Raw genomic sequence first — 55,096 nt, 5'->3', positions numbered from 1 at the left:
CGCACATCGCTGTGCGATTTATTTAAAACTTTGAATTAACAGGTACGTTTTGTCTTGTTTAGTTTTCAAAGATCATTTTGTCTTTCGTTCAAGCGACTTTATTATTATATCTTATCAATCTCTTGAAGTCAACAACTTTTTGAATTTCTTTTTTTCGTCAGCGCCTTGTTTAGCGGCAACGAATAATAATATACCACCTCACAAATAATAGTGCAATAGTTTTTTAAAAGAAAATCAAAAAAGTTTTACGAGCGGCTTGTTTCTAAAAAAGCGCCGTACTGCGATAAGCAGAAACGGCGCCTGCCCTTTTATTAACGTTGTCTCATTTGAGGGAATAATAAAACGTCTCTGATAGACGGAGCATTTGTTAACAGCATGACAAGGCGGTCGATACCGATACCCAATCCCCCGGTCGGCGGCATGCCGTATTCAAGAGCTTCAACGAAGTCTTCATCCATCATATGCGCTTCATCGTTTCCTTCTTCTCTTTCTTTTAATTGCGCTTCAAAGCGTTCCCTCTGGTCAATAGGGTCATTCAGCTCCGTAAACGCATTAGCATGCTCACGGCCGACGATAAACAGCTCAAAACGGTCTGTAAAGCGAGGGTCCTCCGGATTTTTCTTAGCAAGAGGAGAAATCTCTACAGGGTGGCCGTAAATAAATGTAGGCTGAATGAGTGTTTCTTCAATTTTTTGTTCGAAGAATTCATTGATGATATGACCCACCGTCATTGAGTTTGTGATCTCGATACCATGCTCTTTTGCATGACCGCGCGCTTCTTCAACAGTCATCTCATTCCAGAAATCTACGCCTGTCGCTTCTTTGACCGCATCTACCATGTGGAGTCGTTTCCATTCAGGTTTCAGATCAATCTGCTCTTCTCCGTACTGGATTGTGGTGCTTCCAAGCACTTCCTGCGCAATATGTGCTACGAGGTTTTCCGTAAGACTCATAATATCTTTATAATCGGCGTACGCTTCATACAGCTCGATCATCGTGAATTCAGGGTTATGGCGTGTAGAAACACCTTCATTACGGAACACACGGCCGATTTCGTAGACTTTTTCCAATCCGCCGACAATCAGGCGTTTCAGGTGCAGTTCAATCGCAATACGCATATAAAGAGGCATATCGAGCGCGTTATGGTGCGTGATGAACGGGCGTGCAGACGCTCCTCCCGGTATGCTGTGCATCGTAGGTGTTTCAACTTCTAAGTATCCATGGTCATCTAAGTATCTTCTCATCGCTTGGATGATTTTGCTGCGTGTGATAAACGTTTGTTTGCTGTCAGGGTTTACGATGAGATCGAGATAGCGCTGGCGGTAACGCTGTTCAACATCTTTTAACCCATGATATTTATCAGGAAGAGGACGCAGTGCTTTTGTCAGCAGTTCAAAAGATGTCGCTTTGACAGAAAGCTCGCCTACGTTTGTTTTGAAAACTTTCCCCGTGATGCCGATAACGTCTCCGAGGTCTGAAGATTTAAAGATTTCATATTGTTCTTCGCCGACACTGTCTTTTCTTACGTAAATTTGAATTTGACCTTCTAAGTCCTGCAGATGCGCAAAGCCGGCTTTCCCTTTTCCGCGCTTTGTCATCATACGGCCTGCAATGGTCACTTCGATCGCTTTTTCTTCCAGTTCTTCTTTAGAAAGCTCCTGGTAGGCGTCAATGATCTGTTGAGATTGATGCGTTCTCTCGAAACGTTCGCCGAAAGGGTCAATGCCGTTTTCTCTCAGCTGGTTCATTTTATCTCGTCTGACTTGCAGCTGGTCGTTCAATTCCTCATGATTTTGCTCTTCTTGACTCATTGGTATCACTCCGTTACATTTTGATTTCACGAAAAAGCAGAAAAACTGCCAGCGGTAAGCTGGCAGTGAGCAGCAATAGAGGGTGTATATTAACCTACTTTTGCATCTTGAAGCTCTTTTGCCTCTGCTTCGGCGGTAAATGCATCTAAAAGCTGCACAACTTCTTCACGCGTCTCACATTGGTTGATTTCGTTGCGTACATTCGCATTGCCTCTGACACCTTTCAGGTACCAGGCAGCGTGTTTTCTCATTTCTCTGACTGCCACATTTTCGCCTTTTAACTTAATCAGGCGGTCTAAGTGCAGTTTGCATACCGACATTTTTTCACGGACTTTCGGTTCGTCTTTTAACTCACCGGTTTCAAGGTAGTGCACCGTACGGTAAATCATCCACGGGTTGCCGAGTGCGGCCCGGCCGATCATGACGCCGTCAACTCCTGTTTCCTCAAGCATACGTTTCGCGTCCTGAGGCGTTTTGACATCACCGTTTCCGATGACGGGAATGGAGACGGATTGCTTCACTTCTTTAATGATATCCCAGTTCGCAGTGCCTTCATACATTTGCACTCTTGTGCGGCCGTGCAGGGCAACGGCTTTTCCGCCGGCACGTTCAACGGCTTGGGCATTTTTCACCGCATAGATGTGCTCTTCATCCCAACCCATTCTCATCTTCACTGTAACCGGCTTATCAACAGCATCTACTACTGCGGATACCATTTCATAAATCTTATCAGGATCGAGAAGCCATTTGGCGCCCGCATCACATTTTGTAATCTTGGGTACAGGACATCCCATGTTAATATCAATAATATCAGCAGTCGTGTTTTGATCTACAAACTTCGCCGCTTCCACAAGGGTTTCCTTTTTCCCTCCAAAAATCTGAAGGCTGAGCGGTTTTTCACGTTCATCAATGTAAAGCATCCCCATTGTTCTTGCGTTGTTGTAAAGAATCGCTTTGTCACTGACCATTTCAGCGCATACCAATCCGGCTCCGAATTCCTTTACAGTCAATCTGAACGCTGAGTTGCAGACACCGGCCATAGGGGCAAGCACAACCCGGTTTTTCAATTGAATATCACCGATTTTAAACATTTTTCCCCTCCTTTCATTTGTCTATTTTTCAGGCGGGGCCAATTCGTCCGCACTTATATTTAAAACATCTGCCGCATCTTGAATGATGGCATCTGACGGCAATCGGTTTCCGCGTTCAATTTCACCGACAATAGAAACTGATATACCTAATGCTTTTGCAAATCCTTCTTGAGTATAACCTTTCAGCTTTCTGAATGCACGAATTCGCCTACCCCAGATTTCTGCTTCCATACTCTTACACCTTCTTGGTTTGTTTCAGCGCTTATCGTGATATGATCCGCCTGCGGACATATTTCTTTTAACGGCGCAAGGACAAATAAGCGCTCATACATTCTCGGATGCGGAACAATCAGCCGCTCTGTTTCAATATTTTCACGATTATACAGCAAAATGTCAAGGTCTGCCGTCCGCGGTCCCCAGCGAATCTCTCTCGTTCTGCCTAATTCAGCTTCAATGCTCTGCGTTACATCAAGAAGTTCAAAAGGAGATAACGACGTTTTCACTTCAACCGCCATATTGAGAAACTGATCTTGATCCTCATAGCCGACGGGATCTGTTTCATATATGGAGGACACCTTTGACACCGTCACGCCATGATGCCGGCTGAGCATGGCCACTGCCTGACGCAAATAATGTTCACGGTCGCCCATATTGGAACCGAGGCCGATATATGCCGTATTGTTCATGATTTCTTTCTCGTCATTTCTATAGCTACTGATTTATAATGGCCGGGAATCGGCGGGTCAGGCTTAACAACCTTTACCGTACATTGCTGCACCGGCTCAAATTTCTTAAGGACGGTGTCTGCGATCCGTTCCGCAAGGGTCTCGACCAAATTAACGGGCTCGCCCTCAACGATGCCGCGGCAGACACTGTACAATTCCGCATAGTTAATGGTATAAGAAAGGTCATCCGTTTTTCCCGCTTTGCTCAAATCCAGTTCGGCAGTCAGGTCTACTTTGAAGCGCTGGCCGAGTTTGTTTTCTTCTTCGAACACGCCGTGATATCCGTAAAACTCCATACCTTCCACATATACTTTATCCATAATGTGCGCCTCCTTTGTTCAACATAGCATCCATCATCTTAGTCATTCTTGCGATCTCTTTGACATCGTGCACCCTCACAATGTCGCAGCCTTTCTGGACGCCAAGGCATACTGTCGCTCCCGTTCCCTCAGCACGTTCTTCAGGGGGAAGGTCAAGTACACGGCCGATGAACCTTTTTCTCGATGTCGCCAGGAGCAGCGGATAACCTAACCCGCTGAACACCTCCAGCTTGTTCATGACAGCCAGATTGTCCTCATAGTTTTTCGCAAAGCCGATCCCCGGATCCAGAATCATGTTTTCATCTGTGACGCCGGCTTCTGCGGCAATTTTTACGCTTTCCATCAGGTCTGCAAGCATATCAGGAATAAGATCGTTGTAGTTTCTTTCCGTGCGATTATGCATTAAGATAATCGGAACCCCGTGTGCGGCGGCTACTGACGCCATGTCAGGGTCACCTTTCGCCCCCCAGATGTCATTAAGGATAGAGGCTCCCGCTTTGACCGCTTCGTCTGCCACGGACGCTTTGTACGTATCGATTGAAAGCGGAATGTCCAGCTCGCTTGTAATCCGTTCTATGACGGGGATGACTCGTGACATTTCCTCATCAGCCGACACGAGTGATGCGCCGGGCCTTGTCGATTCGCCGCCGATATCTATAATATGCGCCCCTTCTTCAGCCATCTTCACCGCACGCAGAAGCGCCCTTTCCGTACTGTCGTATTTACCGCCGTCAGAGAAGGAGTCTGGCGTTACATTTAATATCCCCATAACGAGCGTCTTCTCTTTATAGGACAGAGCGCCTTTTTTTGTATGAATCAGTTTAGGCTGTTCAATTGTTTGCTGCGCCATTTTGTTCCTCCTCCTGTACATTCATTTTGTTTATTTCCTGCTGATACTGCTTACGGAGCAATTGCACCGTTTTTCCGCTCATTCCGGGCAGCGGCACTTCCTCTATTTTAGAAAACGGGATGATTTCAAGCACGGAGTTTGTCATCCATGCTTCATCCGCTTCAAGCATTGATTGAAAACGGAATCGGCCTTCGGTGACTTCTGTCCCCTGCCGTTTCAATTCATCAATGACAAACTGTCTCGTTACGCCGTCGAGAATTCCCGTATCCAAAGATGGCGTAAAGACCTTGTCTCCTTTTCGCCAAAACACGTTGGAGACAATGCCTTCCGCGACATCTCCTTCACCGGTCAGGAAAATGCCTTCAAGATTGGGGTCATTCCCGATCTCCCGTTTAGCATACATGTTGTTTAAATAGTGATGGGATTTTAACCGAAAAGATCCTTCAGGCGTGTTTCTCCGGACAGAGAGAAGCCTGCCTTCTTTTTGAACAGGCAGAGTTTCCGGATTGAGCCGGTTGACGAAACAAAGGACGGTCGGCTTTTCATAAGTCTGCGCGGCAAATCCCTTATCGCTGACGCCTGCCGAGATGTTAAGCCGGACACGCGCGCTGCCGTCCTTGATGTCATTGAGGAGCAACAGTCTCAGAAGCATATCAAGCAGCTCCTGTTTGTTCACCTCATATGCAATCTGCAGATCCCGAAGCGCCCTGTTGAGCCTGGCGACATGCGCATCCGGCAGAAACGGCCGGCCGCTGTAAAGCCTGAACGTCTCGAACGCGCCGATCCCGTACAGATAACCATGGTCAAAAGGAGAAAGCGCCGCTTCTTTCTCCTCTATATATTGACCATTCAAATATATAATCACACCGTTACTTCCTTTTTGCGGTGTGTCTCTATAAAGTTTCTGAGCATCTCTTTGCCGAAGGAGGTCATGATGGATTCCGGATGGAACTGAACACCTTCAACAGGCAGCTCATTATGGCGGATTGCCATAATTTCTCCTTCTTTGGTTTGAGCGGATACCGTAAAACAATCCGGCAGCGTGTCCGCTTTGACAATAAGTGAATGGTACCGGGTGGCGACCAGCGGATTTTGCAGGCCTTTAAAAATCGTCTGTCCGTCATGCATAACTTCTGACGTTTTGCCGTGCATGAGCCGCTCTGCTCTGACGACATCGCCGCCGAATACTTGCGCAATCGACTGATGCCCGAGACATACGCCGAAAATAGGAATACTGCCGGCAAAATGTTTGATGGCTTCGAGGCTGATCCCCGCTTCATCAGGACTGCACGGCCCGGGTGAAATCATTAAGAAGTCCGGACCCAGCTCTTCTATCTGCTCAATCGTAATCTCGTCATTCCGTCTGACGATCAGTTCCTCCCCGAGCTCACCCAAATATTGAACCAAGTTGTACGTAAATGAATCATAATTGTCAATCATTAAAATCATCTCTGCTCACCTCGTCTGATTTTTTGTCTCTTCTTCGCTCAGCTCTAACGCCTTTTTCATCGCAAAAGCTTTTTTGAACGATTCCTTGTATTCATGCTTCGGAACCGAATCAATGACCACTCCTGCTCCGGACTGCATAAAAGCATGTCCGCCGGCTGCATAGATCGTCCGGATCACAATGTTAAACTGCAAATCTCCGTTGAATCCGAACCAGCCTATAGATCCAGTATAAAGCCCCCGTCTTGTCGGCTCAAGCTCTTCTATAATTTCCATCGTTCTCACTTTGGGCGCTCCCGTGATGGTGCCCCCCGGGAACACCGCATGAATAATGTCTGTCGCGTCATATCCGTCCTGCAACTCTCCCTGTACGTTTGACACGATATGCATGACGTGGGAATACTTTTCGATCGCCATAAATTCGTTAACGCGCACGGAGCCGTAGCGCGATACGCGCCCGAGGTCATTGCGCTCAAGATCAACAAGCATGACGTGTTCCGCACGTTCTTTTTCATTGTGAATTAATTCGTCAGCCAAAGCCTTGTCTTCAGCATCGTCTTTTCCTCTTGAACGCGTACCCGCGATCGGTCTCGTTTCAAGCTTCTTCCCCTTCTTTGTCACCAATAGCTCCGGCGACCCGCATATCACTTGAAACCCCGGTGTCTCGAGATAGGCCATGTAAGGAGACGGATTGACGTTTCTCAAGTGTTTATACACCTCATACGGATGAACGGATAAAGACTGAGACTGCCTGATGGATAAATTAACCTGGAACACATCGCCGCTCGCGATATATTGTTTAATTTGTTCTACAGCCTGCGAAAATCCTTCTTCAGTGAACGGAGCGGCGTACGATCCGTCCCCATTCCGATCCAGCGGTGAAAAAGGCTCGTCCGCCGTTTGGAGGGAACACCACATGTCCTCTAAGCCGGACAGCTTTTCTTCCGCAAGATCCGCTTCTTCCGCTTCAGTATGGGTAATGAGCCATAACGCCTCTTCCTCATGGTCATAAACGGCCACATCATCAAAAACAAGAAAGTAAATATCAGGTGTTTCCAGATCATCTAACGACAGCATCTTAAAATTCTCAATATATCGGGCGTAGTCGTAACTGATAAAACCAATCGCACCGCCCTGAAAGTCCGGAAACTCAACGTTTGTTTCCGTTCCGAGCGTTCCAAACCATTCATGAAAGGCCCGCAGCGGGTCACCTTCTTTAAACAGTGTTTCCCCCTCATGCTTGATCGTTGTAATTCCGTCTTTCCCTCTGACGGACGCAATCGGATCTAGACCGGCTATACTGAATCTTCCCCCTCTCGCGCTTTCGAGCAGAACATGCCGTTTTCTCGATTTCGAAAGGTTTTCATATCGCTGTAAAAATGCTTGTTTCGTAAAAGGTATTTTTCTTCCTGCCGGTCTGCGTTGTGCCATCATATCAATCCTCTGCTTCGTTTTACTGTAGTTTTATTTTAAAGCAATCACACTGGTGAAAAAAGTGAATTTCGCTTCCAACCATAAAATTCGAAACGTTTTTTGGATTTTCGATGCTTCAGCACAAAAAAACTCCCGGATACAGCCGGGAGCCGTGTATATGTCTCTATTCAAACTGATAAAGCGGTGTGCTTAAGTAACGTTCTCCGTTACTAGGGATGATCGCAAGCACTTTCTTGCCTTTCCCCAGTTTTTTCGCGATTTCCAGTGCCGCGTAAATGGCCGCTCCGGAAGAAATGCCACCGAGAATCCCTTCTTCTTTTGCCGTTTTACGGGCATATTCAAATGCATCCTCGTTTTTGACGGGAATGATCTGATCATAGATGTCCGTATTCAATGTTTCAGGGACAAATCCCGCTCCGATACCCTGAATTTTATGCGGGCCCGGTTTTCCGCCGGAAAGAACTGGAGAATCCGCCGGCTCTACCGCATAGATTTTGATGGATGGATATGCTTCTTTCAGCACTTCGCCCGCTCCCGTGATGGTTCCGCCGGTACCGATTCCGGCCACGAACGCATCAAGCTGGTCGTCACCAAACTGTTCTACGATTTCTTTCCCCGTCGTTTGGCGGTGAATTTCCGGGTTTGCCGCATTGTTGAATTGCTGAGGCACAAAGTATCCGTGTTCCTCGGCAAGTTCTTCCGCCTTTTTAATGGCGCCCTTCATTCCTTCTGCGCCGGGAGTCAGCACAAGCTCCGCTCCGTATGCGCGCAGCAGATTGCGTCGTTCCATACTCATTGTATCAGGCATAACGAGAATGGCTCTGAGACCTTTAGCCGCTGCCACCATCGCAAGACCGATCCCTGTATTTCCGCTTGTCGGTTCAATGATTGTGTCGCCGGCTTTTAATTTTCCTTCTTTTTCAGCCGCTTCAATCATCGCCACTCCGATCCGGTCTTTTACGCTGCTGCCCGGATTCATGTATTCAAGCTTCAGATATACATCTGCACTGTTTTCATCCGTCAGGCGATTCAATTTCACAATAGGAGTATTTCCGATTAGTTCAGTAATAGAATTTGCAATACGCACCATGTTGGACACCTCAATTTCCGACTAAATTTATTGGTATTATAAATATAAGTTATCAATTTCAAAATTTTTTGTCAATCATTTAGTTCTTTTTTCCCCGTAGAACCAAGAGACCCCCGCCTCTTTCCACAGCGTTTTGACTGTCGCCTTGTCACCTAATTGATCCATCGCGATCTGGCGTCTGATTTGGCTCTTCACTTCATTGTATGAGAAAGTTCTCGCTTTAAGCTTTTCTTTCAGCTGAATGACGGCGTATCCTGAGGAAACTTTAATCGGTTCAGCGGACCATTCATCTTCTTTAAGATATTTAGCTTCTGTGATATATGCCTGCGGGATATTTTCCTGGTTTTCTGTCACAAAGCCGAGGTCTCCGCCATACTGAGACGTGTATCTGTCCGTGGAACGCTCAGCGGCGACTGCTTCAAAGCTGGAACCGCCTTTCAAATCAGCAAGCACCCTGTCCGCCTCTTCTTTGTTTTTGACGACGATGTGCCGGATTCTGTAGGAATCATCGAAATGGTACAATTCTTTATTTTTATTATAAAATGATTGCATTTCCTTATCCGATATATCGATGTCCTTCGTCAACAGTTCTTCAAGAAGAATGTTGTAGCGGATCTGGTCTCTCCATTCTTTTTCGGTAATATGGCTGTCTTCATAAAATGAATTATTCACCGCTTTGATTAAAAGAAACTCCCGCTCCAATTCGCTGTTTGAAACTGTGAGTTTATTCTTTTTCGCAAGCTCTTTCACTACTTGTGCATTAATCATGTCTTCCAGAGTTGATTTTCCGTACTGGTCTTCCATCTTTTTCATCCAGTCTTGCCGTGTGATATGTTTATCACCGATTGTCGCGATGGATTCTTCAGATGACCCCGCGGCTTGGGATTTTGTTAACTTATACGCCACTGTCACACTGCATACTAACAGCGCCGCTACAATAATCGTCAAAAGTGTTCTCGATTTCAAAATCTACCCCATCCCTTTTATAAAATAGAACAACCCGCTAAAGAGCTAGCGGGTTGTTTCGTCACGAAGCTCTTCCAGTTCTTCTTTTGTAAATAAATATTTCTCATTACAAAAATGGCAAACCGCTTCGGCTTTTCCGTCTTCTTCTATCATATCTTGTATTTCTTTTTTGCCTAGTCCTAAAATGGCCGTTTCGAATCGATCTTTTGAACAAGAACAGTGAAATTTGACCGGCATTGTTTCGAGAACGTCCGGTTTTTGACCCAGAACTTCTTCTAAGATTTCTTCCGGTGTCAGGCCTTTTTGAATCAATTTTGAAATCGGTTCGATTTGAGATAATTGCTTCTCAATTGTTGAAATGGTTTCTTCATCAGTCCCCGGAAGAAGCTGAATGATGAACCCGCCCGCAGCGAGAATCGTGTTATCAGGATTTACTAGAACACCTACGCCGACAGATGAAGGGACTTGTTCAGAAGAAACAAGGTAATACGTGAAGTCGTCACCGAGTTCACCCGAGACAATCTCTACTTGTCCCGTAAAATAATCACGCAAGCCCAAATCTTTTACGACACTGAGTGTTCCGTCAGTTCCGACCGCCCGTCTGACATCCAGTTTCCCTTGTTCATTGAGGTCAAAATGAACGTGCGGGTTTGATACGTATGCTCTTACCTCACCCTTTGCGTTCGCATCTGCGACAATGGCTCCGATCGGGCCGCCGCCTTCTATTTTGACTGTCAGCTTATCTTCACCCTTAAGCATCGCTCCGAGCATCAGAGAAGCTGTCATCGTCCGGCCGATTGCGGCTGATGCCGTCGGCCACGTGTCATGCCTTCTTTGCGCTTCATTAACCATATCTGTCGTTCTGGCTGCATAAGCCCGCACTTTACCGTCATATGCAATTGCTTTAATTAAATAATCCATCGTTTACCTCCTATACGTGACCCACACGATTTCGCTCATAAATGATTTCCAGCCCTTTCAGAGTGAGAAACGGGTCAACAATATCAATACAGTCTGATTCGTTTGCGATTAATGACGCAAGCCCGCCTGTCGCAATGACTTTCGGTTCCTGTGTTGCCTGCCATTTCATCCGCTTCACTATACCTTCAACTTGTCCGACATAGCCGAAAAGGATGCCGGACTGCATGGCGCTTACCGTGTTTTTGCCGATGATATTGTCCGGACGGGCAATTTCAATTCTCGGAAGCTTCGCCGCACGTGAGTACAGCGCTTCCGTCGAAATCGTAATGCCGGGAGCAATCGCGCCGCCCATGTATTGTTTGTTTTCATCAATGTAGCAATACGTCGTCGCCGTTCCGAAATCAACAACAATTAAGGGGCCGCCATACTGCTGGATCGCCGCAACGGCATTGACGATCCTGTCAGCTCCCACTTCTTTCGGATTGTCATACTTTATATTTAAACCTGTTTTCATTCCCGGGCCGACAACTTGCGGCTCGATGTGAAAGTATTTTGTGCACATTCTTTCTAAAGAGAACATAATCGGCGGCACCACGGATGAGATGATAATCCCTTCAATCTGTTCAAACATGAGTCCGGAATGTTCAAATAAGGAGCGGAGCAGCATGCCGAATTCGTCTTCTGTTTTGTGCCTGCTCGTTTCTATGCGCCAATGATATTCTAATTCCCCATCATGATATACACCAATCACGGTGTTGGTGTTCCCCACATCTATAACCAGTAACAACCTCTATCACCACTTTTGAATAGTTTCTAATCATAACATTTTCAACATTCTACAATACCATACACGATCTGCGGCTCTTTTGTAAACAAAACGGAACCAGTAAAAAAACCGCCGGTATACGCCGGCGGTTTTCATATCAGAAAGCGAACTATTCTTTCGGCTCGTCTTTCTTTTCGTCTTCTGTTTTAGACAGGATGTTTACTTTCACATCGTCTTTTTGAAGATGGTCATCTGAGAAATTGCGCTCAGGGAGTTTTCCGTGATCCACGAGATGCTTGATTTGTTCCGCATCTAATGTTTCCACATCAAGCAATGTCTGAGCAATCAATTCAAGCTTATCGCGATTTTCAGTCAGGATGGTTTTCGCACGCTCATAACATTCTTTAATGATGCGCTGAATTTCCTGATCGATTTCGTAAGCGATCTGATCACTGTAGTTTTGCTCGTTGTTGAAATCCCGGCCCAGGAATACTTGACCGCCTTGAGATTGACCGAACTGAAGCGGTCCGAGTTTTTCTGACATACCGAACTCTGTCACCATTCTTCTGGCAATGTTCGTTGCCCGCTGGAAGTCATTGTGAGCGCCCGTGCTGACTTCGCCGAAGATAATTTCCTCGGCAACGCGTCCGCCCAGAAGACCGACAATTTTATCGAGAAGTTCAGGTTTTGTCTGGAAGTAACGGTCTTCTCTCGGAAGCATGACCGCGTATCCGCCCGCCTGCCCCCTCGGAACGATCGTTACTTTATGAACCATATCGGCTTCATCCAGCACAAGTCCGATAACGGTGTGACCGCCCTCGTGGTACGCCACGATATTGCGTTCTTTTTTCGATATGACGCGGCTCTTCTTCGCAGGGCCCGCAATGACACGGTCCGTCGCTTCATCAATGTCGCGCATATCAATTTTCTTCTTGTTTTGACGGGCAGCAACAAGTGCCGCTTCGTTAAGAAGGTTTTCTAAATCGGCGCCTGAGAAACCGGGTGTTCTTGAAGCGATCGCTTTTAAGTTCACCGTTTCATCAAGCGGTTTGTTTCTCGCATGGACCTGTAATACGGCTTCACGGCCGATGACATCCGGACGGTCTACCGTAATCTGACGGTCAAAACGTCCCGGACGAAGCAATGCAGGGTCGAGAATGTCCGCACGGTTTGTCGCAGCGATAATAATGATTCCTTCATTCGCACTGAAACCGTCCATCTCTACAAGCAGCTGGTTCAGCGTCTGTTCGCGTTCATCATGCCCGCCGCCAAGACCTGCGCCGCGCTGACGTCCCACCGCGTCGATCTCATCAATGAAGATCAGACAAGGCGCATTCTTTTTCGCATTTTCGAATAAATCACGCACACGGGAAGCACCGACACCGACAAACATTTCAACGAAGTCAGATCCGCTGATGCTGAAGAAAGGAACGCCCGCTTCACCGGCTGAGGCTCTCGCAAGCAGCGTCTTACCGGTTCCCGGAGGTCCGACCAACAGCACGCCTTTAGGGATTCTGGCGCCAAGCTCGGCGAATTTGCGAGGATCTTTCAGAAACTCAACAACCTCAACGAGCTCCTGCTTCTCCTCATCCGCGCCGGCTACATCTTTAAACTTCACGCGTTTCTTTTCTTCCGTATACAGCTTCGCTTTGCTCTTTCCGAAGTTCATGACACGGCTGCCGCCGCCCTGAGCCTGATTGAGCAGGAAGAAAAACAGAATAAAGATGATGACAAACGGAATGATCGTCGTTAAGAACGTCACCCACCCGCTTGTTTCCTGTGCGGGATCAACTTTTACGTCCGTCTTTTTAATTGCATCAAATATCTGGTCTGCTCCTTTTCCTTCAGGAACATGTGTTAAAAAGTACTGGTCTTTGTCGTATTTTTTCAGCTGTCCTTTTACCTCATAAACACCTCTGACAGGCTGAACCGATACGCTATCAACTTTCCCCTCATCGAGGTTCTTGATAAACGTACTGTACGACATATTTTCTGTTTTCGGGTTTGAAGTCTGGAAGTAACTCACAACCCCGATTACTACTAATAAAATAAGTAAATAAAAAATGGTATTACGGAAGACCCGATTCATTCCTTACCTCCTCCCACAGTAAGCACAACTATGTTCAATAGTACCATAGAAAATCATTCCAATACAACCGATAACCATCTCGGAAGCAGGCAGCCGATCAGCTTTCATAAATCGCCGGTTTTAATACTCCGATGTAAGGCAGATTGCGATAGCGTTCGGCATAATCAAGTCCGTAACCCACAACAAACGCGTCAGGAACTTCAAAGCCTACGAAGTCTGCTTTAATGTCCGCTTTTCTTCCGCTTGGTTTATCCAACAGGGTAACAATCTTAATTGATTTCGCTTTACGATATCGGAAGAGTTCTACGAGATAGCTCAAGGTTAACCCACTGTCGATAATATCTTCAATGATTAAGATGTCCCGGCCTTCTACAGATGTATCCAAATCTTTGATGATTTTGACTTCTCCGGAAGAAACCGTGGAATTTCCGTAGCTTGATACATCCATGAAGTCCATTTCCAAATATGTATCAATATGCTTTATAAGATCAGCCATAAAAGGAAGCGCTCCCTTTAACACACCGATTGCCAACGGAAACGTGTCGCTGTACTCGCTTGTTAATTGTTCTCCAAGCTGTTTTACTTTCTGCTGGATCTCATCTTCTGAGATCAGCACTTTTTCGATATCCTGTTTCATGTTAATGCTTGCCCCCTACACTTTTCATGCTGTCTATATTGTAATACAATGCGGTCACTGTTTGAAATCACAAGATCGTCAAAGATGGATTTTTTCAAGCCAGGCAGCCAGATAATTTCACCGCTCGCATCCGTTACAATCGGCCATTCGTCCCGATCCCGCAGAGGCAGTTTATGATCAATAAATATATCTTTCACCTTTTTCGAGCCATTCATCCCTTTAAGTTTGATCCGATCGCCGATTTTTCTCGTCCGGATTGTTAAAGGAAATTGCACCTTATTTCTGCTTGTCATAAAAACAGCATTCCCATTTTTGATATGAGGGTCAGCCTGATCGGCCACCTCTATCATAAAGCCGTTGGGGAGAACAGCAGTCTCGCCTTCCGCTCCTTGCAGCTGCAGCTCAAAGGGAACCTTTTCACATTGCCATTGTTCAAATGTAAACAAACATGTCTGATATGATTTGACCACCTTCAGCCCTTTCGGAAAATCAAGCACTCCCGAGGCGCTTCCATTTTCCGCCCATTCGAGAAACTGCTGTATGTGGCGGGCGGAAAACGACGATGGAACGTTTTCATAAAGATAGTTTAATATTAGTTGAACTCCTCTTCTTTGTAAAGGTATCGGAAGGGCAAGCAATTGAGAGGAATTGACTTCAACCGATGTGTCAGACTTGCTTGTAATAACCTTATTCATTCGTTCTTTCGTTAATGACTGCAGGTATTGTTCGTCTTCTGTCAGTGCTTCACTCACCTTTTGAAACATTTTATGAACGTCAGGTGATTCTTGTTTTAAAAAAGGAAGCACGGTCTTTCTGAATCTGTTTCTTGTATAATCGTCTTTTGCATTGCTCTCATCCGTTCTGTAGCTGAGCCCTTCTTGACGGCAGTATTCAAGGATTTCATCCTTTGCCGTATAGAGGAAAGGCCTGATCAGCCAGCCGGATGCAAATTCGCGGACGGGCTGCATTCCCGCAAGCCCTGCCCCGAGCGTACCTTTCGCAAGCCTCATGAGCATTGTCTCAACCTGGTCATCGCCGTGATGAGCCAGCGCCAAAAACTTCGCTTGGTGTTTTGTCATCAGATCTTCGAAAAACTGATATCTGCAATCACGCGCGGCAGCCTGCTTGTTCAGCTTATTCTTCTTTGCGTATGCAGAAACATCAATCTGTACCGTTTCACAGAGGATGTGTTCAGCCTCGCAATATGACTGCACAAACTTCATATCTTCTTCAGATTCAGGACCCCTGAACTGATGGTCGACATGCGCCGCTATGATAACGGAGGAATGCCCGAAGTGCTTATTCAGCATACTGAGAAGCGCCATTGAATCAGGGCCTCCGGAGACCCCGGCAATAATCGTTTCTCCCTCCGCCTGAAGATGATATGTTTTGAAAAAATCTTCCACGCTTTTCACAATGTCCCCCTCACAATGAGCAGGTTTTTTAAAGATATACATATCCTATCACTTTCATTCCCTCCAAGCAAAGAAGAAGCATGAGCGCAGGCGTCCGGCCGGCACTAGATGAGAAAAAAGACGATGTAAGCGAAATAAAGGGCGAGAACGCTGATTAAAATAAGTGTTGTTTCAAACAAACCATTGTGCTTTGCGGGTTTTTGTTTAGGTTTATACCGCGTCTGAGATACAGTGCCCTGCCGCGGTTTTGAATGCGGCGGCTTAGGCTTGGCGGCGGCTTTCCTTTTGCTCCCGGCGCTCTGGCCCGCTGTCAGGATGTCATGCTTCATGGCTTCCGCAGACGGATATTGACCGTATAAAGCAGAAAACAGAACCTTCTTATACTTATTCAGAAACGGGTGGCCTTCAATGATAGAACGAAGCTGTTCTTTCGGCTGTCCTGACTTTTTGCACTCTTTCTTCTGGACACAGTGGATCATGATCATTGCGACAGCAAACAGGTCATAGGATGGTTCTGCTTTTCTTGTTCCATACCCCCAATAGCCCCTGTCGTAAAACTCCGTATACTCTTTAATCGCGCGGCCCTGTTTTGTCGTTCCCCCTACATCAATGCAGCGAATGGCAGCCGGTGGTCCGGTTACAATGAGATTGTCCGGTTTGAGGTCGCCAAAAACCCATCCTTGCTGATGAAGGACTGACAGGCTGGAAAGAAGCTGAACCATCAGCACCGGAATCCACTCCGCTCCCTTACTGCTGATATATTGCGGAAGAAGCGGCCCTTCTATGTACTCCATCACGTAAAAAGAGACATTTTTATTCAGCTGCGGTATAAACGCATCGTCCGCATCAAAAAAAGAAGGCCCCATCGTTTGCGACCGGGCCTTTGAAAAGGATTTTAAGACATTCACTTCAGAGGTAACAGACATGCTGTCGCTGCTTATTTTCAAAGCGACCTGTCCGCCTGATGCTTCTGCCAGATATACAATACCGTTAGCCCCTTTTCCAAGCTGTTTGAGCAATCTGTAGGATTTGCCGTTCCATTTGCCCTGAATTGCCGTCCCCGGTGCCAGACTACATGCCAAACTCGTTAAAGCGTCGTTCATCATCTGCCAACATGCTCCTTCTTGAGCGGATTCTCTCAAACTGCTGCGTCGCTTCCCGGATAGCGGGGCCCGTAGGGGTGATACCGCCGGTCGACAGCTTCGCAAAGAGTGCAGAAAGGGATTCAAGCTTCGGCGTCCAATTCAGTACAAGCTCAACTTCCTGGCTTTTCCCGGGAAATATACACATTGCAAATTCATTTTGTCCGGCCCGGGAATTTAAACTGATGGAAAGATCGATCAGCGCTTCTTTCACCGTCGGCAGTTTCGGCGCCATACTCGCACTCGTATCAACCAGCACAAGCACTTGCAGATGAACCGTTTCGCCGAGTTCATCAACAACTTCCATCACTTCGCCGCGTTTTTCAGGAGAAAGCTCTTCCATTTCAACGTTTTTTCCTAAAATTTGTTTAAGCTCTTGATTGACGACGCCTTGCAGCGTCTGGGTCATTGCTTTTTTCGTCACCATTTGAACCGTCTGAGACAATTGTGACGCATACACAACTTGATGGACGCCGCCTCCGGCCATGGCGATGCCTTCAACTTCCTTCATTGCCTCTTGGTCAATCGCATTTTCTTCCATAATTCCTATAACATTCACCGTAATCCCCTGCTCCTTGGCGAAAGCCGCCATTGCGATCGGGTCTTCACCATGATTGGAGCAGCCATCTGTAATCAGCAGAACTTGATTTAAATGTCCCTTATTCACATACATTCCTCCCGGTGATACGATTAGTCCCATCTTCGCCAGAAGGAAAGTGATTTATACGAAAGGATTAAGAAATCTCCTTTTTATTTTGGAAAACCGCCGGCACCGGGATGGAAGCCCATTTCGGCGTGTTGTGATCAATCCGGACAACAACCACCGTCATATCGTCTTCGATTTGGCCGGAACGCGTTCTGATGACCTCTTCCATTAATATATCAGCGATTTCCTGCGGATCTTCGGTTTTCAGCCCTTTCATTTTCCGTTTCATCCACAGGTCGTGGTTTTCAACGTGCTTCGGCCCTTCAAAAATACCGTCACTCATCATGACGAGCAGATCTCCCGCTTTTAACTGTTCACTTACAACCTCTACATCAAATTCATTGATGATGCCGATCGGCAGATTGCTGGCCTGCACTTTCATGACTTGATCTCCCCGCTTGATAAAACTCGGCGTTGAACCGACCTTCAAGAATTTGCAGCTTGCATCCTGAAGATCAATGATAGAAAGATCGAGAGTTGAGTAGATTTCGTCTGTCGTCCGTAAAGACAGAATACTGTTGATCGTTTTGATCGCTATTTTTTCATCAATACCTGATTCGAGAATTTTTTCGAGCAGCTTAATCGTTTCATTGCTCTCATAATGGGCCCTCGCCCCATTGCCCATGCCGTCACTGATCGCGGCCGCATACTTTCTCGCCCCCAGTTCCATCATGCTGTAGCTGTCGCCGGAGACAAGGCCGCCGCCTTTTGCCGCATGAGCCGCGCCTGTCGATACCCGGTACGACTTGGTCGAACCGAACGCGACATGGCTGTAGCCATTCGGATGAGTCGAGTGCTGTTCGCTTTTGACAAGTATCTGCTCCTCAAGAATGTCAGACAGCATCGGGGCGATAATTTTCTCACTCTCGCCGTGTCCTCCGCTGAACGGGATTGTCATTTCGATATCAATATTGCCCTGCTCCAAGCTGTATATCTCGACATGCTGAATCTCGATTCCGAAATGCTGAAGCGCCTCTATCATTTGTTCTTCTTGAATAAAATGCTGCTCCCTCTCCCGTTTTATTTCCCGAGAAAAGTCCGCCATGACCACAGAAACCCCCAACAGCTGCTCGGCAACAAGCCTTCTGCTGTCCTGAACTTTTCTCTTCAGTGTCAGATGGGCGTGATGGTGGGCAAGTTCGTCCTCAATCAGCTCTTCCACCTGTCTGGATTTGGAGCAGTGTTGTTGAAACTCCTTTTTTAATCTGCGGTTTGAGGCATACTGTTTTTCTTCTGTTTCATGCATAACCTGTTTCATTAAGTCATATGTTTTATCAAAGTTTTGAACCCAGCATTTGCTTTTCTTATAGCAGGATTGGCAGGAATGCTCGGTGATTTTGCTTAAAAAGAGATCCACTTCCCCTTCTTCCGCCTGCTCATCAGAAGACGTCTGATGAAAGGTGGCGAAGCTCTCCGACAAGGCATGAAACACATTGGAGAACTGGTCTACTTTCTGGGCGGTGACATCTCTGATTTTCCTTGCGTACTGCTGCTGTTCCTGACTGTGCTCAGCAGTGCCCGGTATGTATCGCGCCACCTTTTTCGTAATCGATTGGGGCGTAATCAAAAACAAAACAACGGCAATCAAAGATTCATAAAGAGTGGTCATTAATCCGGCAGATCCTTCTCCATATAATGAAATCAGCAGTGAGCCGATCACTAATCCGACTGCGGCGCCGGCTTTCTTTCCTTCTTTCAGCAGCCCGCCAAGAAGCCCGGAAAACGCAAGCAGACTCATTTGATAGAGATTCCCGATATTCGCAAGCCCGAGGATCAGTCCGGTCACAACACCAACCGTACAGCCGATGCTTGCCCCGCCGACAAAGGAAAAACTCAGCACGACATAGCGGGCCAGGATATGTTCAGCCTGCATTCCCTGAAATGAAACACCGGCAAGCCCGGTTAAAACGGATGCGATCAAGATCATAAAACAGATGATTTCTTCTATTTTTAACGATTGCTTCACTTTTTTGATCGTGAAGATCGGCAGGCTTTGTAAAAAGATCAGCGTCAAAATAAAGGCCAGGCCCGCCTCGACAACAGCCATCACATAATCATAGGTGGTAAAAGCGCCGCTTTCAACATAAACAAATCCGATTCTCGCGGCAGCCATAGAGAAAAACACCACGATCGGCAGCATCTTCACCCGGTCCTGCACGATATATGTACCGATTTTTGAAAATAGAGTGAAGACGGCCAAAGCTGTGAGAATCAATAAAGAGTGTTTCGGCGAAATGGTTAAAGCGCCCGCAAGTAAAGACAGACAAGCATAGAAGGCTTTATCTCTTCTGATCAACAGCATCGCTCCGAAAAACGGCAGCGCAAACGGAAGAACCTCAGATAATATGAAAGCCCGTCCAAGTAAAAAACCGATCACGACATAAATGAACCCCTTATAGAAAAAAAGTGAATGCGCTTGATGGACTGTAAGCTTTGCCGCCTTTTCAAAAAACGATTGCAGTTTTTCCAGAGCTTGTCCCGCCATCGGCCCGTTCACTCTTCTTTCCGCTTTTTCCATTGCTCTCATCCCCCACCTGTTTTATTCGTTGCTTGTCATTATAAATGAAAACACAGATAGGATTTTGTCAAAAGAAGGTAACAATTCCAAAGAACTCTTCGACGCTTTCTCCCTTGTTCCCCTTTCCTTTCGTATTTCCTCCGACATTTCTCAAAAAGTTGTCTAAATATGAAAAAATCGGCTTCTGCAACAGAAGCCGATTCGCTTGATGACCCGTACGGGATTCGAACCCGTGTTACCGCCGTGAAAGGGCGGTGTCTTAACCGCTTGACCAACGGGCCGGATATATATGGTAGCGGCGGAGGGGATCGAACCCCCGACCTCACGGGTATGAACCGTACGCTCTAGCCAGCTGAGCTACACCGCCATATAGGTGCTTATAAGCACAAGTTATATAATACAAAGGTTTCTTCATCTCGTCAACAGAAACTTTAAAGTTTTAATTTTCTGACTATACGGACGCATACAAAAAAAGCACCCGCTGGGATAGACGGATGCTCCATGTATTTATAGAAAGCAGCAAGTTATCCTCTTCTTGCTCCGCGCCCTCCACGTTTTGATTCCGTGTTTCGTTTTAAAGATGATAAGCGGTCTTCGCTATCTTTAAGAAACTTGTTCATTTTCTGTTCAAAAGATTCTTTCGGACGGAAATCATTTCTAGGTCTGGCTTGCGGACGGTCTTTAGCTTTTTTAATTGATAAACCAATTTTCCCGTCTTTTTCAACGTTGATGACTTTCACTTCAACTTGATCGCCGACTTTTAAATGCTCGTTAATGTCTTTTACATAATTATCGGCTACCTCACTGATATGAACGAGACCGGTTGAGCCTCCAGGCAATTCAACAAATGCTCCGAAATTTGTAATACCTGTTATTTTCCCTTGCAACTTGCTGCCAACTTCAATCGACATAAAAAAAGTGCTCCTCCTTAGGCTTATAAAAAGATCGTTTGTTTAATTATACCTAAATAAAAATTTAAGTGTCAACAAGGCTACTTGCTCTTCTTCTCTACATTAAAGAGAATCTCACCATTTCCTGACATAAACAAGTCTCTTCTGGCAAGCTCTGTGACGTAATCCTCATCCTTTAATTTGGAAATTTCATCTTTTAAATCAGCCTGTTTCGCGTTCAATTTTTTCACTTGTTTTTCCAGCTGAGCTTTCTTTTCTTCGTTTGCGCTAAGGGAAGAGGTCTGTGACCACAGAGAACCCGCTAAGACAATAGCCGTCAACAACACAAGGGCGCCGAATACGATCAACCGTCTGAAAAGCCCTTTCCGCCTTCTTTTCATAAGCTGGGATTGCCGTTCAACCTGCTCTTTATAGTCGTTTTGAATTTCAGTTATTGTACGTTCTCTAGATAGATTCAAACCAGACGGTCCTCCTTTCACCTTTTCAAAATACGTATCATGGTCGATCTGATTGTTATGATTAGTTTCTTGCTCTTTTGTGAAAATCCTGCACTTTTTTGAAAATATCGTTTGAAAGTAAGACGCCATTTTTCAGGAAGAAGTTTCAATAATTGTTTCAACAGGAAGAACAGCGGATACAGCAAAAACGCTACGATCTTAAAAAGACACTTCGCAAAAAAGGCACTCACCCGATAGGAGTATAAAGAAATAACCGTGATCAGCCCGATGAGCAGCTTAAAGAGCAGAAGCACCGGACGGAACAGCACGTGCTGAATGAGCTTTTTTGCGAATTGGTAAAGAGACACCGCAAGATGAATGGAAAATTTCAGTATTTTTATATACATTCGTTTAAACAGGCTTTGGTACGTCGCAATACCCAGTAAGACAGCCAAGAAAATGTATACCCTGAGTTCTCCTTCATTCACGTTGAGCAGCACATAGAAAAACATCAGACCTTGTACAATCCAAAAGAGAATGTCATGAATGAATAACAGCCATCTGGCCGTTTTGGCGCGGCTGACAAACAGCCTGTATGTATCAAGCGACGCTCCGAGCCAGGCGCCCATACCGGTCATTGCCAGCATCGTATAAAATTGGGTCGTCAGTGTCATTTAAACAACTTGCTAAAAAACCCTTTAGCTTTATCCCCTTGCTGCTCGTCTAAATATACAAGGTCAAACACCCTGCCTTTTATAGATACAATCCCTTTTTCCACATCAAGGTTTTTCATCTGCAGGTTCTCGCCTCTGACGGAAAGCATTCCCATAACTGTTTCCAGCAAAAACTCTTCGTTGTCAAAACTTTCCACGTGCTTGACGCCCGAAATGTCTAAATGCTTTCTCCCTTTCATCGTTACATCATGCTGTTCCGGAACAGAAGAAGAACCTTTTTGCTCATAATATGAATTCATCTATTCAGCCCCCATATCCTCGATACTTTTAGCATTATTACTGCATTGTATGAGGCGGGAGCCTTGTTTAGAACAAGCCTATTCGCCGAGTTTTTCTTCTTTGACGATTGTATACATGCCCGCGGCTTCTTCTTTTTTCGTTGTTTCTTTCAATTCGTTTACCTTCACGGTGACAAGCTTCTGGCCGAAGCGGACCGTCAGTTCATCACCGGCTTTTACGTCTGAGCTGGCTTTCGCCTGATTCCCGTTAACGGTGATTCTCCCTTGATCGGCGACCTCTTTCGCCAATGTGCGGCGTTTAATTAATCTGGATACTTTTAAAAACTTATCAAGTCTCATATCAGAATCTCCTCTCCATTTCTTTTGCTTCATCCCACAATTTGTCCATTTCTTCAAGTGACATTGCGGTCAATTCAAGTCCCTTTGCTGCCGCTTCTTTCTCAATATAAGCAAAGCGTCTGCGGAATTTGTCATTTGTCATGGCGAGCGCTTCCTCAGGCTCAATTTTATAGTATCGGCCGATATTGACCAATGCAAATAAAACATCGCCGAATTCAGCTTTTAAGCTGATTTCATCTGCTGATTCGGCGGAAGCCTCTGCAGAAAATTCCTTTAGCTCTTCATTTACTTTATCCCATATATCCTGAACGTCATCCCAGTCAAAGCCGGTTTTTGCGGCTTTTTTCTGAAGCTTGGCCGCTTTTGCAAGAGAAGGCAGTGTTTTCGGCACGGCATCCAGCAATGAAGAGGATGTTGTTTGCTTTTCCGTCTTTTTGATTTCTTCCCAGTTGGCGACGACATCATGTTCATCCTGAACCTTAACATCCTTAAACACGTGCGGGTGCCGTCTGACCATCTTCGCACTGATGTCTCTGATGACATCATCAATTGAGAAATACCCCTCGTCTTCTCCGATCTGGGCGTGCAGCATAACCTGAAGCATGACGTCCCCGAGTTCTTCTATCATGTGATCCGTGTCCTCTTCGTCAATGGCCTCAAGCAGTTCGTAGCATTCCTCAATCATATATTTCTTTAATGACTGGTGTGTCTGCTTTTGATCCCACGGACAGCCGTTCGGCCCGCGAAGCTCGCGAATAATACTTCGGAATGCAGAAAATTCCTGGTAAAGGAGTTCTTCTTTTTTAATCGGCGGAACATACACGCTTGTTAAGTTATTTATTTCTACATTGCGGTCAAGTTCAAACAAAGGCACCTTGGTCATCTTTTCTCCCTTGCTTCCGGCTGCCGTGACGATGACCACTTCATAATCGTCAGGCAATTTCTCCATAAGCGTCAGCTTTACCTCAGAGGCCGTCATCTGGTCATAAACCTGGCAAATGATCAGGTGATGGCGGAGTTCGAGCTCATCCGGCGTCATTGTTTGCGCATCCGTAAATTGAAACCCTTCAATCGGATCAATTCGCAATGCATTAAAAGTGGCATCCAGAAAGCTTTGCCCTCCGGCAGTATGAACAGCTATCTGTTGTTCTTCCCGGCGTTCAAATAACAGCTGAACGGTTTTCTCAGCGACAAACGGATGCCCGGGTACAGCGTAGACGATATCCTCTTGCTTCGCTTTTTCAAACAGAATGTCCGCGATCTCTTCATAGACCGCTTCAAACTGATCATGTTTTTCATAAATATCATCAAAATACCGGATGTCCGCTTCCGTCTCTTGCTCTAATTCCGGAATCAAAGGGTGGTCTTTCGTTCTTATATATAAATGCTTCGCCTGAGTCAGCAGCTTATGTACGCCCACTGTCAACTGATCCATGTCTCCGGCGCCGAGGCCGACGACCGTAATGTTACCTGCCATGTTTTTCTCTCCTCTTTTTCAATTTGCTTAAAGCACTGCCGAAAGGAAGGCCGCTCAGCTCTTCGTCCGTGAAAATCTTCATTCTTATCATACAATAAATAAACAATAGCCCTCCGATGACTGACGCAGACAGACTCTCACATACAGCTCCGGCCCTGCTGACAGGAACAAATAACTGCCAAAGCTTCATATATACGAGCAGAAAGAAGACCATCAGCAGGCTGCACCAGCATAGACGGGCAATCACGCCGCCGATATTCGTCAGCCAGCCCTTCGACCAAATTCTCCGGAGATTCAGGCACGCAACTGCGGCAAATGCCAAGACGGTCGCCAGTGCCGCTCCTGTAATACCCCAGCCGGGGACCAGCCAAACATTCAGCACCCATTTCAGCGCCCCTCCCGCCAAAACGGATACGGCGGGGAAAACGGTATGTCCCGCTCCTTGCAGAATCGCGGCTGCCGTAAGCGCAATCGAGGCAAAAAAGATAGATAAGCTGAATATTTGTAAGGTCTGCGTCCCCTCACTGTTTTGGAAAAGCATGATATTCACCGGCTCTAAAATGCAAAAAAGCCCGGCTGATGCACCGATCCCTACCGCAAGGCAGAGCTTGACGGCTGATGTCGCTTTCTCTTTTATGATAAACGGCTTATTCTCATGCACCGCTTTTGAAATTGAAGGAACCAATGACGCGGCGATACTGACGGCAAACACGGTTCCCAGCTGAAGGAGCGGCTGTCCGCGGTCATATATGCCTTTCAGCTGTTTCGCGGCATGGCTCTCCGTCCCGTCTGAAAGCAGTGAATATAAGTTTAAGGCGTCTACAAGCTGAAGCAAAAGCATAAGTACACTGCTGATACAGATGGTGACTGAATAAAGCAGCAGCTTTTTTATAATGACGGCCGTTTCGATATGTCCGCCGTCCTTCTTTGTTTCTTCCCGCTTATACCAGAAAACAGCCAATACACAAAGGGCTGCCAAGCTTCCGGCAATTGATCCCGAGGCCGCCCCCGCACCCGCCGCGTATAATGAACGGCCGTTTTTCAAAAGCCAGAAGGATAAACCGAGAAGCACCGCCACGCGAAGAAGCTGTTCCGTAATCTGGGATAAGGCTGACGGCATCATATCATGCACGCCTTGGAAATACCCCCTGAAAACCGCCGTAAACGGAAACAGTATGAAAGCGAACGCCGCGACCCTTATCAGCATCACAAGGCGGGCGTCACCCATAAAACCGGCCAACGGCGCCGCGCCGGCATACATGAGCGCAAACAGAACAAGTCCGGCCGCCGTGACATAAAGGGCGGAAATTTTCATTATTTTTTGTTTATGATCGCTATAATCGTTCATTAATTTAGAGATGATTACCGGAAAACCGGATGTTGACAGCATGACCGCGATCCCTAAAAACGGGTACACCTGCTGATAAATGTAAAATCCGACGTCACCGACAATATTCTGAAAAGGAACCCTGTACACGGCGCTTAATATCTTCGTCACGATGCCCGCAACGACGAGCACAAAAGCACCTTTCCATGCCGATTGCCGCTTGGCGCCAACTGAATCGTTCATCCAAAAGCTCCTTCCAGCCGCTAGAAAATTACGTCTATAAAACGAGCTTATTATATCACAATCCTAACGGCCGAACCGATAGAGAGCACATATGAATATGAAAAAGAACAGCACTTGTATAAGAGCTGCTCTTTCTCCGTTTTCTTATTTCAATAATGGTAATAAGACCTACTGCTCCATTTGTCTCGCCAAAAAACTGGCTGCCGTTTCTACCGCTTTATGTTCTACTTCTCCAAGCGCCTGTTCCTTGGAAAAGATGACCACGGCGCCGATAGGATCGCCATTTGCCACGATCGGGGCTATTGTATAGGAGCTCATATCTTCATCAATGTCATTAACAAGCTGCGCGGACTTCACGTCGTTTTCTACCACTGAGCTGCGCTGATCCATCGTTTTTTCGAGCAAATCGCTGATGGCTTTGTTCAGAAATTCTTTTTTCGAACTGCCTGAAACGGCAATATACGCGTCACGGTCGCAAATCAAGACGGAATGGCCGAGACTGTCATACAATGCATCTGCATATTCCTTCGCAAAATCGCCAAGCTCACTGATAGGAGAATATTTTTTCAATATAACTTCTCCGTCGCGGTCAACGAATATTTCAAGCGGGTCTCCTTCCCTGATTCGCAGTGTTCTCCGAATTTCTTTAGGAATGACGACCCGTCCTAGATCATCAATACGACGTACGATACCTGTAGCTTTCATCTCTCTGGTGCCTCTCTTTCATGTGATGATATTTAAGGGAAAGTACTAAAGCTCTTTACTTTATGTAGCTTCCGCCACTCGCTTGAAATTAGTATCCGTCACATCAAATGTAATATACACCAGAGAGTAACAATTTTTATGAGGACGCGATTGTTTCTTTCTTCACATCCTGAAGGCCTTTCAGCATGCCGAGCACGGTCTCCAGCCACTCTTCCGTTTTGCGGCCTTTCGTCTGTACTGAGATTTTCAGCTTTTTCCCTTCCATTCCCAGTCCGATCTGCCGGCCGTATTTATTGCCGAGTTCGAACAATTTCTGGCCGTCAATCTGTGCGCTGGCCTCTTCAGAAATGGTAAATCTGATCGCGTCTTTATCCTGCTTGATGAGTTCGACGCGTTCATATTTTCCATATACCTTCATCTCAGCAACCGTAAACAGCCATTCAACCTCTTTAGGGTAGCTGCCGAACCTGTCGATGATTTCATCTTGAAGCTCATTTTTCTCCTCAATTGTGGCGATCGACCTGAACCGTTTGTACATGTCGATTTTTTGCTTGCCGTCTTGTATATAGTTTTCAGGAATATACGCGTCTAGCTCGATATCGATTTCTGTCTCAAACTGTTCGCTTTTCGGAATATCGCCTTTCCGCTCTTCAATCGCTTCCTTGAGCATTTGCGAGTACAGGTCAAAACCGACTGAGTCAATAAAGCCGTGCTGCTGGGCGCCGAGAAGGTTCCCCGCTCCCCTGATCGTCAAGTCACGCATGGCGATTTTAAAGCCAGATCCCAGCTCGGTAAATTCTTTAATCGCCTGCAGCCGTTTTTCCGCCACCTCAGTGAGCACTTTGTCTCTGCGGTACGTAAAATACGCGTAAGCGACGCGGTTGGAACGGCCGACCCGTCCTCTCAGCTGATACAGCTGAGACAGCCCCATTTTGTCTCCGTCGAACACAATCAAGGTATTGACATTCGGTATATCTACGCCTGTCTCAATAATAGTCGTGCTGACAAGGACGTCTGATTCCCCTTCCAGAAAATTGAGCATGACGCTTTCCAATTCATTTTCAGTCATTTTTCCGTGGGCATATGCCACTTTCGCATCGGGAACAAGCATGGAAATTTCATCAGCCTTCCGCTCGATGTCATCCACGCGGTTGTACAAGAAATATACCTGTCCTCCGCGCGCCAGTTCTCTTTCGATGGCTTCCCGCACAAGCGCGCCATTGTATTCCACGACATATGTCTGAACAGGGAAACGGTTTTCCGGCGGCGTTTCAATAACAGATAAGTCCCGCACACCGAGCATGGACATATGAAGCGTACGCGGTATCGGCGTCGCTGTAAGAGTCAGCACATCGACATTGGCTTTGATCTGTTTGATTTTTTCCTTATGCGTTACGCCAAAGCGCTGCTCTTCATCAATGATGAGCAAGCCGAGATCTTTATAGACGACGTCTTTAGATAAGAGCCTGTGGGTTCCGATTACGATGTCTACCGTTCCGTTTTTCAGGCCTTTAATCGTTTCATTGGATTCTTTTCTCGTTCTGAATCGGCTGAGAAGACCGATGTTAATCGGATAGTCCTGAAAACGCTCCATAATGGTTTCATAATGCTGCTGCGCGAGTATTGTCGTCGGCACAAGAAGCGCGACCTGCTTTCCGTCTGCGATCGCTTTAAAAGCCGCTCGGATGGCTACCTCCGTCTTCCCGTAACCGACATCACCGCAAAGCAAACGGTCCATCGGGCGCTCTCTTTCCATGTCCTTTTTAATCTCCTGAATGGAACGGAGCTGGTCCTCTGTTTCCTGATAAGGGAAAGCAGATTCGAACTGCCGCTGCATTTCATGATCCGGCGAGAACGCATAGCCTTTGCTTGCTTCCCGTTCCGCATAAAGCTTAATCAGATCATCGGCAATATCCTGAACGGAGTTTTCAACTTTTTTCTTCACCCGTTTCCATTCACTGCCGCCCAGTTTATAAAGCTTCGGTTCTTTTCCTTCAGAGCCGACGTACTTCTGCACCTGGTCGATTTGTTCTACAGGGACGTACAGCTTATCGCTGCCCTGATAATGAATGTTGAGGTAATCTTTATGAATGCCTTTGATTTCTAGTGTTTCGATCCCCAAATACTTACCGATCCCGTGGTTGACGTGGACGACATAGTCACCGACCTGAAGCTCGGAATAGCTTTTGATCCGTTCGGCATTTGTCAGCTTCTGCTTTCTCGGCTTTTTCTTAATTCGGTTTTTGAACAGCTCTTCCTCCGTAATGACGGCCAGCTTCATCAGCGGCAGTTCAAAACCGGATTGCAGCTCGCCTTCCATGACATAGACCTGTCCTTGCACAAGCGCTTTGGAGCTGTCCGTTTTTGCGGCTTCAATTTCGTAATCAGCCAGCACGGATGCCAATCTGTCGGTTCTGTCCTTATTCGCGCCTAAAAAGACGACGGTGAAGTTTGATTTCTTAAAGCGCTCCATTTCACCTGCAAGCACATTCATCTGCCCGTGAAAACTCTGCATCTGCCTGCTTGTCACATTCACGATATTCTGAGGGCTTGTATGCTGGACATGACGCAAAAATAATGAATAATAAATAGCCGGGCGCCGCTTTTCGCTCATAAGCTCCTGAAAGCTGAAGGATAAATGAATGTCGTGCAGAATTTTCCCTTCCTCGAGCAGACTTGTCGTAAATTCGGCCTCTTCTTTTTGCAGCTGATCCTCCATTTCATGAATGCGGCTGACCTCGTCTAACAGTAACAACGTGTCTGCCGGTGTATAATCTAGCAAACTAGCAGGCTTTTCGTAAAAGTACGAGAGATACTTCACAAGTTCCTGATCAGTCTGTCCCGTTGATAACCGTTCTTTATCATGTGAGATATTGATATGAAGCATTTCCTTTTGTTTGTCCTGCTTCAGCTTTTTCAGACTGTCGGCAAGCCCTTTATCGAGCCTTTCCATCGCACGGGCTTTTTCTTCCGCCCTGATGATCAATTCCTTCGCCGGTCCTATCGCCACATGTTTGAGCGTCTCAATTGATCTCTGGTCATCAGAATTGAAGCTTCTGATGGAATCGACCTCCGTATCAAACAGTTCAATTCGCACCGGATGCTCCGACGTCAGCGGATAAATGTCGATAATTCCGCCGCGAATACTGAATTCACCGGGTGCAGAAACCATATCGGAACGCTCATACCCCACCTCTACAAGGCGCGCGGACAGCTGATCCGGTTCTATTTCGTCTCCGAGTGAAATGACGAGCTGGCTGCTTTTCCACAGCTCCTTCGGCGGAAGCATTCTTCTCACTGCCGCAACGGGCGCCACAACGACCGGCGCTTCTCCGTTTGTTAATCTATTAATGACATCAAGCCGCTGAGCGCGCAGTTCAGGGCTCGCTACCGCAATTTCTGAAGAAATCAATTCATTTACGGGGTATAAAAAAACAGATTGATCCCCGAGAAGCGCCGTCAGATCTTCCGTCACTTTTTGGGCCTGATATAAATTATGGGTGATAAAGAAAATCGGCCTTTTCGTTTCCTGTGCAAGGGCGGAGGTAAAAACAGAACGCGCGGAACCTGACAGACCCGCAAGCAGCTGTTCCTTCAGCCCCTCATGTAAACCGTTGACAATGGATTTAAAATCATCGCTTTCTTTAATAAAGGTTTGAATGTTGTCCATATGGGCCCTCCTCTCTATTTTCTGCAAGAACAGAAAAACGCTTTGGTCTAGAATCTACACCAAAGCTTCTTATTGAATAAATGTGTTGTGTTCATGGTAGTGCGGATTGCGTTCCAGCGCCTCTTGGCAGTCTTCACAAATTGTAAGAACATGGACATCTCCATTGTCTTTATATGAAATCATATTGTTTCTTTCCTCATTTGTTAAGTGCTGAAATCCAAGTGACTGTGTCGGCACCGTCGAATATTCCAGGCTCCCTACCTTAAAGCCGCAGTGGCGGCAGAAATAATGCAAAGCCATACGTTGGACCTCCTGATGTGAAAAAATCATTTTTCCCTAGTATGGTCTCCCATTATTTATCTTATACATTTGCATTAAATTCGTTCATGACTTCTAAAAATGGTTTCGTTAAGGAAGCTTCGCAGGCTTTTACGGTTTTTGAGACGGCATCATTGATATGCGGCGCTTCTTCCTTCGTAAAAGCTCCCAGTACATAGTCAACGACTTTCATTCCGCCAGCGGGGCGGCCGATTCCGATTCTGACCCGGTCAAATTCAGGGGTTCCGAGGTGCTGTATAAGCGATTTAATTCCGTTATGTCCGCCTGCGCTCCCCTTCGTCCGGAGCCTGATTTTTCCCGTCGGAAGATCAAGGTCATCGTATATGACTTTCAGATCTTCATGATCGGCATCATAATAATCCAGTAGCGGCCGCAAACATTCCCCTGATAAATTCATATATGTAAGCGGTTTAACAAGTAGAACTTTTTTTCCGGAAACAAACCCCATTCCGTAAAGTCCGTTGAATTTCGTTTTATTCAGTTCAATATTCCATTCTTTAGAAAGCTCGTCAATGGCCATAAAGCCGACATTATGTCTCGTGTTCTCGTAGGTTTTCCCGGGGTTACCGAGACCAGCAATCACAAGCATCGTAAATCCTCCCTCAACATCGCTGTAATTCTTCTCATTCTAGCACAAAAGACGTAACCTCGGGCGGGTTACGTCTTAAAGCGCTTATTGATTTTCTCCTTCGGGCTCTTCCCCAGGAGACGGTTCTGCATCTTCTTCGAATGCTTCCTGCTTAGGAGGAAGGATGGAAGCCACGACTTCTTCCGGATCGTTTGTAAATGTATAATTGCCGTCAGCAGTCAGATCTGCGATGGTCAGCACATCATTCATCTCAAGTCCTGAAATATCAACATTGATTGTCTGAGGGATGTCCTTCGGTCTGGCCTTAATCGAAAGCTCATGCAGCGGCTGCTGGATGACGCCTCCGTCTTTGACTCCCTTCGCCTCTCCCGTCAGCTGAATCGGCACCTCGGCCTCCAGCTCCTCACTCATATTCACGACTTGAAAATCGGCGTGCGTCAATTCGTTTTTGAGCGGGTCTGTCTGAAGATCAGTCACCATAACCGATTGCTGATTTCCGTTGACATCAATTGTGATAATCGTGTTTTTTCCTTCGTCCCGCAATGTTTTAAGCAATTCGACACTGTCTAAAGAGACAGGCGTATTCGTTGTTTCTTTACCGTATATAATCCCTGGAACATGTCCTGAATGACGGATTTTCCGAAGCGTCGAACGTTTAAAATCTGTTCTTTCATTTGCTTTTAAAGTTGCCATATTCAGCACCATCCTAATTATCGTTTTATCGTCCTATTAGAACAATACCCACAATAACTGGGATTTAAACCTTAAAGTTTCGGTTTAGCTGAATAAATAGCTGACAGATTGTTTCTCGTGAACGCGGATAATCGCTTCAGCCAGAAGCGGTCCGACAGAAAGCTGCTTAAAGCGGTCGATTTTTTTCTCATCAGGAAGCTTGATACTGTTCGTTACGACAAGCTCCTTGATTTTAGAGTTATTGATCCGCTCAACGGCAGGGCCTGACAGTACAGGGTGCGTACAGCATGCATACACTTCTGCAGCTCCGTTTTCAACCAGCGCGTTAGCGGCAAGTGTGATTGTGCCGGCCGTATCAATAATATCATCGATCAGAATCGCTGTTTTTCCTTCCACGTTACCGACGATATTCATCACTTCTACCTCATTCGGTCTAGGACGGCGTTTGTCGATAATCGCGATCGGCGCTTTCAGACGGTCCGCAAGTTTGCGGGCGCGCGTCACACCGCCGTGGTCAGGAGAAACAATGACGATATCTTTCAAGTCTTTACCTTCAAAGTAATGGCCTAAAATCGGAACACCCATTAAGTGGTCAATCGGAATATCAAAGAAACCTTGAATTTGCGGCGCGTGTAAATCAAGCGCGATCACGCGTGTCGCACCCGCTGTTTCAAGCAGGTTTGCAAAAAGTTTTGCCGTAATCGGTTCACGTGATCTTGCTTTTCTGTCCTGGCGCGCATAACCGTAGTACGGAATCACAATGTTGATTGTTTTCGCGGAAGCGCGCTTTAAAGCGTCAACCATAATCAGCAATTCCATAATGTGCTCATTAACCGGCGCACTTGTAGACTGAATGATATAGCAATCACAGCCGCGAATACTTTCTTCTATGTTGATCTGGACCTCTCCGTCACTGAATCTTGTAACAGAGCACTTTCCTAATTGAACCCCTACATTATCCGCGATTTCTTTTGCAAGTTCTGGATTTGAATTCAAAGAAAAAATCTTTAAATTCTTATCTCCGTATTCGTTAGACATGGTAAACCTCCGATTTTAGGATTATTTTTTATGAATGTTTTTCACATAATCTTCTTTATTTACTTGTCTTGCTCTGGCAATGGCAAGCGCTTCGCCCGGCACATCTTCAGTTACGGTTGAACCCGCAGCGACGTACGCGCCTTCTCCCACTGTAACAGGAGCGACCAGATTGGAGTTGCAGCCTATAAAGGCGCCGTCTTCAATTTTGGTTAAATACTTTTTCTTCCCATCATAATTGACCGTGATGGAGCCGCAGCCCAGATTCACATCCGTGCCCACTTCGGCATCACCGATATAGCTTAAATGAGATGCTTTGCTTCGGTCGCCGAATTGTGTTTTCTTGATTTCAACAAAGTTTCCGATCTTCACTTCATTGCCGATTGCGGAATCGGGTCTGATGTGAGCAAAAGGACCGATATTTACATCATTCCCAACTTTGCTGCGATTGACAACGGATTGTTTAATCACAGTGCGGCTGCCGATTGAGCTGTCCTCTATCTCAGTGTGAGGGCCGATGACACATTCATCGCTGATTTCAGCTTGTCCCTTTAACACAGTTCCGGGATAAATAACTGTATCTTGTCCGATACGTGCATCAGGTGAGATGTACGTATTCATCGGATCGATTAAAGTGACTCCGTTCTGCATATGCCGTTTGTTAATACGCTCTTTCATATACATTTCAGCCTGAGAAAGAGCGACTCTATCATTCACTCCGAGCGTCTCTTGGAAGTTACCAGTCTGGTAAGCGGCAACAGTTTCGCCTTCGTCTTTGAGGATTTCGATCACATCCGGCAGATAATACTCGCCTTGGGCATTTTCATTCGAAACCTGTTCGATGACACGAAAAAGAGCCTCGTTATCAAAACAGTACGTTCCCGTGTTAATTTCTTTCACAAGACGTTCTTGCTCCGAAGCATCCTTGTGCTCCACGATTTTTTGAACGGCGCCGTCTTCACTGCGGATGATTCTTCCGTATCCGGCGGGATCGTCGGCAACGGCCGTTAACACCGTGGCTTTTGCACCTTTGTCTGTATGTTCATTCAGCATGGCTTCCATCGTCTCCGCCGTCAGAAGCGGTGTATCGCCGCAAATAACGATCGTGACACCCTTTTCTCCGTGAAGAAATGGTTTTGCCTGCTTGACCGCATGAGCCGTACCGAGCTGTTCTGCTTGGAGAGCGTAATCGCTTTTCTGTCCGAGCTGCTTCTTCACATCTTCGGCGCCGTGTCCTACGATGGTGACAAGCTTCGCTAAAGATAATTTCAGAGCTTCGTCTGCGACGTGCTCTACCATAGGCTTTCCGCATACCGGATGAAGGACCTTGTAAAGCTTCGATTTCATTCTCGTTCCTTTTCCGGCAGCTAAAATCACTGCAAACCGCTTATCCATTTAATGGCCTCCAATATCCCTTTTATCCATAGAAAAATATATCCTAAATAGCTGTTGATTTCAAGAAGACATCAAAAAGTGCAAGAATTTTCTATGTAATCGCTTTATTACTGAAAAATCAGATTTAAAAAAGGACTGCCGGAAAAGGCCTTGTGTCAGCCTTTATCAGCAGTCCTTACATTTTGTTATGTTTAAGAAGCCCCGGCTTCTTCATATTCTAATGCTTCAGAGTCACCCAAACGATGATACTCATTTAAAACAGCATCCTGGATCTTGCCCCGCGTGCTGGAATTAATAGGATGAGCAATATCGCGGAATTCTCCATCAGGGGTGCGTTTACTCGGCATCGCAACGAAAAGACCATTGTTTCCATCAATCACACGAATATCATGTACGACAAATTCGTGATCCAGCGTGATGGATGCAATCGCTCTCATGCGACCATCGGTATTCACGCGGCGTAATCTTACGTCAGTAACTTCCACAGTAGTTCACCACCTTTTCCCTATATAAAAGCATTAGTCTAACAATTCCACGATTCTTTTTAAATTCCTGCACGTTTCAAAAAGTTTTTTTGAAAATATAGGATATACATACACAATTAGGTGATAAACCATATTTGGGGATCATATACTGCATAAAAAAAGTGATCCCGGAGACCGGAACCACTTTTCTGAGATTTAAGATTTCACCAGCGCAATGACTTCAATTTCCACGAGAGCGTCTTTCGGCAGTCTCGCCACTTCCACACAAGACCTTGCCGGCTTATGTACATCAAAGTATTGTCCGTACACTTCATTCACTTCCGCAAACTGCTCCATATCAGCAATAAACACCGTTGCTTTTACAACCGTCTCGAGCGAAGCGCCCGCTTCTTTCAGCACAGCTTTTAAATTGCTGAACACCTGATGCGTTTGTTCTGTGATATCACCGTTTACCATTTCTCCTTCAGCAGTAAGAGGAATCTGGCCTGAGCTGTAAAACATGTTGTTTACGATGATTCCCTGTGAATATGGCCCGATCGCTGCCGGCGCGTGTTTTGTATGGATTGCTTTTGTCATTTTTCTGTCTCCCCATTCTTTAAATGCTGTTCTTTAAAAAATCGCAGAAAATTGCCGTTTTGAATCTCAATCGTTTTGTCTTTCATATTGATGGTTGAAAGCGTGAGCAGTGACATGTATTCATCGACAAGCCGTTCATTCACTCCCTCGGCTTCAACCAAGACACCTATTCCCGCGACGTTTGCATTAAACTCATCAAGCAGGCTGATCATGCCGTTAATGGTGCCGCCGGCTTTCATAAAGTCGTCAATAATCAAAACGTTCGAACCCGTAGCCAAACTTCTTTTCGCAAGCGACATCGTTTGAATGCGGTTAGATGACCCTGATACATAATTGATGCTCACCGTGGAGCCTTCCGTCACTTTGTTGTCCTTTCGCACGATGACAACCGGAACGTTCAGATAACTGGCCGCTGCGTAAGCAAGAGGGATTCCTTTTGTCGCAACGGTCATCACCACATCAATCTCCCGCTCCGCAAAAACGGAAGCAAAAAGCCTGCCTACATGAGAGAGGACAGATGGTTTTCCTAAGATATCCGTTAAATATACATAACCGCCCGGAAGGATACGCTCAGGATTTACTAAAGACTGTCCCAGCTCCTGTATAAACGCTTCTGCTTCAGCCTGTTTCACTTTCGGAATGTATTTGACGCCTCCGGCAGCTCCCGGCACTGTAAGCAGCGTCCCAATGCCTTGCTGTTCAAAGGTCTGTTTAATAATCGTTAAATCTTCACTGATTGATGACTTTGCTGATTGATACCGTTCTGAGAAAAACGTTAACGGTATTAATTCATGCGGATGGGTTAACAAATAATTTGTTAAGTCCACCAATCTGCCGCTGCGACGAAACTTCATGAACTTACCCCCAAAATCCGAATAATTTAAAAATAATATAACTTAACATACGGATTTAATCAAGAGCATTCTGTTCGCCGATCATCCGCACCGCGTACACTTGATCACAGAAACCTCTTAACCCGTTATAAATCCGCTGCACCTTCGATTCGTATTGAACCAAACCGAATACAGTCGGTCCGCTTCCGCTCATTAACACCGCATCAGCGCCGAAGCGTTTCATTTGATTTTTAATCATCGCCACCTCGGGATGGAGGCTGAGCGTAACCGACTCCAATACGTTTCCTAATTGTCCGCATACCTTTTGGAAGCTTTTTTCTTCAATCGCGTCAATCATCGCCTGCACATCAGGATGCCGAACCTGCTGTAAGTTCAGCCGGCGGTACACTTCGGCAGTCGATACCCCGATCGTCGGTTTGGCGAGCACGACCCAGCAATGAGGCGGAGCACTAATGTGCCTAATCTTCTCACCGCGTCCGGTTGCCAAGGCAGTGCCTCCGTATACACAGAAGGACACGTCTGAACCGATTTCAGCTCCAAGCTCCGCGAGCTCTTCGACAGAAAGCTTTAAATCCCAAAGCCTGTTCAGCCCTCTGAGCGTGGCTGCCGCATCGCTGCTTCCGCCGGCAAGGCCTGCCGCAACAGGGATCACTTTTGTAATCATAATGGAAACGCCTTTTTTGACTTGAAACCGTTCTTTAAGCAGTTTGGCTGCCTGATAAGCCAGATTCCTTTGATCATCCGGAACAAAGCGATTATGCGACGCCACTCTGATAACGTTTTCGGGCAGTTCTGTCAGTTCAATCCGATCTGCCAAATCAATTGTCGTCATGATCATCTCCACTTCGTGATAACCATCCGGGCGTTTACTCGTCACATCGAGGGACAGATTGATTTTGGCCGGCGCTTTTTCTAAAATACGCATAGCTTTCACCTACTTCTCCATCTAAACATAAGTATGAACATTGTATCACATTTGGAGACCCGGAGGTACTTATCCGAAATTGACGCCGGTTTTGACAGCCGATAGAAAAAACCGGGGAACGGATTGTCCCCCGGGCCACTGCATTATCGGTTATTTTGGTTCTGAGCCGCCATCTGCTGTTCGGCAATCTCAATCGCGCGCTTTACCATATTCCCGGCGTCACGCGCCCGAATGCCTCCCCAGCCCTCGTTTTTCACCGTATCGTAAAAACCAAGGTCCTTCGCCAGCTCATATTTGAACTCATCTGACATAACTCCACGACGTCTGCCCAAACGAAACAACCCCTTTTATAGAATTGATCACCATTCGTGCACGCCACGATAAAACATGTGACACCTATAGCTTCCGTTTAATCGGCTGAAACTTTCGAGGGAATAATTAGAAGAGCTTTAGAAGGCAAAACAAAAAGCAGTAAACAAAAGGTTCACTGCCCATTAAAATGCTACTGAGCTTGCCGCATCGTCATTGAATGTCAATTCAACAGTCTCAGTCAGAATATCAGCATAACTGTATGAAACTCTTTCAAACGAGTTCTCGTCTTGATCTAGTTGTATCACAAAAACAGAAGGGTACGTCTCAGCTAAAATGCCCGAACGCTCAATCGTTTTTCGGCGGCCGCCGTTTGCTTTTAACGTAAGCCGTTTACCTAAATTCCCATCAAGCGATCTTTTTATATCGGACAACGTCTTCGCCATTGCATCCACCTCACTACATTTATTGTACAACAAGAGCCCAATTTTGTCAAATAAAATTTAAATTATATCAACGTTAATAAGTCATTGTCAACAAAATTATTTTGACAAAATTCTATTGATTTCTGCGTTATTTTTCACAAGTTCCGGAAATTTATGTATCAATATGTAAAATAATTAACCCGCATAGCGAAATATATGCGGGTTTTATCACTCATCCATTTGATTTATACGGCATACCGACACGCAGCACACCCTTCGTTTCAATTCCTCCCAGCCCTTTCTCTCTCGTCAGCGTATTTCTCAGGACATCCCATACATTGATCCGCTCCATAAACGGAGTGAAGCTGATTTTCGCGACAATATATACCGGGTCAAGCGCATGGATATTGACGCGTGACGGCGAACTTGCAAAATTGGCGCCTGCCCTGATTAAAGACTCGAAATGAGATTGGCAGGCCCCCGCGAATATGACCAGCTGATCCAAATGAGGTACTTTACGCCTCGCTCTTTGAACGGTTTCGACAAAGTGTTTGGAATGCCTGTAGGCGCTTAAATCGTTCACGCCTCCCTTATGCTTGGAATATGCATCATGGCCGGTGATGACTAAAATATCCGGCCTGTATTTATCAAGCAGCTCGTCAATTGCTGCCGGCATTTTTTTCTCATGGCAATGAATTCCGTATACCGGCACACCGATTTTTTCATAAAAGTTCAGGCACTTTTTCAAATAGGCCTCATCGCCGTCCAGATGCAATACCTTTCCGGGCATATGAAAGTAGTGCTCCTGATGCTGATATTGATTTGTCGCATAATATTCCTGTTTTTCCCGAAGCAGCTTATAATCCTGGCGGAGCAGCTCGAGAGATTCATTCATCCTGCTTTCATCTCTTTTCTTTCTCATGGCCTGTTCGTCTTTTCTGACAGGCTCCAAATCAGAAAAATCAGCATCCGCAATCAATCTGACTTCGTCACCATGCAGGATGGCAATTGAATTTCCGTTGCTTGTTTGCTCTATACCGATAATGCGAAATAAAACATCCATTTGATAGGATTTCCTGGCTACCATATCTCCTATTTGAAATTGCACGTTACCCACTCCACAAATAGACTAAGCCTCATCATGAAAGAAGTCTTGGCAAATACACCTCTTTCCGCTGCGGCGCTTGATGTTTCAAGCTTTTGTTGCAGTTGAATGAATAAGGTTCTCCTCTAGCCTATGTAGCGGCAGTCCAAGTGGTGACGCAAAACAAAAAGCCCTCTTAGAAAAGGGCTTTATGCAATCCGTTGGACAGGAGCGCGAATTCTTCTATGGACAGGGATTCACCGCGCCGCTTTCCGTCAATATTCGTTTCTTGAAGAACTTCTTCAATTTGAGCTTTTTTCTCTTTTCCGCCCGGAAGATTGTTCACAAGGTTGTTCAGCAAGGTTTTCCGGCGCTGTGCGAAGCTTGCTTTAATCAGCTGGAAGAAAAACGGTTCATTATCGACGTCAACCGCCGGGCCGTCACGAAGCAAGAGACGGATGACGGCTGAATCGACATTAGGCTGAGGCACAAACACCGTTTTCGGGACGGTCATGACGGTTTTGGCCTCCGTATAGAACTGAACCGCAATGGAAAGCGATCCGTACTCCTTAGAGGAAGGATCAGCGGCCATCCGCTCAGCGACCTCTTTTTGCAGCATCACGACAATTCCTTTTAACGGAAGATGTTCTTCCAATAGCTTCATGATGATCGGCGTCGTCACATAATATGGGAGATTCGCCGTCACCATAATTTCATCACAATCCTGAAACTGCTCTTCAATGACAGATTTTACGTCTGCTTTCAGCACATCTTGATGAATGATCTTTACATTGTCATACGGAGACAGCGTATCATTGAGAATGGGCAGCAGGCGCTGATCAATTTCAAACGCGACGACCTTTTTCGCCCGTTTGGCAAGCTGCTCTGTCAGCGCGCCGATTCCGGGCCCGATTTCAATGACTCCGGTCCGATCCGTAATTTCCGCATGGTCCACAATTCTGTCCAATATATTTGTATCAATTAAGAAATTCTGTCCCAGACTCTTTTTAAAAGAGAAACCGTACTTTTTCAGAATTTCCTTCGTTCTGATAGGTGTCGCGATATCTTTATTGTTCATCCTGTTCCTCCTGCCTCATAGCATCGAGCGCATCAATAAAATCACTTCTTTTGATTTGAAACATTTGCAGCCGTTTTTGAAGCTGCTTGCCGTTTGTATAGCCGATCTTCAGCAGGTCGCCCAATCGTTCGCGGCGTCTTTTGGCAGCCGGTCCGCCGATCAGACCGGCCTGTATGACATCTTCAGCTGAAATCTCACTCGGCTTTGCCTCCATCTCTTCATGCACATTTTCCAGACATGCTCTGATGCTTTCAATGGATGCGTGCTCAACGCCAATGCCGCGCTTGTTTTTCGGTTTGGCAAGATGTTTGGGCAGAAATGCGTGTTTACAGCCGGGTACTGCTTCAGAAATGGTTTTCCGGATCTTTTCCCCCGGAAAATCCGGGTCCGTCAGCACGATGACCCCTCTCGTTTCCTGCGCCAGCCGAATCTGCCTGATGACTTCGTCTCCGATTGCGGAACCGTTTGTCTCGATCGTATCCGCATCAACGGCAAGTTTTATGCGCGCAGTGTCATCGCGTCCCTCGACTACAATAATTTCTTTAATTTTCATTACTTCCTCCAAAAAAACTTTTTATATCCAAAACGAAACCTTTGCTTACATGTCACGTCTAATATACTGAAAATACACTTTACCTATTATAACGAAAAAAACAGAGGGCGCAAAACCCTCTGAGTGAATCGGAATTAATTTAAGATTTTTATTTTGACCTGTTTCTTTCCCCAGCGGTAAGCTGAAGATTTTTCAGGGAAAAAGACATCAATCCGTCTTCCTTTAATGGCTGAGCCCGTATCAGCGGCCACGGCATCCCCGTATCCGTCTACGTGGACTCTCGTGCCGAGCGGAATGACGCTAGGGTCTACCGCAATGACTTTGGCATTCGGATTGCTTGTCAGGTTAACGCCTGTAGCCGTATGGCCGGAACAGCCGCTGCAGCTTGCGGTATAAGCCGTGGAAGACACGGTAATCACTTTACCGGAAGATCCGGTTTCGCCCGAAGATGCCTTCACAGGTGCACTGAGCTGCTCAATCTTGGGACTGTGCCGCTTTGTGCCGACCGCAATGATCTGATCTTTGCTTTTTTCAGATGTTTCTTCTTTAACAAGCTTTCTTGAAACTTCTTTTCCATTTTCTTTGACAACATGAAAATGCTTTTTAAGTTTGCCTTCTTTTCCTTTTTGAACGATCTTTTCTTTCCCGCTGTCGAGAGACGCATCTTCTTTTTCTTTCACTTGATACGCTATTTTTTCCTCAACTACATCGGTGACTTTTTCGATACGAGTGATTTGTATACCGGCCTGATTTTTTGTAAGCTTTTCGTGTAATGCCGGTTTTACTTTATCTTCGTCTTTCATGTCCATCTTATGCTGCGTTAAAAAGTCAGCGACCGTAGTCGAAGTCGTCCATATTTTCTTTTTCTTTCCCGCATCATTTACAGTGACCTGAAAAGCCGGGTCGACCGTGACTTTCATGCCGTTTGTCACTTTCGTATCTGCTGCTGGATCTATTTTATCGTGCTGATTCACAGGTGTATGCTGTTCGTTCAGAAATGCGCCGACTGTTTTTGCCGTTGACCATAAAGTCTTTTCTTCTCCGCCTCTTGTCACACGGATCTGCTTTGCAGCTTCATACACGACATTCATGTTGTCTGCCAATGCTGTCTGCTTAGACGGGGTAATCCGGTCTTCGTTTCTCGTCTCTATATGTAAACCTTCCAGAAGTTCCCCAACCGTTTTTGCATGAGTGCGTATTTGCTTTTTCTTGCCGTTGATGGAAACAGAAACTGATTGTTTTGAGAGCTCATGTGCCCCGTATGCAGTCCCGGTTCCGCCCAGCAGAATAATAGCTGCAATAAGAATAACCTTGCTTTTACCAAGCTTTACGGAAAACAGTTTTTTCATTTTTTGTGTGATGAAAAACGCCTCCTTCTCCTCGGAGAGATTATATAGAGTATCTAAAATGCTGTCAACCCTCCCATCTCGAAGGTGAAAAACCTTCAGCGTATCCCTCATTATGCAAAAACAAAGCAAAAAAAGGAAGAGAGACATATCGACAACCTATCTTATGAGGAGAAGGAAGCTTGTAGAACGGTTTTACATATCCACTGAATCGGACAAGCCTTTACACGTTACGACAGCGCATTCTGTCAGTTTATGCGGAAAAGTCTTTTAGCGTTTTCGGTTGTAATTGAGGCAATGTCTTCATATGTCAGCCCTTTTAATGCAGCGAGCTGTTCAGCAACATATTTTACATAGCTTGGCTCATTTCGTTTACCGCGGAAAGGATGCGGTGTCAGGAAAGGACAGTCCGTTTCAATCAGCAAACGGTCATTCGGAATTTCCTTTGCCACTTCTTTTGGTTTCTTCGCATTTTTGAAGGTAACCGGTCCGCCGAATGAAATATAAAAATTCATATCCATACACTGCCGCGCAACCTCCGCGCTCCCCGTAAAGCAGTGCATAATGCCGCCGACTTCTTCCGCCCCCTCTTCTTTCAAAATCGTGACAACATCTTCCGTTGCATCACGATTATGAATGATAATTGGAAGGTTCACTTCTTTGGCGAGAGCGATTTGTTTCCGGAATACTTCTTTCTGAACGCCTTTTGGTGATTTATCCCAGTGGTAATCAAGGCCCATCTCTCCGATTGCCACGACTTTTTCGTGAGAGGACAGTTCCTTAATCCATGATAAATCTTCCTCTGTCATGTCAATTGCATCTACCGGATGCCAACCTATCGCAGCGTATATAAAATCATATTCCTCAATCAACTCCATCGCACGCGTGATAGTGGGTTTATCGAATCCGACAACGACGATTCGTTCAACTTTTTCAGCCTTTGCACGCGCAATGACTTCCTCTAAGTCTGTGTCAAATTGCTCGGCATTTAAGTGCGCATGTGTATCAAAAAGCATCATAAAAACTCCTTTCTTGTTGAAAAACAAAAGGTGTTCGACGGAATGTTACACGTGAAACACCTTTTGCATCTATTTATTTATTTAATTCGAGTGCCTTTCGGTAATGACTGGTCGACAGCTACAACTTTGAGAACGCCGTCCGATTCTCCTGCCAGTATCATTCCTTGAGAAAGCTCGCCTCTCAGTTTTACCGGTTTTAAATTCGTTACACAAATGATCTTCATTCCCACAAGCTGATCCGGTGTATAATGCTTCGCGATACCTGATACAACTTGGCGCTGTTCAAAGCCCAGATCAATTTGCAATTTCAGCAGCCGATCTGCTTTTTTCACCGGCTCTGCGGACAAGACTTCTGCGACGCGAAGTTCTGTATCCATAAATTGATCAAACGTAATTTCAGGAAGACGCTCTGCTTCTTGCGGCTCTTCCGCCTTTTCTTCTTTAGCAGGAGCAGTTCCTTGCATTTTTTGCTTGATGTAAGCTACTTCTTCTTCAGCTTCAAGACGAGGGAAAAGCGGTTCCCCTTTTTTCACTTTCGTGTTCTTCAATTGGCCGAATGTCTGAATGCTGTCCCATGCTTTAAGAGACTGATCCTCAACTCCTAGCTGTGCAAACATTTTTTCAGGCGTTTGTGTCAAGAAAGGCTGGAGCAATACGGCTGAGATACGTAATGATTCAGCTAAATGATACATGACAGAACGTAATTCTTTTTCTTTTTCCTGATCTTTAGCAAGCACCCACGGAGCAGTTTCATCAATATATTTGTTCGTACGGCTGATTAATTGCCATAGCGTTGATAAAGCGACTGAAAACTCCATGTTTTCCATTGCCTTTTCATAAGCTTTAACCGTTTCACCGGCTACAGAAGAAAGCTCTGAATCAAAATCGGTCACATTTCCTTCATATGAACCAATCTCGCCGTCAAAATATTTTTGGATCATTGCGACTGTACGATTCAGAAGGTTTCCTAAGTCGTTCGCCAAGTCATAATTAATCCGTTCTACGAAACCTTCCGGCGTAAAGACACCGTCAGAACCGAACGGTACTTCGCGAAGCAGGTAATAGCGAAGTTCATCCAAGCCGTAGCGTTCAATTAACGTTACCGGATCAACGACATTTCCTTTTGATTTCGACATTTTTCCGTCTTTCATCAATAACCAGCCATGCGCGAATACTTGCTTAGGCAGCGGGAGATCAAGCGCCATCAGCATAATCGGCCAGTAAATGGTATGAAAACGGACAATTTCTTTACCGACAAGGTGGACGTCAGCCGGCCAGTACTTTTTGTAAAGCTCATCATTTTCCGTATCGTAACCGAGCGCTGTAATATAGTTGAACAGTGCGTCAATCCATACATACACGACATGCTTCGGATTTCCCGGCACTTTTACGCCCCAGTCGAACGTCGTTCTGGAAACGGCCAAATCTTCAAGCCCCGGTTTAATGAAGTTGTTAATCATTTCATTTTTGCGTGATTCAGGCTGGATGAAAGAAGGATTTTCCTCATAAAACTTCAGCAGGCGGTCTGCGTATTTGCTCATGCGGAAGAAGTATGACTCCTCTTTGATTAATTCGACCGGGTGTCCGCTGTCAGGGCTTTTTCCGCCGACAACCTCACCCTTCTCATTTCGTTCCACATCCACCAGCTGTGTTTCCGTATAGAATGTTTCATCAGGGATGCTGTACCAGCCCTCATACTCATCCAGGTAAATGTCACCATTATCAAGAAGTTTTTGAAACACTTTCTCGATAATTTCTTTGTGCCGGCTTTCCGTCGTCCGGATGAAATCATCGTGAGAAATGTCGAGCTGCTTCCATAGTTTTTGGATTTCAGCAACTGCACGATCCACATAAGCTTGAGGCGTGATATTCTCTTCCTCCGCTTTCTGCTGGATTTTCTGTCCGTGCTCATCCGTTCCGGTTAAGTAGCGTACGTCAAATCCTTTTAATCTTTTGTAACGCGCCATCGCATCGCCGGCCACGGTAGTATAAGCATGGCCGATATGTAATTTTCCGCTCGGATAATATATCGGGGTTGTAATATAAAAAGTATTATTGTCTTGCGGCATGTTGCAACCTCCCATTCAGAATGTCGAAAAGCTCACGCCCAAAGGACGAGAGCGGTTTTATTTGATATACAATATTGATATTTGTCCTCTATCTATGATACCATCTTAGCCTTTAAGATCAAGGATATATACGTACTGCGCGTAAAAGAGTAAATAAAATTAAAAATTTTTATTGAAATTAAAAAAAGTCTTAACATGTCGAAATTTGTCGTATATAATCTACTAATATAAAACATCTTGGTTCGAAAGTCTTGATTTAAAAGGATTTTCAGTAGGATAATAGGTTCGAAAAAGCAGTCAAAAAGCCTGTTATTTCAGGATTTCCAAGGCTTTACTTACTATAAGAACTAATTCTTACAAACAATAGCAAACAAAAAGATTGACGATTATTGGAAACCTTGTTATGCTAGGAATGTAAGGAATTTTGTCGAATAATGACGAAGAAAAATATAAACTACAAATAATTATCTCTCGGGAGGAGACTGTTAATGAAATCTACTGGTATCGTACGTAAAGTTGATGAACTTGGACGCGTAGTTATCCCTATCGAACTTCGCCGTACACTGGGCATCGCAGAAAAAGACGCTCTTGAAATTTATGTTGATGATGAAAAAATCATCCTTAAAAAATATAAACCAAACATGACTTGCCAAGTAACTGGTGAAGTTTCTGATGATAACCTTAAACTTGCCGGCGGCAAATTGGTACTCAGCAAAGAAGGCGCTGAGCAAATCATCTCTGAAATTCAAAACCAGCTTCAAAACCAAAAATAAGCTATTTCATACAAAAACCGTTCTTGTTACGACACAAGAACGGTTTTTTTTATGATTGAATGTGATAAGCGTCATAAATCTCGCGTTTCGGCACGTCCCGATCTACCGCTGTTTGTTTTATGGCCTGTTTGGAAGAAGATCCTTCATTTATGTAATGCTCCACATGTTCTTTCTCAGAAAGCTCCGTCCACCAGGGCTTTTCCTCTTCATCCGGTTCAGCGGTTTGATTTCCTTCGACAACGAGACAGAACTCACCGCGGATTTGATCTTCATTTGCCCATTCCATCACCTCGGCGATGGTTCCTCTGATGAATTCCTCGTACTTTTTCGTTAATTCTCTCGTGACGGCGATGGTTCGATTACCCAAAACGTCATGCATTGCTGTTAATGTTTCTTTTAATCTGTGCGGCGCTTCATAAAATATCATCGTTTCCTGCCGTTTTTCCAGGATTTCGAGTTCTTTCTTCTTTTCTTTTTTCTGTCTGTTTAAAAATCCGTAGAAGAAAAACGGCTGCGGGGTGATGCCTGATGCGGTCAGCGCGGTTAATGCCGCATTTGCACCCGGAAGCGGAACGACATATCCGCCGATTTGGGTGAAATCTCTCACAATCTCAGCCCCCGGGTCGGAAATTGTCGGCATGCCGGCATCACTGACCAATGCCACATTCTTTCCGCTTTTCAGCCATTCAATGATTTTATGGCCGCTGCTTTCTTTATTATGTTCATGATAGCTGATGAGAGATGTGTCTATGTCATAAACATGGCACAGCTTTTTCGTCTGTCTCGTATCTTCGGCAGCTATGACATCGGCCGATTTCAGCGTCTCTACTGCACGAAAGGTCATGTCCTCCAAATTGCCGATCGGTGTAGGAACAAGGTACAGAGTTCCCATTTCAGATTTTCCGTTAAAACTCATCTGGCGTCTTAACATATACAGCCTCCTTGCTGCGTCGTTTTTCTTCTATATATTGCTCTTTTTTCTTTCGGGTCAGCTGTTTAAAACGGTATTCCGCCTGCATCGCTTCCCGTTTTGTTTCAAATGATTCCGCATGGCATAACGAAACCGGCCTCCGCGCCCTTGTGTACTTCGCGCCCTTTCCCTCATTGTGGGTTTTCAGCCGTTTTTGCAGATCATTTGTATAACCGGCATACAGACTGTTGTCATTGCACAGCAGCACATAAAAGAAATGACTATTTGTCTCCATATAAAATCGTGCGGATCTCTTTCGTATATTCATTTTGTTCATTGTATACGAACAGCGGGGGAAGAATTTTGAGATCAGGGCGGCCGCCTTTAATTCCTTCAACCAAAATGGTATTCGCTTCTTTACCTTGTTTCGGATAAATAAACTGAACCCGTTTCGGTTCTATTCGGTACGCTTTCATTAATTCAAAGATTTCCAAAAGCCTCCCCGGCCGATGAACGAGAGCCGCTTTTCCGCCTTGCTTCAGCAGTTTGCTGCTGACGGAAATCACATCTTCAAGCGTGCAAAGAATTTCGTGCCTTGCGATTCTGAGATGCTCGTTCAGGTTCTGCTCCGCCTCTTTCGGTGTTTTAAAATAAGGCGGATTGCAGGTGACAACATCATATTTATTATGTCCGAGTCTTTCCGGCATATTTTTCAGATCATCATGAATGAGACTGATCTGACCGCCCAGCCCGTTGTATTCCACGCTTCGGAGCGCCATATCATACAAGCGTTCCTGAATTTCAACGCCGGTGATATCGGCTTTTGACCTTGTGCTGAGCAAAAGCGGCACAATGCCGTTCCCCGTACATAAATCAACGATGTTCCCCTTTTGAATCGGAACGTATGCAAACTTAGACAGCAGCACGGCATCTAATGAAAAAGCGAAAACCGTCGGACTCTGTACTATTTTCATATCCTCTGCTAATAAGTAATCCAATCTTTCATCATCACGTAATGAAACCATAATCTTATTCCTTTCGGCACTCTTTGAAAAAGGCTTCCGACAACAGCGGAAGCCTTTTCCTTATTTTTTATTTAAGAAGGACAGACAAAAAAGGCAATCTCCCTTGCGGACGCTCCCATAATGGACGTTGCAAATATGAAAGCCTTCTTGATACAGCCGGGCCAGATTGTCGTACCCTTCTCCTATATCACTCTGCTCTGCCTTCTGTGTTTTTGTTTCTTTCTGATCGGCTTTGAATTTCTCAATTTGCTCTGTCGTGTCATCAAGCCGCTTACGCAAATGCTTATTTTCAAGCTGAAGATGGTGATTCTCTTCAATCATTTCGCCGATATGCTGCTTTAAGTCACCCAGCTGACGGTACAGCGAACCGATTTGTTCCTCCAGGTTTATGACAGTATCAAATAACTCTTTTTTATCCAAGGTTCCACACCTCGTTAATCTGTGGTTTGTGCGGATACGACGCCCTCTTCCAAGAGCTCTTCCCAAGTATATTCTATCACTTTTTCACGATTCTTCAGTTCCACCTGAAGCACCCGTTCCAGAATATTAAGACCGACAACCTTTGCGGGGCCGTTTGCCGTCGTAATCATTTCGCCTAAATCCGGCAGCTGTTCTTTTGCCGTCTCATACTCATCATTTTCGTACTTCAAACAGCACATCAAACGGCCGCACAGACCGGAAATCTTCGTTGGGTTCAACGATAAATTTTGATCCTTCGCCATTTTGATGGACACCGGTTCAAAATCACCGAGGAACGTGGAGCAGCAAAGCATTCTCCCGCAGGGCCCGATACCGCCGAGCATTTTCGCCTCGTCCCTCACCCCGATTTGGCGCAATTCGATTCTCGTTTTAAAGATAGAAGCCAAGTCTTTGACCAATTCCCTGAAATCAACCCGTCCGTCTGCTGTAAAGTAAAAAATGACTTTATTGCGGTCAAATGTAAACTCAACATCAACCAGCTTCATATCTAAGCCGTGGTCAGCCACTTTTTTCTGACAGACTTCAAAAGCGGACAGGGCCTCCTGTTTGTTTTCTTCTACAATGAGAAGATCGCGTTCATCAGCAACGCGTATGACCTTTCGAAGCGGAAGCACAACATCATGCTCGTCCACTTGTTTATTTGCGATGACAACCTGCCCGTATTCGACACCTCTTACGGTTTCAACAATGACGCAGCTGTCTTGTTCTATATCAAATCCATTCGGATCAAAATAATAAATTTTTCCCGCTTTTTTAAAGCGGACGCCTATTACGTTGTACAAGCTTATCCCTCCTGCAACGTTAACACCAAGTGCTCCATTAATCCCTGCACATTCACATTGGAATGAAGCCGTTTTTTTGCTTCTAAAACAGCGAGAATTTGGTTCGTAACGCTTTGTTGTGTAAATTGCAGCGCATGCTGTTTTATTGATTGGAATAAGTCTTGATAAATCAGTTTATCTTCATTTCCAATTTGGATGGATAATACATCACGGTATATCAATAAGAGCATATCAAGACCCATTTCTTGATGGGTTTTTTCTTTGAAAAAGGGCACCCACTGATCCTGAATGAAGAAAAAGGCATGTCCTTTCCGCTGATGTAAGACTTCATACAATTTTATCACTTTCGCTCTGGACTCTGCAAACTCATCATTTCGACTTAATTCGACTGCTTCCGCAATATTATTTGTCATATTTGCTAAGAGCCGGGCCATGTGAGGGCTCACTTCCTGTTCAATCAGCCTTTCTTCTATGGCTTTCGGCTGAAGCGGCTGGAACGGAAGAACCTGACATCTCGAAACGATGGTATCCAGTATTCGGTGGAGCTGCTCAGTAATAAGAATTGCGATGGTGTCTTGACTCGGCTCCTCTAAAAATTTCAGCAGACTGTTTGCCGCATTTGTCGTCATTTGATCCGCATGGGATATAATGTACAGCTTTTTATGCGATTCCAGTCCTGTTTTAGAAAACTCTTCCTGAAGAGATTGGATCTGAGCCTTTTTAATGGATAATCCGTCGGGCTGAACCACATGCAGGTCGGGATGGTTTCCGGATTCGATACGCTTACAGTTCCGGCATTCCCCGCAAGGCTCAGTCCCGTCTTCAAGGCAAAAAAAGCTTTTTGCGAGAAGCAGTGCGGCATCCAATTTGCCCGTACCTTTTTTGCCTTCAAACAGATATGCGTGAGAAAGCCTTTTCTTTTCAATGCTGTTATGCAAAAGCCTCATCACTCTGGGCTGCTGCCCGGTCATTTCCTTCCATGATATTGCCATTGTATCACTCTCTATGTGTAAAGGTTAATCAATAAACCTTTTATTTCTCCGATTCGATCCAGCAAATCAATTGCCGGTTTTTCCTGATCTAACATTTCTTCCGTCAGCTGAAGCAGTTTTTCATCTATTTCTTTCACAAGCCCCAGAGTCCGGCTGCTGCCGTACAGGTCAAAGCTTTTCTCCGTCTCATGCGATAATCCGCTGTCTACGGCCTCTTTTACAAAACGTTTTACCAATCCTTTGAATTTCGCTAAGTCTTTGAAGTTTCTCGACTTCGTCAGCCTTTTCCCGAACGTTTCTATATCCGTTAAGAACCTGCTCAGCTGATCAAATTTCAGCTTGCTGCTTTGGCTGTCCATTGAACTTTTAAACGTTCCGGACAGCTCTGCCGCTTTATAAGCAGGCTGCTGCTTTTTCTCAATAAATGTACGTAAGTCAGAATTTATTTTCACGTCGTCAAATCCTTAAAATTGATGAAATTCATCGACCGGGAGGACAAAGACCGTCGCTCCGCCGACTTCCACTTCGACGGGATATGGAACGTAGGAATCCGCATTCCCGCCCATCGGGGATACCGGGGCAATCATCTGATCACGTTTACAGCCATTCTCTTTAATGAGGCTGAGCGCTTTATCGACACGGATATCTTCCACCCCGATCATAAACGTCGTATTGCCTGATTTAAGGAATCCGCCTGTTGTCGCAAGCTTCGTCACCCTGAAGTTGTGGTCGGTTAATACTTTCAAAAGCCTGTTGCTGTCCTGATCCTGCACCACTGCCACTATTAGTTTCATTCTCTAGGCCCCCTTTAGGTTGGAAAGAACATTGTCGTTACATTCATTATAGCAACTTATGAGAAACAGGTCACAACTGAATTTTTTTCAATGCTTCATTTATCACTTGAAGTGCATCCTGAATGACGAGTTCCTTCTTTTTCGATGCGTCGATTGTCTGGAATCTTTCCGGAAAACGCTGCATTACCTTTTGGTATCCTTCCCGTACTTTCGTGTGAAAGTGCAGGGCCTCAAGATCGAGACGATTCTTTTCTCTTGAATCATTCGACGTAATCCGTTTCAACCCTTCTTCCGGCTCAATAGAAAAATAGATGGTGACATCAGGCATCGTATCGCCGATTGCAAACTGGTTGATAGAAAGAACTTCATCAATCCCGAGCCCTCTCGCATAGCCTTGATAAGCCAGCGAACTGTCGATGAAACGATCGCACAGCACAATGCGCCCTTCTTTCAATGCAGGCTGCACCTTTTCGGCTAAATGCTGTCTTCTCGCCGCAGCGTAAAGCAGTGCCTCCGTTTTTGCATCCATCAGTGTATTGTTTTTATTTAAGATCACTTCTCTGATCTGTTCCGCAATGTCGATGCCGCCCGGTTCTCTTGTCGCTGTCACCGGAAGCCCCTCTGCCGACAGAATCTCTTTCATTTCCTGAAGCACAGTCGTTTTCCCTGCACCTTCAGGACCTTCAAATGTTATAAATAAACCGCTCATGATTTCTCCTCTTCTATATAGACAAGTAATTGTTCCCCGTTTAACAAGCCTTGAATATGCGCGTCCATGCCGATTAAACGGGAAAGCTTTTGTACGATCTCTTCTGTTATCCGTTCTCCGTCCATGATCAGCGGAATTCCCGGCGGATAAGGAATAATGTTCCCCGCATGCAAGCGCCCGGCCGCCTTATTTATATCTGCAGGCTCTTTTGTAAACTTCCGCATCTCATTTTGCGGATATTCAAGTGTCGAAATGGACGGAAATGTCCAATTCACGGCATCCGGCAATTTATCGGGCGGTGTATTCTCCAGTTTCTGCTGTATGTTTCTTACGGTTTCCTGTTCTATCATCCGCCGGCCGCCTATCGGCAGGACGAGCAATACTTGGTATTCGTCAGCCAGCTCGGCAACAATGTCTTCACTCTCCAAAATGCGTTGTAATGAATAGCCGGAATGTCCGAGCTTTGACCGAAGAATTAATTTTAACGGGTCCGCCCGCAGCCCATATCCGGAAGGCTCGATTATTTCAATAGAAGAAATTGATGCGAACCTTCCTTTGATTTTCTCAATGTGCTCCATATGAACGGGAAGTGTCCCTTTTTCAGCAATATCCTGAACATAAGCGCGCGCCGTATCTAAAGATGCCATAATCGGGTATGACGGGCTGCTGCTTTGCAAACTGCTTACATAATAAGTTAATCGATCTCTGTCAATTCTGGTGCTGTTCAAATGAAAGTAAGACCCCATCGTCATAGCCGGAAGCGTTTTATGAGCCGATTGAACAACGGCGTCCGCCCCCATAGCCAATGATGAAGGCGGGAAAGGCTGGCCTAACACAAAGTGAGCCCCATGAGCCTCATCCACCAGTACAGGAACGCCGTATGAATGGGCTTTGTTAACTGCCGCAGTCAAATCGGCGGCGTGTCCGTAGTAAGTCGGATTGGTCAGAACAAGTCCTTTCGCGTTCGGATATGACGCCAGCGCTTTTTCGATGACTGAAAGGGATACATGTGCCGGCACATGCATGTTTTCATCGATTTCCGGCGACAAATAAACCGGCTTGGCTCCGGCCAATGCCGCCGCATGGAAAACAGACTTGTGACAATTACGCTGGATCAGAATGGGTTCACCCGGTTCACAAACAGCTAAAATCATCGCCAGATTGCCGGCGGTCGTTCCATTGACGAGAAAGAAGCTTTCCTGAGAGCCGTAAAATCTGCTCACCAAATCCTGCGCTTCCTTAATGACCCCCGTCGGGTGGTGCAAGTCATCAAGACCCGTGACCTCAGTCATATCAATAGATAAAAGAGATTGATATACAGATTTGGCTTCATCAAAAAAGACATCTCCATTGTGATGTCCCGGAACATGAAAAGAATACGTATTTCGGTGCGCATGCTTCATCAGCGCTGTATATAAAGGTGTGTCCATTTTTAAACAAATCCTTTGCCTGTCTTTCTTATTATATCGTGCCTGCGAGCCAACTTAAAGCTAAGACTTTTTGCCATCTAGCCGTTATCCCGGCCGGTCCCCATATCACGCAGCTTCTTTTTTAAATCGCCTTCCATGATAACAAGCTCCTCCTCGGCACGCCTGCGTTTCATCCTGCCTTCTTCTTGAATAGACATGATTTCTTCAAGTGTGCTGACTAAGCTTTCCTGCACTTTTTTGAGGGTTTCTGCCTCAACAAGCCCGCGCTCATTGGCTTTAGCGGTCTCGACTGTACTTGTTTTCAGAAGTTCGGCGTTTTTCAGCAGCAATTGATTTGTTGTATCCGCCGCCTTCTGCTGCACATCTGCCGCACTCCGCTGCCTCATAAGCGTCAGCGCGATGGCGACTTGATTCTTCCATAAAGGAATAGCCGTAACAATGGAGGACTGAATTTTCTCTGCCAGTGCCTGATTCGTGTTTTGAATCAGGCGGATTTGCGGCGCACTCTGGAGCGTAATCTGCCTGCTCAGCAGCAGATCATGCACCCTCTTATCCAGACGGTCGGCAAACTGGCGAAGATCATTCACCTCCTGCGCGGCCATTTGATTGTGTTCTTGTAATTCGGCTTTTCTTGCCGCTTCGGGTATCAGCTTTGTTTTCAGCTCATCTAATTTTAATTCCCCCGCTGCTATATACATAGTTAAATCAGAAAAGTATTGTTTATTTTGGGCGTACAGCTGATCTAACAATTTATTGTCACTCAACAGCACATTTTTAGAATGTTCCAGCCTTCTGCTGATACGGTCAATCTGCACACTTGTCTTTTGATATTTCGAAAGCACTTCCTGCACAGAACCGGATACCCTTTTAAACAGCCGGGCGAAAAACCCTTTGTTCTTCATCTGCAGATCATCAGGGTTTACCTGGTCAAGCTTCAGCATCAAATCAGTCAGTATCTGTCCCATCTCTCCTGCATCTTTTTTTTGCACGTGCTCTATCATCGTGTGGGAAAATTCCAGAAGATTCGCCTGCGCCTGTGAACCAAACAGAACAATGCTTTGCATGTTCCCAGGGTCCAGTTTTTCAGCGAGCTGAAGTGCCGCTTCTCTTTTTTCTTCCGGCAGCGTATCTGCAAGCTTTAGATGAGTCTGGTCATTTTGGGCGCCCACGCTGTCGTCGGAACGGTCTTTGGCCATTTCCTTCTTCCTTTCTTATTTTCTCAGTGAATGCTTTGCCATATCTAATTCAAAGTGCAGGTCGTCGATGTCCTCCTTCATCAGTTCATGAAGATCCTCTTCCAGCCTTCTGGAAAGCTCTGCTAGAGTCATCCTCGTCTCACTCAAGGACATTGATAAATCTTTATTTTTTCGCGGCTGTGAGGAGAGCAAAGCATACTTTTCCGTCAGTTCCACAACAGAATCAAGCGTTTGATAATAGAAACGCTCTGCCTGATAAAAACGCTTCGGCTCCTGCTTTGTGAGCAGATATATTCGTCGGGTTTATCCGCAGTATCTCTGCATTCTGCTTCAGCATTTGTATACTTTTAGAGCGAAAAAGCGCCCTGCGTAATCGGATGATTTTACCCTTTGCTTCCTCAAGATTTTCCTTGATATAAGCATATTCTTTTCTTGTCAGCCGGTGTTTTTTTAAAAAGAGACGCTTCGCATTCCACAGACCGGCCGCACTGGCTGCGGCTCCGCTGGCTGCCCCGTATAAAAGCGAATACAGAAAAGGCTGATGCCCTATCGTAAAGAAGGTTATCCCCGCTAATACAAAAACTGTGCTGCCGCAAAGCGTCCATTTCATATATTGAATAAACGGTTTCATACTTGATCGACTCCTATTTATTCACTTTTATCAGTATTATCTATTACATTCCATGTCTAAACAAGTTCCTCTTCTTATCGTATCAGTTCTTTTATAAAAAGTGTAAAAACTCCTCTGATTTCAGGCAAAAAAAAGACCCTTTTCAGGGTTAAGAATATAACGTCGGTGTATGAAGGCTTTTCAGTTTACGAACGAAAAATTCATAATTCGGATCAGAGGTCGGAGTGGAAACTACTTTCTTCTCACACTCTAAACATATAAATTTCGTATATATATGGATTCCCCTGCTTTTTTTGGTTTCACACACAATACATGTTTCTTCATGGCTGGACGTTTCATTCATTTTGCCCACCTCCGTATGAATAGCCTTCCCTTAAGCTGTTGATTGTATACACAATTTGGACCTTTTTGAAGTTTACAATTAGTATATGGGCGTTTCCGTATTTCGGTGTTTGTTTTGTTTTTATTCAAAAACAAAAAAGGCAGCTCATGATGAGCTGCCTTTACCGTAATAATAGCTTGGCGGCGTCCTACTCTCACAGGGGGAAACCCCCGACTACCATCGGCGCTGAAGAGCTTAACTTCCGTGTT

At 45.5% G+C, this 55,096-nt stretch carries 58 protein-coding genes, 2 tRNA genes, 1 rRNA gene and 1 pseudogene; 1 reads left to right on the top strand and 61 read right to left on the bottom strand.

The window, feature by feature from the left end; genetic code table 11:
- Nucleotides 1–311: 311 nt before the first annotated feature.
- The 47 genes from lysS to metG all read right to left on the bottom strand — a co-directional run bounded on the left by lysS (nt 312) and on the right by metG (nt 44,783).
- Nucleotides 312–1,811, bottom strand: coding sequence for a lysine--tRNA ligase (lysS, locus tag G9F75_RS19225; RefSeq protein ID WP_014416740.1), 1,500 nt, complete (start codon nt 1,809–1,811; stop codon nt 312–314).
- 89 nt (nt 1,812–1,900) lie between these two features.
- Nucleotides 1,901–2,902 carry a tRNA dihydrouridine synthase DusB gene (dusB, locus tag G9F75_RS19220; protein ID WP_007409948.1) on the bottom strand — a complete coding sequence of 334 codons (1,002 nt, stop codon included), beginning with the start codon at nt 2,900–2,902 and terminating at the stop codon, nt 1,901–1,903.
- A gap of 21 nt (nt 2,903–2,923) precedes the next feature.
- Entirely contained in the window at nt 2,924–3,133 is a 210-nt protein-coding gene (locus G9F75_RS19215; protein WP_003150668.1) for a helix-turn-helix domain-containing protein, read from the bottom strand.
- Nucleotides 3,085–3,588, bottom strand: coding sequence for a 2-amino-4-hydroxy-6-hydroxymethyldihydropteridine diphosphokinase (gene folK, locus G9F75_RS19210; protein WP_007409947.1), 504 nt, complete (start codon nt 3,586–3,588; stop codon nt 3,085–3,087). The genes G9F75_RS19215 and folK overlap by 49 nt, the downstream gene beginning before the upstream one ends.
- Nucleotides 3,585–3,947, bottom strand: coding sequence for a dihydroneopterin aldolase (gene folB / locus G9F75_RS19205; RefSeq protein WP_022552479.1), 363 nt, complete (start codon nt 3,945–3,947; stop codon nt 3,585–3,587). Before folB ends, folK begins: the two co-directional genes overlap by 4 nt.
- Entirely contained in the window at nt 3,940–4,797 is an 858-nt protein-coding gene (folP, locus tag G9F75_RS19200; RefSeq protein WP_017419482.1) for a dihydropteroate synthase, read from the bottom strand. The genes folB and folP overlap by 8 nt, the downstream gene beginning before the upstream one ends.
- The gene (pabC, locus tag G9F75_RS19195; RefSeq protein WP_017419483.1) at nt 4,778–5,662 is read right to left on the bottom strand and encodes an aminodeoxychorismate lyase; all 885 of its coding nucleotides are present in this window, start codon (nt 5,660–5,662) and stop codon (nt 4,778–4,780) included. Before pabC ends, folP begins: the two co-directional genes overlap by 20 nt.
- The gene (pabA, locus tag G9F75_RS19190) at nt 5,659–6,246 is read right to left on the bottom strand and encodes an aminodeoxychorismate/anthranilate synthase component II (RefSeq protein ID WP_007409944.1); all 588 of its coding nucleotides are present in this window, start codon (nt 6,244–6,246) and stop codon (nt 5,659–5,661) included. Before pabA ends, pabC begins: the two co-directional genes overlap by 4 nt.
- A 6-nt stretch (nt 6,247–6,252) precedes the next feature.
- Nucleotides 6,253–7,674 (bottom strand): aminodeoxychorismate synthase, component I, encoded by a 1,422-nt coding sequence (pabB, locus tag G9F75_RS19185; protein ID WP_025650395.1) that lies wholly within the window; start codon nt 7,672–7,674, stop codon nt 6,253–6,255.
- A 166-nt stretch (nt 7,675–7,840) separates the two neighbouring features.
- On the bottom strand, nt 7,841–8,767 hold the full coding sequence (gene cysK, locus G9F75_RS19180; protein ID WP_007615206.1) for a cysteine synthase A: 927 nt from the start codon (nt 8,765–8,767) through the stop codon (nt 7,841–7,843).
- Nucleotides 8,768–8,842: 75 nt separating this feature from the next.
- Nucleotides 8,843–9,733: a peptidyl-prolyl cis-trans isomerase gene (locus G9F75_RS19175; RefSeq protein WP_167409314.1), complete on the bottom strand. Its 891-nt coding sequence runs from the start codon at nt 9,731–9,733 to the stop codon at nt 8,843–8,845.
- 45 nt (nt 9,734–9,778) lie between these two features.
- Nucleotides 9,779–10,654 carry an Hsp33 family molecular chaperone HslO gene (gene hslO, locus G9F75_RS19170; protein WP_004264606.1) on the bottom strand — a complete coding sequence of 292 codons (876 nt, stop codon included), beginning with the start codon at nt 10,652–10,654 and terminating at the stop codon, nt 9,779–9,781.
- A gap of 10 nt (nt 10,655–10,664) precedes the next feature.
- Nucleotides 10,665–11,441: a type III pantothenate kinase gene (locus G9F75_RS19165; protein WP_007409940.1), complete on the bottom strand. Its 777-nt coding sequence runs from the start codon at nt 11,439–11,441 to the stop codon at nt 10,665–10,667.
- A gap of 148 nt (nt 11,442–11,589) precedes the next feature.
- The gene (gene ftsH, locus G9F75_RS19160) at nt 11,590–13,509 is read right to left on the bottom strand and encodes an ATP-dependent zinc metalloprotease FtsH (RefSeq protein ID WP_004264608.1); all 1,920 of its coding nucleotides are present in this window, start codon (nt 13,507–13,509) and stop codon (nt 11,590–11,592) included.
- A gap of 97 nt (nt 13,510–13,606) precedes the next feature.
- Nucleotides 13,607–14,146, bottom strand: a complete 540-nt coding sequence (hpt, locus tag G9F75_RS19155; RefSeq protein ID WP_004264611.1) for a hypoxanthine phosphoribosyltransferase — start codon at nt 14,144–14,146, stop codon at nt 13,607–13,609.
- The gene (gene tilS, locus G9F75_RS19150; RefSeq protein ID WP_032864032.1) at nt 14,143–15,561 is read right to left on the bottom strand and encodes a tRNA lysidine(34) synthetase TilS; all 1,419 of its coding nucleotides are present in this window, start codon (nt 15,559–15,561) and stop codon (nt 14,143–14,145) included. Before tilS ends, hpt begins: the two co-directional genes overlap by 4 nt.
- Nucleotides 15,562–15,665: 104 nt before the next feature.
- Nucleotides 15,666–16,667 (bottom strand): protein kinase domain-containing protein, encoded by a 1,002-nt coding sequence (locus G9F75_RS19145; RefSeq protein ID WP_167409313.1) that lies wholly within the window; start codon nt 16,665–16,667, stop codon nt 15,666–15,668.
- Nucleotides 16,633–17,370, bottom strand: coding sequence for a vWA domain-containing protein (locus G9F75_RS19140; protein WP_004264624.1), 738 nt, complete (start codon nt 17,368–17,370; stop codon nt 16,633–16,635). Before G9F75_RS19140 ends, G9F75_RS19145 begins: the two co-directional genes overlap by 35 nt.
- A gap of 67 nt (nt 17,371–17,437) precedes the next feature.
- A complete protein-coding gene (spoIIE, locus tag G9F75_RS19135; RefSeq protein WP_167409312.1) occupies nt 17,438–19,927 on the bottom strand; it encodes a stage II sporulation protein E in 2,490 nt (829 codons plus the stop codon).
- 209 nt (nt 19,928–20,136) lie between these two features.
- Nucleotides 20,137–20,208 (bottom strand) — tRNA-Glu (locus G9F75_RS19130).
- Between the two features lie 9 nt (nt 20,209–20,217).
- Nucleotides 20,218–20,294: transfer RNA gene (locus G9F75_RS19125), tRNA-Met, on the bottom strand.
- Between the two features lie 157 nt (nt 20,295–20,451).
- Nucleotides 20,452–20,838 carry a S1 domain-containing RNA-binding protein gene (locus G9F75_RS19120; protein WP_004264630.1) on the bottom strand — a complete coding sequence of 129 codons (387 nt, stop codon included), beginning with the start codon at nt 20,836–20,838 and terminating at the stop codon, nt 20,452–20,454.
- 80 nt (nt 20,839–20,918) lie between these two features.
- Nucleotides 20,919–21,296: a cell division protein DivIC gene (gene divIC, locus G9F75_RS19115; protein ID WP_014416730.1), complete on the bottom strand. Its 378-nt coding sequence runs from the start codon at nt 21,294–21,296 to the stop codon at nt 20,919–20,921.
- 17 nt (nt 21,297–21,313) lie between these two features.
- Nucleotides 21,314–21,949: a spore cortex biosynthesis protein YabQ gene (yabQ, locus tag G9F75_RS19110; protein ID WP_025650343.1), complete on the bottom strand. Its 636-nt coding sequence runs from the start codon at nt 21,947–21,949 to the stop codon at nt 21,314–21,316.
- Nucleotides 21,946–22,248, bottom strand: coding sequence for a sporulation protein YabP (yabP, locus tag G9F75_RS19105; RefSeq protein ID WP_004264638.1), 303 nt, complete (start codon nt 22,246–22,248; stop codon nt 21,946–21,948). The genes yabQ and yabP overlap by 4 nt, the downstream gene beginning before the upstream one ends.
- Nucleotides 22,249–22,326: 78 nt before the next feature.
- Complete coding sequence (locus G9F75_RS19100; protein WP_007409934.1) at nt 22,327–22,587, bottom strand: RNA-binding S4 domain-containing protein; 261 nt, start codon at nt 22,585–22,587, stop codon at nt 22,327–22,329.
- A gap of 1 nt (nt 22,588) precedes the next feature.
- Entirely contained in the window at nt 22,589–24,064 is a 1,476-nt protein-coding gene (gene yabN / locus G9F75_RS19095) for a bifunctional methyltransferase/pyrophosphohydrolase YabN (RefSeq protein WP_017419490.1), read from the bottom strand.
- Nucleotides 24,054–25,634 (bottom strand): putative polysaccharide biosynthesis protein, encoded by a 1,581-nt coding sequence (locus G9F75_RS19090; protein WP_095061660.1) that lies wholly within the window; start codon nt 25,632–25,634, stop codon nt 24,054–24,056. Before G9F75_RS19090 ends, yabN begins: the two co-directional genes overlap by 11 nt.
- Nucleotides 25,635–25,802: 168 nt before the next feature.
- Nucleotides 25,803–26,339, bottom strand: coding sequence for a stage V sporulation protein T (spoVT, locus tag G9F75_RS19085; protein WP_004264646.1), 537 nt, complete (start codon nt 26,337–26,339; stop codon nt 25,803–25,805).
- Between the two features lie 136 nt (nt 26,340–26,475).
- On the bottom strand, nt 26,476–30,009 hold the full coding sequence (mfd, locus tag G9F75_RS19080; RefSeq protein WP_025650339.1) for a transcription-repair coupling factor: 3,534 nt from the start codon (nt 30,007–30,009) through the stop codon (nt 26,476–26,478).
- Between the two features lie 69 nt (nt 30,010–30,078).
- The gene (gene fin / locus G9F75_RS19075) at nt 30,079–30,309 is read right to left on the bottom strand and encodes an anti-sigma-F factor Fin (RefSeq protein ID WP_167409311.1); all 231 of its coding nucleotides are present in this window, start codon (nt 30,307–30,309) and stop codon (nt 30,079–30,081) included.
- Nucleotides 30,310–30,370: 61 nt separating this feature from the next.
- Complete coding sequence (pth, locus tag G9F75_RS19070) at nt 30,371–30,937, bottom strand: aminoacyl-tRNA hydrolase (RefSeq protein WP_025650338.1); 567 nt, start codon at nt 30,935–30,937, stop codon at nt 30,371–30,373.
- Nucleotides 30,938–31,021: 84 nt separating this feature from the next.
- The gene (locus G9F75_RS19065; RefSeq protein WP_014416724.1) at nt 31,022–31,630 is read right to left on the bottom strand and encodes a 50S ribosomal protein L25/general stress protein Ctc; all 609 of its coding nucleotides are present in this window, start codon (nt 31,628–31,630) and stop codon (nt 31,022–31,024) included.
- An 84-nt stretch (nt 31,631–31,714) separates the two neighbouring features.
- Nucleotides 31,715–32,668: a ribose-phosphate diphosphokinase gene (locus tag G9F75_RS19060; protein ID WP_004264656.1), complete on the bottom strand. Its 954-nt coding sequence runs from the start codon at nt 32,666–32,668 to the stop codon at nt 31,715–31,717.
- A gap of 21 nt (nt 32,669–32,689) precedes the next feature.
- Nucleotides 32,690–34,060: a bifunctional UDP-N-acetylglucosamine diphosphorylase/glucosamine-1-phosphate N-acetyltransferase GlmU gene (glmU, locus tag G9F75_RS19055; RefSeq protein ID WP_014416723.1), complete on the bottom strand. Its 1,371-nt coding sequence runs from the start codon at nt 34,058–34,060 to the stop codon at nt 32,690–32,692.
- A gap of 191 nt (nt 34,061–34,251) precedes the next feature.
- The gene (gene spoVG, locus G9F75_RS19050; protein WP_004264660.1) at nt 34,252–34,545 is read right to left on the bottom strand and encodes a septation regulator SpoVG; all 294 of its coding nucleotides are present in this window, start codon (nt 34,543–34,545) and stop codon (nt 34,252–34,254) included.
- Nucleotides 34,546–34,740: 195 nt separating this feature from the next.
- A complete protein-coding gene (gene ridA / locus G9F75_RS19045; protein WP_004264663.1) occupies nt 34,741–35,121 on the bottom strand; it encodes a 2-iminobutanoate/2-iminopropanoate deaminase in 381 nt (126 codons plus the stop codon).
- Nucleotides 35,118–35,975, bottom strand: coding sequence for a pur operon repressor (purR, locus tag G9F75_RS19040; RefSeq protein WP_004264666.1), 858 nt, complete (start codon nt 35,973–35,975; stop codon nt 35,118–35,120). Before purR ends, ridA begins: the two co-directional genes overlap by 4 nt.
- A 55-nt stretch (nt 35,976–36,030) precedes the next feature.
- The gene (gene ispE / locus G9F75_RS19035; RefSeq protein WP_007409927.1) at nt 36,031–36,900 is read right to left on the bottom strand and encodes a 4-(cytidine 5'-diphospho)-2-C-methyl-D-erythritol kinase; all 870 of its coding nucleotides are present in this window, start codon (nt 36,898–36,900) and stop codon (nt 36,031–36,033) included.
- 143 nt (nt 36,901–37,043) lie between these two features.
- A complete protein-coding gene (locus G9F75_RS19030) occupies nt 37,044–37,232 on the bottom strand; it encodes a small, acid-soluble spore protein, alpha/beta type (RefSeq protein ID WP_011996172.1) in 189 nt (62 codons plus the stop codon).
- A 162-nt stretch (nt 37,233–37,394) separates the two neighbouring features.
- Entirely contained in the window at nt 37,395–37,655 is a 261-nt protein-coding gene (veg, locus tag G9F75_RS19025; protein WP_003218330.1) for a biofilm formation stimulator Veg, read from the bottom strand.
- A 211-nt stretch (nt 37,656–37,866) separates the two neighbouring features.
- On the bottom strand, nt 37,867–38,742 hold the full coding sequence (gene yabG / locus G9F75_RS19020; protein ID WP_160182324.1) for a sporulation peptidase YabG: 876 nt from the start codon (nt 38,740–38,742) through the stop codon (nt 37,867–37,869).
- A 172-nt stretch (nt 38,743–38,914) separates the two neighbouring features.
- Nucleotides 38,915–39,796 carry a 16S rRNA (adenine(1518)-N(6)/adenine(1519)-N(6))-dimethyltransferase RsmA gene (gene rsmA, locus G9F75_RS19015; protein WP_021494158.1) on the bottom strand — a complete coding sequence of 294 codons (882 nt, stop codon included), beginning with the start codon at nt 39,794–39,796 and terminating at the stop codon, nt 38,915–38,917.
- Nucleotides 39,786–40,349: a ribonuclease M5 gene (gene rnmV, locus G9F75_RS19010; protein WP_004264696.1), complete on the bottom strand. Its 564-nt coding sequence runs from the start codon at nt 40,347–40,349 to the stop codon at nt 39,786–39,788. The genes rsmA and rnmV overlap by 11 nt, the downstream gene beginning before the upstream one ends.
- 134 nt (nt 40,350–40,483) lie before the next feature.
- Nucleotides 40,484–41,809 (bottom strand): G5 and 3D domain-containing protein, encoded by a 1,326-nt coding sequence (locus G9F75_RS19005; RefSeq protein ID WP_167409310.1) that lies wholly within the window; start codon nt 41,807–41,809, stop codon nt 40,484–40,486.
- Nucleotides 41,810–41,943: 134 nt separating this feature from the next.
- Nucleotides 41,944–42,711 carry a TatD family hydrolase gene (locus G9F75_RS19000; RefSeq protein ID WP_094296507.1) on the bottom strand — a complete coding sequence of 256 codons (768 nt, stop codon included), beginning with the start codon at nt 42,709–42,711 and terminating at the stop codon, nt 41,944–41,946.
- Nucleotides 42,712–42,791: 80 nt separating this feature from the next.
- Nucleotides 42,792–44,783 (bottom strand): methionine--tRNA ligase, encoded by a 1,992-nt coding sequence (metG, locus tag G9F75_RS18995; protein ID WP_022552471.1) that lies wholly within the window; start codon nt 44,781–44,783, stop codon nt 42,792–42,794.
- A 482-nt stretch (nt 44,784–45,265) separates the two neighbouring features.
- Here metG and abrB point away from each other — a divergent pair, with 482 nt between their 5' ends.
- The gene (gene abrB, locus G9F75_RS18990) at nt 45,266–45,556 is read left to right on the top strand and encodes a transition state genes transcriptional regulator AbrB (protein ID WP_169510469.1); all 291 of its coding nucleotides are present in this window, start codon (nt 45,266–45,268) and stop codon (nt 45,554–45,556) included.
- A gap of 49 nt (nt 45,557–45,605) precedes the next feature.
- Here abrB and rsmI read toward each other — a convergent pair whose 3' ends face one another.
- From rsmI to rrf, 14 genes and pseudogenes are all read right to left on the bottom strand, one after another.
- Entirely contained in the window at nt 45,606–46,487 is an 882-nt protein-coding gene (gene rsmI, locus G9F75_RS18985; RefSeq protein ID WP_021494161.1) for a 16S rRNA (cytidine(1402)-2'-O)-methyltransferase, read from the bottom strand.
- Complete coding sequence (locus tag G9F75_RS18980) at nt 46,462–46,761, bottom strand: GIY-YIG nuclease family protein (protein WP_007409921.1); 300 nt, start codon at nt 46,759–46,761, stop codon at nt 46,462–46,464. Before G9F75_RS18980 ends, rsmI begins: the two co-directional genes overlap by 26 nt.
- Nucleotides 46,748–47,491 (bottom strand): tRNA1(Val) (adenine(37)-N6)-methyltransferase, encoded by a 744-nt coding sequence (locus tag G9F75_RS18975; protein WP_004264717.1) that lies wholly within the window; start codon nt 47,489–47,491, stop codon nt 46,748–46,750. Before G9F75_RS18975 ends, G9F75_RS18980 begins: the two co-directional genes overlap by 14 nt.
- Nucleotides 47,492–47,551: 60 nt before the next feature.
- Nucleotides 47,552–47,911: a replication initiation-control protein YabA gene (gene yabA, locus G9F75_RS18970; RefSeq protein WP_004264720.1), complete on the bottom strand. Its 360-nt coding sequence runs from the start codon at nt 47,909–47,911 to the stop codon at nt 47,552–47,554.
- 14 nt (nt 47,912–47,925) lie between these two features.
- Nucleotides 47,926–48,753: a competence/sporulation regulator complex protein RicT gene (gene ricT, locus G9F75_RS18965; protein ID WP_004264723.1), complete on the bottom strand. Its 828-nt coding sequence runs from the start codon at nt 48,751–48,753 to the stop codon at nt 47,926–47,928.
- A gap of 2 nt (nt 48,754–48,755) precedes the next feature.
- On the bottom strand, nt 48,756–49,745 hold the full coding sequence (gene holB / locus G9F75_RS18960; protein WP_007409919.1) for a DNA polymerase III subunit delta': 990 nt from the start codon (nt 49,743–49,745) through the stop codon (nt 48,756–48,758).
- Between the two features lie 11 nt (nt 49,746–49,756).
- Nucleotides 49,757–50,197: a YaaR family protein gene (locus tag G9F75_RS18955; RefSeq protein WP_004264730.1), complete on the bottom strand. Its 441-nt coding sequence runs from the start codon at nt 50,195–50,197 to the stop codon at nt 49,757–49,759.
- Nucleotides 50,198–50,209: 12 nt separating this feature from the next.
- The gene (gene darA, locus G9F75_RS18950) at nt 50,210–50,539 is read right to left on the bottom strand and encodes a cyclic di-AMP receptor DarA (RefSeq protein WP_004264734.1); all 330 of its coding nucleotides are present in this window, start codon (nt 50,537–50,539) and stop codon (nt 50,210–50,212) included.
- A 70-nt stretch (nt 50,540–50,609) separates the two neighbouring features.
- Nucleotides 50,610–51,248 (bottom strand): dTMP kinase, encoded by a 639-nt coding sequence (gene tmk / locus G9F75_RS18945; RefSeq protein WP_014416717.1) that lies wholly within the window; start codon nt 51,246–51,248, stop codon nt 50,610–50,612.
- Nucleotides 51,245–52,678: an aminotransferase class I/II-fold pyridoxal phosphate-dependent enzyme gene (locus G9F75_RS18940; RefSeq protein ID WP_167409309.1), complete on the bottom strand. Its 1,434-nt coding sequence runs from the start codon at nt 52,676–52,678 to the stop codon at nt 51,245–51,247. The genes tmk and G9F75_RS18940 overlap by 4 nt, the downstream gene beginning before the upstream one ends.
- Before the next feature lie 77 nt (nt 52,679–52,755).
- Nucleotides 52,756–53,874, bottom strand: a complete 1,119-nt coding sequence (locus tag G9F75_RS18935) for a toxic anion resistance protein (protein WP_167409308.1) — start codon at nt 53,872–53,874, stop codon at nt 52,756–52,758.
- A 15-nt stretch (nt 53,875–53,889) separates the two neighbouring features.
- A pseudogene (locus G9F75_RS18930) lies at nt 53,890–54,505 on the bottom strand (5-bromo-4-chloroindolyl phosphate hydrolysis family protein).
- A gap of 148 nt (nt 54,506–54,653) precedes the next feature.
- Nucleotides 54,654–54,848 carry a sigma factor G inhibitor Gin gene (locus G9F75_RS18925; RefSeq protein ID WP_007409914.1) on the bottom strand — a complete coding sequence of 65 codons (195 nt, stop codon included), beginning with the start codon at nt 54,846–54,848 and terminating at the stop codon, nt 54,654–54,656.
- Nucleotides 54,849–55,022: 174 nt separating this feature from the next.
- A 5S ribosomal RNA gene (rrf, locus tag G9F75_RS20365) occupies nt 55,023–55,096 on the bottom strand; the annotation flags it as partial.

It is taken from the genome of Bacillus sp. EKM208B, assembly GCF_011800725.1.
Taxonomy (GTDB): domain Bacteria; phylum Bacillota; class Bacilli; order Bacillales; family Bacillaceae; genus Bacillus; species Bacillus velezensis.
Note: the sequence above shows the minus strand (reverse complement) of the source record. Positions and strands in the feature narration are given on the sequence as shown.

Bases quoted from the DNA above. Each gene is read 5' to 3' on its own strand.
- lysS (WP_014416740.1), bottom strand. From the start codon at position 1,811: ATGAGTCAAGAAGAGCAAAATCATGAGGAATTGAACGACCAGCTGCAA.
- dusB (WP_007409948.1), bottom strand. From the start codon at position 2,902: ATGTTTAAAATCGGTGATATTCAATTGAAAAACCGGGTTGTGCTTGCC.
- G9F75_RS19215 (WP_003150668.1), bottom strand. From the start codon at position 3,133: ATGGAAGCAGAAATCTGGGGTAGGCGAATTCGTGCATTCAGAAAGCTG.
- folK (WP_007409947.1), bottom strand. From the start codon at position 3,588: ATGAACAATACGGCATATATCGGCCTCGGTTCCAATATGGGCGACCGT.
- folB (WP_022552479.1), bottom strand. From the start codon at position 3,947: ATGGATAAAGTATATGTGGAAGGTATGGAGTTTTACGGATATCACGGC.
- folP (WP_017419482.1), bottom strand. From the start codon at position 4,797: ATGGCGCAGCAAACAATTGAACAGCCTAAACTGATTCATACAAAAAAA.
- pabA (WP_007409944.1), bottom strand. From the start codon at position 6,246: ATGATTTTAATGATTGACAATTATGATTCATTTACGTACAACTTGGTT.
- pabB (WP_025650395.1), bottom strand. From the start codon at position 7,674: ATGGCACAACGCAGACCGGCAGGAAGAAAAATACCTTTTACGAAACAA.
- cysK (WP_007615206.1), bottom strand. From the start codon at position 8,767: ATGGTGCGTATTGCAAATTCTATTACTGAACTAATCGGAAATACTCCT.
- hslO (WP_004264606.1), bottom strand. From the start codon at position 10,654: ATGGATTATTTAATTAAAGCAATTGCATATGACGGTAAAGTGCGGGCT.
- ftsH (WP_004264608.1), bottom strand. From the start codon at position 13,509: ATGAATCGGGTCTTCCGTAATACCATTTTTTATTTACTTATTTTATTA.
- hpt (WP_004264611.1), bottom strand. From the start codon at position 14,146: ATGAAACAGGATATCGAAAAAGTGCTGATCTCAGAAGATGAGATCCAG.
- G9F75_RS19145 (WP_167409313.1), bottom strand. From the start codon at position 16,667: ATGATGAACGACGCTTTAACGAGTTTGGCATGTAGTCTGGCACCGGGG.
- spoIIE (WP_167409312.1), bottom strand. From the start codon at position 19,927: ATGGAAAAAGCGGAAAGAAGAGTGAACGGGCCGATGGCGGGACAAGCT.
- G9F75_RS19120 (WP_004264630.1), bottom strand. From the start codon at position 20,838: ATGTCGATTGAAGTTGGCAGCAAGTTGCAAGGGAAAATAACAGGTATT.
- yabQ (WP_025650343.1), bottom strand. From the start codon at position 21,949: ATGACACTGACGACCCAATTTTATACGATGCTGGCAATGACCGGTATG.
- yabP (WP_004264638.1), bottom strand. From the start codon at position 22,248: ATGAATTCATATTATGAGCAAAAAGGTTCTTCTTCTGTTCCGGAACAG.
- G9F75_RS19100 (WP_007409934.1), bottom strand. From the start codon at position 22,587: ATGAGACTTGATAAGTTTTTAAAAGTATCCAGATTAATTAAACGCCGC.
- yabN (WP_017419490.1), bottom strand. From the start codon at position 24,064: ATGGCAGGTAACATTACGGTCGTCGGCCTCGGCGCCGGAGACATGGAT.
- G9F75_RS19090 (WP_095061660.1), bottom strand. From the start codon at position 25,634: ATGAACGATTCAGTTGGCGCCAAGCGGCAATCGGCATGGAAAGGTGCT.
- spoVT (WP_004264646.1), bottom strand. From the start codon at position 26,339: ATGAAAGCTACAGGTATCGTACGTCGTATTGATGATCTAGGACGGGTC.
- mfd (WP_025650339.1), bottom strand. From the start codon at position 30,009: ATGGACAACATTCAAACCTTTATTAAAGAAAGCGATGATTTTAAATCC.
- fin (WP_167409311.1), bottom strand. From the start codon at position 30,309: ATGGCTTTGCATTATTTCTGCCGCCACTGCGGCTTTAAGGTAGGGAGC.
- pth (WP_025650338.1), bottom strand. From the start codon at position 30,937: ATGCTTGTGATTGCTGGTCTCGGTAACCCCGGGAAAACCTACGAGAAC.
- G9F75_RS19065 (WP_014416724.1), bottom strand. From the start codon at position 31,630: ATGGCAACTTTAAAAGCAAATGAAAGAACAGATTTTAAACGTTCGACG.
- G9F75_RS19060 (WP_004264656.1), bottom strand. From the start codon at position 32,668: ATGTCTAACGAATACGGAGATAAGAATTTAAAGATTTTTTCTTTGAAT.
- glmU (WP_014416723.1), bottom strand. From the start codon at position 34,060: ATGGATAAGCGGTTTGCAGTGATTTTAGCTGCCGGAAAAGGAACGAGA.
- ridA (WP_004264663.1), bottom strand. From the start codon at position 35,121: ATGACAAAAGCAATCCATACAAAACACGCGCCGGCAGCGATCGGGCCA.
- purR (WP_004264666.1), bottom strand. From the start codon at position 35,975: ATGAAGTTTCGTCGCAGCGGCAGATTGGTGGACTTAACAAATTATTTG.
- ispE (WP_007409927.1), bottom strand. From the start codon at position 36,900: ATGCGTATTTTAGAAAAAGCGCCGGCCAAAATCAATCTGTCCCTCGAT.
- veg (WP_003218330.1), bottom strand. From the start codon at position 37,655: ATGGCGAAGACGTTGTCCGATATAAAAAGATCGCTTGATGGGAATTTA.
- rsmA (WP_021494158.1), bottom strand. From the start codon at position 39,796: ATGAACAATAAAGATATCGCGACACCTATCAGAACGAAGGAAATTCTG.
- rnmV (WP_004264696.1), bottom strand. From the start codon at position 40,349: ATGAAAATTAAAGAAATTATTGTAGTCGAGGGACGCGATGACACTGCG.
- G9F75_RS19005 (WP_167409310.1), bottom strand. From the start codon at position 41,809: ATGAGGGATACGCTGAAGGTTTTTCACCTTCGAGATGGGAGGGTTGAC.
- G9F75_RS19000 (WP_094296507.1), bottom strand. From the start codon at position 42,711: ATGCTTTTTGATACACATGCGCACTTAAATGCCGAGCAATTTGACACA.
- metG (WP_022552471.1), bottom strand. From the start codon at position 44,783: ATGCCGCAAGACAATAATACTTTTTATATTACAACCCCGATATATTAT.
- rsmI (WP_021494161.1), bottom strand. From the start codon at position 46,487: ATGTTAAGACGCCAGATGAGTTTTAACGGAAAATCTGAAATGGGAACT.
- G9F75_RS18980 (WP_007409921.1), bottom strand. From the start codon at position 46,761: ATGGAGACAAATAGTCATTTCTTTTATGTGCTGCTGTGCAATGACAAC.
- G9F75_RS18975 (WP_004264717.1), bottom strand. From the start codon at position 47,491: ATGGTTTCATTACGTGATGATGAAAGATTGGATTACTTATTAGCAGAG.
- holB (WP_007409919.1), bottom strand. From the start codon at position 49,745: ATGGCAATATCATGGAAGGAAATGACCGGGCAGCAGCCCAGAGTGATG.
- darA (WP_004264734.1), bottom strand. From the start codon at position 50,539: ATGAAACTAATAGTGGCAGTGGTGCAGGATCAGGACAGCAACAGGCTT.
- tmk (WP_014416717.1), bottom strand. From the start codon at position 51,248: ATGAGCGGTTTATTTATAACATTTGAAGGTCCTGAAGGTGCAGGGAAA.
- G9F75_RS18940 (WP_167409309.1), bottom strand. From the start codon at position 52,678: ATGGACACACCTTTATATACAGCGCTGATGAAGCATGCGCACCGAAAT.
- G9F75_RS18935 (WP_167409308.1), bottom strand. From the start codon at position 53,874: ATGGCCAAAGACCGTTCCGACGACAGCGTGGGCGCCCAAAATGACCAG.
- G9F75_RS18925 (WP_007409914.1), bottom strand. From the start codon at position 54,848: ATGAATGAAACGTCCAGCCATGAAGAAACATGTATTGTGTGTGAAACC.